This is a genomic window from Luteolibacter pohnpeiensis (assembly GCF_016595435.1).
Classification (GTDB): Bacteria; Verrucomicrobiota; Verrucomicrobiia; order Verrucomicrobiales; family Akkermansiaceae; genus Luteolibacter; species Luteolibacter pohnpeiensis.
This window is the reverse complement of the sequence record NZ_JAENIJ010000010.1, coordinates 1-57,671: the sequence shown is the minus strand read 5'-3', so window position 1 is coordinate 57,671 and position 57,671 is coordinate 1. Positions and strand designations below refer to the sequence as shown.

The window sequence follows — 57,671 nt, the reverse complement described above, 5'->3', positions numbered from 1 at the left end:
TGGTCGACTCAAGGCGAACCGCAGCAGCGTGTGCTCAAGCAGCCACTTCATGCCGCTGACCAAACGACCGTCCTGATGGGTTTTGCCAGATTTTGGATTTAGCAGAAATGAGCAAAGTACGGGGATCACCGTAAGTGACACGATGAATGAGGCGATCATCGATACGATGGTCGCGACCGCTATCGGTGAGAAAAGTTTTCCTTCCACACCTGACAGGCCGAGCAGTGGCAAGAAGACGAGAATAATCAATATTGTGGCATAGAAGATCGAATTGCGAACTTCGCCGGATGCTTTGGCTATGACGGTGAGTCTTGGTTCTGGATGAGCTTTTCCTGCATTGTCTTTAAGTCGGCGGAATACGTTTTCAACGTCCACGATCGCATCATCGACGACCATGCCAATTGCCACCGCGAGTCCACCCAAGGTCATCGAGTTCACGCTGATTCCTGCCAGTTTGAAGACCAGCATGGTGATCCCGAATGACATCGGCATGGCCGTGAGAGTGATGAACGTGGTGCGGAAATTCAGCAAAAACAAAAACAACACAATCGTCACCATGATCGCGCCATCCCGGATTGCTTCGGTTAGATTGCCAATGGCGTGATCGATGAAATCTTTTTGTTGGAATAAAAGGGTGGTTTCAACACCAGGAGGCAATCCTGCCTGGAGGTCATCCAGAGCGGATTTGACTTCCGCTGTTAGAGCGCGCGTGTCCGTTCCCGGTGCTTTGGTGATGGACATGATCACACCATAAGTTGGGTTCTTTTCCGGCCAGCGGCTGATGCTCGCATCACCACGCATGGGTTCGATTCCCCATTTTACATCTGCGACATCGCCAATTGATATCGGGCGATCATGGATTTTCTTGATGACGGTTTTTGCGATGTCCTCCGTTTGGACCGTCATCGCCAGATTTCGAATCATGATTTCCGTTGAACCACTGTCGAGAAACCCACCCGTCGTCCTGCTGGCCGCGGCTGCGGCGGCCTTTTGGAGTTCATCATAGCTTACACCATGGGCATACATCCTGTTAGGATCTGGCTGGATTTCAACACGGCGGACTCCGCCGCCCATGTTGAGGATTTCCGCAATGCCTGAAATGCTTTGGAGTCTGCGCTTGATGGTCCAGTCCGCCAACGTGCGGACTTCACTAGGTTCCATGTAGCCTGGCTGACCTTCCGGGACGGTGGAGCGCACTCCAACGAGAAGTATTTCTCCCATCAGCGAGGCGACCGGTGTCATGAATGGTTCGACTCCTTCCGGTAGCTGTTCGCGAGCTGCCTGCAGGCGTTCCTGCACCAGCACACGCGCCTGATAGATATCGGTTCCCCAATCGAATTCCGCGTAAATCAATGACAGGGCGACGTCAGAATTCGAGCGCAATCGCGTCAGTCCGGCGACTCCCATGAGCTCACTTTCCATGGGTATTGTTACCTGCGTTTCGACTTCTTCCGGAGAAAGTCCGGGAGCTTCTACCAGGATTGTTACGGTCGGCTTGGTTAAATCCGGCAAAACCTCCACCGGGAGTTCGGTAGCTGTCCTTACCCCCATGACCAGAATCAGCACGGATAACGCGATGATCACCGCGCGATTGGCAAGCGACCATTGGATCATTTTTCCCAACATCGGTCAGGCCTCCTTCTGGTTCGGATTGACCACTTTGCCAGCTCCCGCTTTTGGACGATGTAGCAGCAATGAGGCTAGGAGTAAGACAGCAAGCACTCCGCTAAGAATTTTCCAGGGTTTGCTTGATGCCTGGGGTTCTGATGAGTCGAGGCCGGCTGCAGCACGCTTTTCCGCTGCCATTTGTGCCTTCTTTTCAGGGGTTAATTCGGAACCGTCTTCCGCGTGTTCATGACCGTGGGCTGCATCAAGAGCTTCCTTCAGTGAAACCGTGCCACCACCAGCGAAAACCAGCGAGTAAGCTCCCCGGGTGACGACGTCATCCGCAGGAAACAGCCCCTTGATGATTTCCACGTTCCGATCGTTCATTTCACCGATTTGCACCGGTGCCTTTTCGAAGACATTCGGCAAATCAAAATCGCGGACATAGACAAAACGATTCGAAGCGTCCCCCTGCAATGCCGTGCGAGGGATGCTGAGGACGTTTTCTCTTTCACTGACCACAATGGAGAATTCCGCCCGCATGCCTGGACGAATCATTCCTTTGGAATTGGGAATTCGAAATACGGCGTCGATCGTACCACTTTCCCGGTCCGCCGTGGTTCCGAATCGTAACAATTCGCCGTCGAAAGATTGATCCGGTAGAGCCGCGATCCGGATATGGGCTTTGGTGCCAATTTTGATTTTGCCGACTTGGTCTTCGGGAACGCGGGCGTAGGCATCGACCTCGCCTAAATCGACAATCTCGAGTAGCGGCTTATCCGGTTCCACCGGGTCACCCAGGCGGGTGTCCAAATGCGTGATGATGCCACCAAGCGGTGCTGTTAGAGATATGGTTGGTGGCGGATCACCAGGTTGTCGGCTCTCGACCCTGGCCACTTCCTGACCTCGATGAACTTCACTGCCGGGAGTTGCGGAAAGCTCAATCACTCGTCCAGAAATTCTGCTGCTAACGGTGCCTGTCCGCTCCGGGATTGCCTCGATCCTACCTAGCGCGAAAATGGTTTCAGCAAAGGTCGTTTCCTCTGCCATGACGGTCTCGATACGTAGATTCTTCATGCCAACGTCATCGAGAACGATGGGATGAGAAGGCTCAGCACCAGACAGTTGGAGCCAGGGCATGAGCACTATCACAGAGCAAGTGACGGAACGGAAGCGGGAGTAAGAACTCATAAAAGGTAAAGTTTAGTAATTGCCGACCGCTGATTCATAGCGGACACGTGCGAGATGGAATTGGCGGATGGCATCTATTTTGGAGCTCTCCAGGCTCATGCGTTTTTCGCGGGCGCGAAAAACAGTTTGGAGATCACTCAATCCTTTGGAGAATGCATCGTTCATCGCTTCGGATTGTTGAGTCGCGAGTGGTAATAACTCCTGGTCCAGCTCGTGGATCAGGCGCGCCCATTCCTTCATTTGCTGCTGGTTCGAATCCGCATCGCTTTGGATTTTTTGCTGGAGGGCGGCCGCTTCCAGCTTGCGTCTCTCATGGGTTGCGGTTGCCGCGTCGATCGCTCCCTGATTGCGGTTCCAAAATGGCAGTGCGATCTGAAACCGAAGGCCAACGATGGCCTCGTTTTCAAATCCTTCAGGTGCATCTTCCGATCGTTCAGCAGCTGCGAAGAACCCCGCTTCAACATCGTCCAATCGGCGCGCTACTTCGAGATCGATTCCTTGCCTTGCCGATTCGATTTCGAATTCAGCGATTTGATAATCCGGGCGTCGGTTGAATTTGACCGTATCCTCAGGCAGAATCGGTTGATCGAGTTCGCCATTTACCAGGATTGGTGCATTTGGCTCAATGCCTAACAAAGGTTTGAGTTCACCCATTTTGGCGGCTTCAGCAGCATCCAGTTGCCTCATTTCTACGGCCAGCGTCGCAGCCTCAAGTTTGGCAGACGCTGCATCCAATAATGAACCTTCTCCTTTTTCGGCTGCCTTGGTTAGACTTTTAGTAAATTGGTCTGCCAGGTTGCTTTGTTGGGTCAATAGTCTGCGCTTTGCCTGTGTCGAGAGGATGTCGACCACGGTGAGTCTTGCCTGTTCGACGAGCTGCCGTTCAACCTCTCTGACCTCTGCTTCAGCCTTGCGCACAGATATGGAGGAAATCTCTTTTTCCAAACGCAGCCGGCCCGTTACCGGAAATCGCTGTGAGAGACCGATCTCGATTCGGCCTTCGTTGAAATTCTGATTGTGCTCGATGCCGGTTTCTAACTGCGGGTTATCGAGAAGCCCTGCTTGTTTGGAGCGCCCGATTGCCTGAGCGATTTGCAACCTGGCTGCAGCGAGACTTGGATTTTGAGAATGAACACGATCTGCCACACCACCCAAGGTGATGATCAGGGCGGGCGCAGCATAAGCGGGTAGAGTCAAAAACGCACCGAGTGCGAGTCGAAATAAGTAATGCATGTATGGAAAGGATTTGTCAGTCCATCTGCGGCGTGATTAGCCGGGATGGAGCCATTGGATCTGTGCCTGCATCTTCCGGAAACATGCCGGGAAGCGGGCGGGGAGGCTTCGCGCGAAATGAACGCGAAGGGGCGTAGAAATACGCTTAGATCAATGGTGGCATATCCAATTCATACACCGGTGACTCCGGGATGAAATCTGCAGTCCAATTGAGGTCTGCAAGTGTGACTGCGAATGCGGGGAGTCTAACAAACTTTTGATTTTCCATCACCAGTGGCGCAGCGTGGTTGAACGCCTGATGATGGTGCTCCGTGCATGGGCATGGGTCCGAGCTGGTGTCATCGTGCTGATCACATTTCAGACAATGCTTGGTCTCGGACGTCGATGAATCCTCATAGCAATAGGCATGAGAATCATGGGCGGGTGGCGGAGTGGGCACGGCAGACCAAATCCCGGCTAGTAAGCCGAGAATGATGAACCAAATGCAAGTCGCGCGCACACCGCAGAGCCAACAGAGGAACGAATGGTTTGCAAGGGAAATGATGAATAAAGATTCACGATTTATTTCTTACAATTGCATGCAAATTACTAAACCCGATCCGACCCCATCAAATTACCTGGCATGATATCATTTAATGAACCCCTATGATGGTGATTCTTCATCAAGCATCGATTCGAGTTTTTTTACCGTGTTCCAGTTTCTTGCCGTACCTGAAACTCCGAGCAATCGTTCTACAGAAGCTGCGAGTTTCGATCTTCCAATGCCATCCGGGGCGAAGAGATAGAAAGCATGCTCCTGCAGTTCAAATTGTTCGGACGCTGTTTGGATGGCTTGCATTTTTGCCAAATCCGGGGATTTCGCTGCGGAATCGAGAAAAAACACATGGAGATCTTTCCCGCCCTCTGATGGAAACGGATTCCTCTGGATGACATCGCGCAATTGCTTTGCAGTGATTGCCAGGATTGCCGGTTCAAATCCTTTCTGGCTACCGATGGCTTGGCGAATTTTTTCCCGTTCCTTCGTTCCGATGGTGCTGCTGCTCTCGAAAACAACGTTGCCGCTTTGAATGTAGGTTTGGACGTGCTGATAGCCGAGTGATTTGAAGATCGTCACCAATTCCTTCATCGGCAACTTGGCCTTGCCTCCAACATTGATGCCGCGGAGCAGAGCGATGTATTTCGCCATGGCAGCTGACTTATTTTTTAGCAGCTGGTTTCGGATAGACACCCACACGGTCCGCCCATTTTTGCCATTCAGCTGACATTTGCTTCACCCGATCAGGCTCCTGCTTGGCCAGATTATTCAGTTCGGTGCCGTCTTCCGAGATATGATAGAGTTCCCACTTTTTCGGTTTGAGCCCGGATGCTGGAGTGACGTTGCGTCCGACGAGTTTCCAGTCGCCATCACGGACAAAAGCGTTGTTTTCATGTTCGATGAAAAGTGGACTTTTGCGATCAAGGGCTTTCCCATCAAAGGCGGCTGTTAGAGAAACTCCATCGATGGGAAGGATGGGGTGCCCGGCAAATTCCTTTGGATAGCCAGCACCGGTGATATCTGCGACCGTTGCCATAACGTCGATGATTTGCGCCGGTTCACGAAACCAATCGCGCCCTGGTTTGATGCGAGCGGGCCAGTGGGCGATGAATGGCGTGTTGGCGCCACCTTCATGGGCGAAATGTTTGTAAAGCCGATACGGGGTGGCGCAGGCATTTGCCCAGGCTTTGCCAAGAACCGGATTGAAGGATGGCTTGCCGGCTGCGCGATCGGCGATCGGGTCACCATCGCCGAGAAGCGGTCCCTCCGCGCAAGCACCATTGTCGGATAAAAACATGATGAGCGTGTTATCGAACTGGCCGTTCTTCTTGAGTTCGGCAATGAGGTCGCCGATTTTCTGATCAACCCGATCAATCATCGCGGCATAGGCAGACATGCGTAATGAGCATTCTGCTTGTTTCTCCGGCGTTAACGTATCCCAGGCTGGCACAGCGGCATCGCGCGGAGAAAGTTTCCAGTTGGCAGGGATCAACCCCAATTCTTTCTGCTTTTTGAATCGTTCTTCGCGAAGTTTGTCCCAGCCCATGTCAAATTTTCCGCGGTATTTCGCAAGTTCTTGATCCGGCGCATGCAGTGGCCAATGCGGGGCATTGAAGGCGAGATAGAGAAAGAACGGCTTATCTCCGGCTTGCTTGTTATCCTCAATGTATTGGATGGCGTGATCGGCAAATGCATCGGTGGTGTAATAAGGCCGGTCGGTGGTGGACTTGAGCTCTGTGTCCTTTTGATTGCCGTCGTAAACGCTACGCCAGCCTTCGGGATGAAAGTAATGCGCCGCCCCTGCGATGGTTCCGTAAAATCGATCAAAGCCACGTTGCAGCGGCCAATCTTCCTGATTGTATCCGGCGAGATGCCATTTTCCTGCCATGAACGTGGCGTAGCCTGCGGATTTGGCGACCTGTGCCAGAGTCACACAGGAATCGTTGATGTTTCCGGCATAGGCTGGGGGAATGTTATCTTTGGCGTCCGGCGCATCTTCCCGCGTCATGTGTCCGATTCCGGTTTGATGCGGATGGAGACCGGTCATCAGGCTGGCACGGGTGGGGCAGCAACGTGCGGAATTGTAAAACTGGGTGAAGCGCAACCCGTTTTCTGCCAGTGAATCAATGTTAGGCGTTTCGAGTTCACTGCCCCAGCAGTTGAGATCCGAGTAACCCATGTCATCCACCATGATCAGAACGATGTTGGGTTTTTCCGCAGCGTGTAGCAGCGAAACGAGGAATGGCAAAAGAAGTAGGGTTCTCATCATCAGGTGGTTCTGGAGCGTAATGGGGTAAATTTTGGCAAGAAGGAAGACGCGCTGGTCGAAAAGTTAGTGTGTCGGGATTCGCAACTGTTCCTGATTCAACCACTTCGTGAGGAAATCAAAGACAGGGCATCCATACGTAGCAAGCACCCTGGAAGTATCGTCATGATTGAAATTGAAGATCGATGCCGGATCGCGTTGTTTGTCAGGCAGTCGATGCAACGATTCGTTTTCCGAGAAATGAACTCTCCGCTCGGGCGCCTGAAACTGGTGGCCGGTGAAAGGGGACTTCGTGCGATACTTTGGGAAAATGACAAACCGGGGCGTGTTCTTTTGAGAACGATGCAAGCCGTCGAACATGATGAGCATCTCGACCAAACCGAACGGCAGCTTAGCGAATACTTTGCAGGGGAACGCATCGAGTTTGCCCTTGAGCTGGATCCTGTGGGCACCGAATTCCAGCTCGCGGTCTGGGCCGCCTTGCGGACCATTCCGTTCGGCGAGTCGCGCACTTATGCCGAAATTGCCAGCCAGATCGGAAATCCGAAGTCAGTTCGTGCGGTTGGTGCTGCGAACGGCCGAAATCCCATTTCGATCGTGGTTCCATGCCATCGGGTGATCGGATCGAGTGGACATCTCACCGGCTTCGCAGGCGGATTGACCGCAAAAGCATGGCTTCTCAGGCTGGAACAAGGGGCAAGAGGGCCGATTCAAGGAGAATTGGGAATCGGCAACCCGTGGAGCATTCTGTAACGACGATTTCGAATCCGTAGGTAAAATTTTCACCTACGGGATCACGTGTGTGTTGGTAGTAGGGTATTCTAAGTTATTGTTAATCAGTCACAACGAATTGTAAAACGATTGATTGGATTGACTATAAGGCCTTGTTAACTGGTAGATTGGGACTACGGTTCGCGTAGCACGACTGCTGCTAACAGGCTTCTTTCCCACCTATCAGCCTCATGTCTTCTGTATCCCGATCCCCCCAAATCCACCTCGCAGCGACGTTTACCGCCGAGCCGCTAAAGCCCGTGATGGAGACGTGGTTGAAGGAGCTGGGTTATCCTTGCAAAATCTCCTTCGCTCCCTTTAACCAGGTTTTTCAGCAGTTGCTCGATCCCGCGAGCTCGCTTTCGACAAACGCGGGTGGGGTTAATGTGATCCTCATTCGCAAAGCGGACCTGGGCTGCGATCGCCCGGAGCGCACACGTTCCGTCGTCCGTGAATTGGTTGCGGCGCTCGAAGAGTCAACTTCACGCGATGGCATCCGGACCTTGGTGCTGCCTTGTCCCTCGCCTGATAAAGAAGACGACGATGCGGATTTCATCGCTGATCTAACAGCTGAACTGAAATTGGTGAAAGCTGTGGAGGTGCTTGATCCGGAAATGCTTGCCCGGCTTTATCCGGTCGAGTCCCGGTTTGATTCCGACTCTGACGAAACGGCAAAGATTCCTTACACGGATGAAATGTTCGCGGCGATGGCGACATTTCTGGTTCGGCGATTGGTGATTTCGTGGAGAAAACCATGCAAGGTCATTGCGGTTGATTGTGATCACACACTCTGGAGTGGCGTTTGTGGCGAGGTCGGACCGCTTGGAGTTGAGATCGATTCAAATCGGCAGGAGTTTCAGAGATTTTTGCAAGCACGCCGCGATGAAGGATACCTCCTTTGCCTCGTTTCCAAGAACCGTGCGGAAGATGTGGAGGCGGTTTTTCGTGAAAACCCCGCGATGGTCTTGAAGCGCGATGCTTTTGTGGATGCCGCGATCAACTGGGAGCCGAAATCCTCTAACTTGAAGCAATTGGCTCATCGCTTGGGGCTTGGGCTCGATGGATTTCTATTTCTGGACGACAATCCTGCAGAGATTGCGGAAGTGGCAGCAAACGCACCTGCAGTCTTGCCGATTCTGGTGCCCGATGATTCCGCGAAGTTGGTGACGATGCTCGACCATTTGTGGATTCTGGATCGAAACCAAAGTTCGGTGGAAGATGCAAAGCGGGCGGATTTTTATCATCAGGAAGCACGGCGTATCGAGATGCGCCAACAAACCTCCAGCTACGAAGAATTCATTCAGGGGCTCAATCTGGAGCTGGATATTCTTCCGCTGGATGAGACCAATTTGGAGCGCGCGAGTCAGCTGACGCAACGGACCAATCAATTCAACGCGACTCCAAATCCGCGGGACCTGGCTGAAATAATGTCTGCAAGCCGAGGCATGCTGGCTGAATTGGTAAGTGTTCGCGACCGTTTCGGAGATTATGGAGTCGTTGGCTTGATGATGTCCCGCGAAGACGGTGGCAGATGGTGGGTTGAGACATTTTTGTTGAGTTGTCGGGCATTGGGTAAAGGCGTCGAACAGCGAATGCTGCGACATCTCGCTGGAGTTGCAGCTTCCTTGGGACTCAATGAACTCGCGATCAGCTTTTCAGATAGCGGCCGCAATCAACCGTGCCGCGATTTTTTGGAGAGTCTAGCTTCCGCCAATTGGGAAAACGGCTTGCGCGTGGTTTCGACTCAAGCAGCTGCCGAATGCTCGCTGATTTCTTCGGAAAAGCCAGCTTCTGAAGCGACTTCACTTGATCAGGTCAATCCCGTGGTTGATCCACTCTTGGCGGCCAAATGCGCGTCAGAGCTTCAATCTGCTGCCGCTATTTTGGGATGGGCGACTGGTCCGGTGAAATCAAGACCGGAACTCGGTGAAGCGTTTGTTAGACCGCTTGGTGACACCCAGGAAGCGATTGCAGCGATCTGGTGCAGTGTCCTCGGAATGGACTCGGTTGGAAGCAATGACCGATTTGTGGATCTCGGTGGCAGCTCACTGGATTTGGTCAGGGTTCATGCTCAATTGCAGCGGAAATTCGGCCGACGCATCGAACTGGTTTCGCTTTTTGAAGCCCCGACGATAGCGACCCAGGCGCAACTGTTAGATGGTAAAGCCCCTACTTTGGAAACACCCGAGTCCAAGTCTCACGGCCATGACGCCATCGCGATCATTGGCATGGGGGTTCGACTTCCTGGGGCATCATCGCCTGAAGAGTTATGGCATAACTTGCTACATGGAGTGGAATCCATCACCCAGTTTGACCGATCGGAACTGGAAGTGCCCGGAGGCGAGGGGGATCCGAATTTTGTCTGCGCGCGTGGTTTGTTAGACCCCGAGGTCTACGAAGGTCTCGATGGTGGACTTTTCGGCATCGTGCCGCGTGAAGCGGAAATGATCGATCCGCAACATCGGGTATTTCTCGAAATTTGCTGGGAAGCGCTGGAGCGCGGTGGCTATGTGCCGGATGATGCGGAAGCTTCCGGAAACCGGATTGGCGTCTATGCCGGATGTTATTATGACACTTACGCGCCACACCATATTCTCTCTGATGATGCCGCCCGCCGCAGACATCTGGAAGAGGTTCAGGTTGGTGCCCTGCAAGTCGAATTCGGCAACGACAAGGATCACCTGGCTACCCGTGTCGCCTTCAAGTTGAACCTGAAGGGGCCCAGCCTATCGGTGCAAACCGCTTGCTCCAGCTCGCTGGTAGCGGTCGCCCACGCAGTGATGGCGATTCGCAGTGGCCAGTGCGACATGGCATTGGCGGGAGGTGTTACGGTGACAGTTCCTCAGAAACGCGGCTATCATCATGAGGAAGGTGGCATGCTATCGAAAGATGGTCGTTGCCGGCCTTTTGATGAAGAAAGTTCAGGCACGGTTTTCAGCAACGGCGCGGGTGTCGTCCTGCTGAAGCGTTTGGCCGATGCCGAACGTGATGGTGATCACATTCATGCCATCCTGCGGGGCTTTGGCATGAACAACGACGGTGGCGTGAAACACAGCTATGCCGCCCCCAGCGCGGATGGCCAATCGGATGCAATCCACCGCGCGCACCTGGATGCGGGAATCGACCCGGCAACGATCACTTATGTCGAAGCCCACGGCACCGCGACTCCGTTGGGCGATCCGATCGAGGTGGCGGGCTTAACTGCGGCATTCCGCCAGGCGACGGAGAAAACCAACTTCTGCGCGTTGGGTTCCTTGAAGTCCAATCTGGGCCATCTCGATACAGCGGCTGGTGTTTGTGGTTTGATCAAAACGGTCCTTTCGCTCGAACACGGCGAGCTGCCTGCGTTGATGCATTTCAATCGCGCCAATCCGAGAATTGATTTCGCAAATACACCGTTTTTCATCAACGATGAACGTCGTAGCTGGACTCCGGCTGGTGGACTTCCAAGACGTGCTGGAGTCAGTTCATTTGGTGTGGGAGGCACCAACGTGCACGTGGTGCTGGAGCAAGCTCCCGCGAAAGCTCCCATCACCGCCCCGGCGAAAACGGAACGGGTCATGGTGCTTTCGGGACGGAATGAGAAGGCGTTATTGCAACTCGCCGATCGCTTGGCAGAGCATGCTGAAAAGGCGGACGATGCCGATTTCGCGGCTTCGGTTAGAACCATGGCAGTGTCGCGCAAAGTGATGCCATCACGCGCTGCGGTTGTCGCCAGTGACTGGTCTTCGGCAGCAGAGGCTTTGAAAACCCGACGTTGGGTTAAATCAGACGCACCGGGAAACTCGCCGGAGTTGGTATGGATGTTCCCAGGGCAGGGTGCACAGTTTCCTGGCATGGTGGCCGACCTTTATGCCGCCGAGCCAGAGTTTCGTGCCGATGTGGATCGTTCCGCGGAACTTTTGAAAGCCACACTGGGTGAGGATCTGCGTGAAACCTTGTTTTCCAAAGATGGTGAGGAAGCCGCAGAACGGCTGAAACACACCGTGCTCGCACAGCCGGCGATTTTTGTTGTTGAACACGCTCTGGCCAGGCAATGGCAGCGATGGGGAATGCAACCGACTCTGATGCTCGGGCACAGTGTCGGCGAGTTCACCGCTGCCTGCCTGGCTGGGGTTTTCAGCTTGGAAGACGCTCTCCACTTGCTCGCGGAACGTGGAAGGCTGATGGGGGAGGTAGCCGCTGGTTCGATGCTTTCGGTCCGTCTATCTGCTGATCAACTTCTGCAGCGTTTGCCGGACGATCTGGATCTTGCCGCTGATAACGGCCCGGAGCTTTGCGTTGTGGCAGGCGAATCCACTGCGGTTTCAGCATTTGCAAAACAGCTGGAGGCCGACGGTGTGAATGTAAGGGAGCTGCACACGTCCCACGCATTTCATAGCCGCATGATGGATCCCGTGGTGGATCGCTTTCGTCAGGTTCTGGAAAAAATCATCTTGTCGGCACCAAGTTTGCCCATTCTATCAACTGTCACTGGCAAGCTTCTAACCGATGAGGAAGCGTGCGATCCGGGCTACTGGGCGGGGCACTTGAGAAAAACGGTGGGCTTCCGCGGCGCACTGCAAGCTGCTGCGGAACCTAGTGACGGCAAAATCTTTCTGGAGGTTGGCCCTGGTCAAACCCTGACGACATTGGCTCGCCAAACCGTTGGCCGTCGATCATTGGCTTGTTTAGCAAGCTGCGAGCATCCAGCCAAGGGTGAGCCGGATCGTCTGAGAATGCTGCAGACACTCGGAGAATTATGGTGTCGCGGTGTGGCAGTCGATTGGCTGGCAGTGCATCACGATATTCCAGCACACAGGGTTCCGCTTCCGACCTATCCGTTCCAACGCAAGCGTCACTGGTTGCCTTGTCGGATTTTGGATCAACCGATCGTCTTGTCTCCTCAAGATGTGGCGGTCAGTCAGATTGAACCTACTGACGGGACAACGGTCGAAGAGGTTTCGTCTACAGCTCAACCGGCTGGTTTGTTAGATCAAGCGCGGGAAGTTCTGGAGGATCTGTCTGGTATCCCAGCCGAAGAGATGGCTGCGGAGGCCAGTTTTCTTGAATTGGGCTTCGATTCCCTGTTGCTCACCCAAGCTGCGCGTGAGCTGCAAAAGGCGTTCGGCATCGCAATCAGCTTCCGGGACTTGATGCAGAATTTTCCAACCCTCGGAAGTTTGGCGGCACACCTTGAGGCCAATGTTACACAGTCCGATAAAGAGGCAGTGAAACCTGCCGCACCTACCGCAAAAGTCGTAGAAGTCCAGGCTTCCGATGAACCGGAGGTTGAGTCCGGAGTTTCGGGTCCGCGTACGCGGATTGATCGTGTCTCGACCCAAAACGATCTAACCGAAAAGCAGCAATCTCATCTGGATGCCCTCACCAAGCGATACAATGCGAAAACCGCGAAGTCGAAGGAACTGACGCAGCAGTATCGACCGTGGCACGCCGATCCCCGCACCGTGAACGGCTTCAACCGGCTCTGGAAAGAGATGGTTTATCAGGTCGTTGCCAACCGCATGAAGGGCTCGAAAATGTGGGATGTCGATGGCAATGAATACATCGATATGGTCAACGGATTTGGCCCGAATTTCCTCGGCCATTCACCGGATTATGTAACGGAAGCAATCCAGGCCCAACTTGCGACGGGACTCGAAATCGGCCCGCAATGCGAGGCTGCGATGGAAACCTCCAAGCTGTTTTGTGAAGCCACCGGAAATGAACGGGTTTGCTTCCTGAACACCGGCTCCGAAGCGGTGCAGGCGGCGATGCGAATTTCACGAACTGTAACCGGGCGCGATAAGATTCTCGTTTTTGATAAAGACTATCACGGCAACTTTGACCCTGTGTTAGTGCGCAGCGTTGGCAAAGGAGCCCGCCGTCGGACATTGCCTCTGGCACCGGGTATTCCTGATGCAGCCGTCGGCGATGTCATCGTTGTTCCGTGGGGGAAACCAGAAGCATTGGAGATGATCCGCGAAGTGGCGCACGAACTCGCTGCTGTTCTGGTGGAGCCTGTGCAAAGCCGCCAACCGGAATTGATCCCCATCGATTTCGTCCACGAAGTCAAAAAAATCAGTGAGGAACACGGGTTTCTTCTGGTGTTCGATGAAGTAATCACCGGTCTGCGTCAGGGGCTTGGTGGTGCACAGGAACTGTATGGCATTCGGGCGGATCTTGCGACTTATGGCAAAGTGTTCGGCGGCGGTGCGCTGCCGATTGGTGTTATTGGTGGAAAAGCCAAATACATGGACACCTTCGATGGTGGATTTTGGCAATATGGCGATGACTCGTTCCCGGAAAAGGAAGTGACTTTCTTTGCCGGCACGTTCGTTCGCTTGCCCTTGGCCATGGCCGCGTGCCGTGCGGTGCTGAAGTATTTGATGACCCAAGGTCCCGAATATTGGGATCGGATCCGTCAACGTGCCGATCGCTTGGCAAAAACCGTGGACAGGCTTTTCCGCGACCAGGGAATTGAAATCCGCATGGTAAACTTCGGTTCACAGATGTATCTGCGCATCGGGGATCATGTGAAGCATGGCAATCTTGTTTACTATCATCTCCGCGAAAAAGGAATCTTCGCGATGGAGGGGCTGCCTTTTTATCTAACAGCTGAACATACCGATGCGGACGTGGATCGCGTTATCGAGGCATTCCGAGAAACGATTGCCGAGCTTCAGGAAGGCGAATTTTTCGCAAAACCTCCATCCATCGAATTTTCGGCAGATCGTGTTGGGGCTCGCGGCCCGTTCCCAATGACCGAGCCAATGTCAGAGATCTGGCTTGCGTCCCTGATGGGAAATGAAGCGAATTTGGCGTTCAATGAAATGCTGCAACTGCGGTTGCAAGGCCCGGCGAACCGAGCCGCCATCGAATTGTCGATTCAGGATTTGGTCGACCGGCATGATGCCTTGCGGATGAGACTCCCTGATCCTCACAGCGAGGCCTTTGTTATCGATCCGGCACAAACCGCTTCTGTGATCTTTGAGAATCTAACAGGCGTTACCGATCAAGCTGAGGCCGTAAGGAAAATCGGCGAAAGCCAGCGTGAAACTCCATTTGATCTCGCCCATGGACCGTTGTTCCGGGTGGTGATCATTCAGCTGTCAGACCTGGAATGGGTGTTGCAATTTGCCGCCCATCACATCGCTTGCGATGGTTGGTCGTTCGAAGTTCTGGTTCAGGAATTTCAGGAATGTTATCAAGCCCGTGTTGCTGGGAAACGTCCGATATTGAAAGGTGCACCCTCGGTGGTTGACCGAGCATTGCGCCATGCCGGGCGTGCTGTTGACAGCACGGATCTGACATGGTGGGAGCAATATTTTGCCAGCGGAGTATCGGAGCTCGATTTGCCTTTGGATCACGATTTCGGACTGGTGCCGGATTACGCATCTGCGACGTGTGAAGTGACCTTCGATGGACAGGTGTTGAAAAAGTTGCGCAAACTTGCGGCGACCTGCGGCGCGACTCTGAACAGCACGATGCTGGCAGGATTTCAGGCATTTCTCCATCAACTCAGTGGCCAGGATGAATTTGTCATGACCTTCCCGGTAGCCGGACAGATGCAGGATGGTGATGAGCGGTTGGTCGGTCATTGCGTGAACTTTTTGCCACTGTTGGCGAAAGTTGATGGACGTTCGACTTTCAAGGAACTGACCAGCCATGCATCGGCGCAGCAAATGGATGCAATCGAACATGGAAGTCTGACCTACGGCCAGCTCCTCCGCGCATTGAAAGTCGATCGCGATGGCGGTCGGCGGCCATTGATGGAATATATCTTCAACTTCGAACCTTCCGGGGATCTTGGCGCATTTGCCGGATTGGAAACCAAGGTCGAGACCGTCGCTGCAAGATATAGCAATTCGACCATTTTCCTGAACATCATGCAGTTGCCGGATGGGCTGCTGTTATCATCGACCTACAATCGTCTGCGTCTCGATGAGTCGACGATGCTCGATTGGTTGAACCGCTACTGTGAGCTTCTGCTGAAGATTGCTGAGGAGCCAAATATTCGACTTTCGAATTTCACCGAGAAAATCGAAAACACATCGATTGCAACAGAAGACTGGTCGACGACCGAACTGCCTGAAATTTCGGGATCGATCAGTGACCGATTCCGAAACGTATGCGCTGAGCATTCTGAACGGACTGCGCTGTCTTGGAAGCAAGGCAACTGGTCATATACTGAATTGGCCGCGAAGGTTTCTTCGATTGCGTCGGCTCTTGCTCGATCGGGGGTGACCGCTGGTGACTGCGTCGGTATCGACTTGCCGAGAAGTCCTGAGCTGATCGCCTCGGTTCTAGCCGTTTTGGAAGCGGGTGGATGCTATGTGCCGGTTGATTCGAAATATCCCGATGCTCGGAAAAAGCAGATTTTCGAAGAAGCTACGGTGAAAGTCGTCATCTCGGATGCATCACTTGACGATGATCGAGTTTATATCAATCCAAACCATTTACCCGATGAATCCTTCGCACTGGTTGCGCGTGGACCAGAGGATCCCGCCTATGTGCTGTTTACCTCTGGGTCGACCGGGATTCCTAAAGGCGCTGTCATTCCCCATCAGGGAGTTTTGCGATTGGTCGGTGCCGCAAATTACTGCGATCTGGGTCCGGATGAAATCCTTCTTCAGGGATCGACGATTGCCTTTGATGCCGCGACCTTTGAGATTTTTGGCGCGCTTCTGAATGGGGGGCGTTTGGTATTGGGAGAACCTGAATCGTCGTTGGCTGATTTGGCTGCGACGGTGAAACACGCAGGCGTGACTACATTGTGGCTCACGGCGGGGTTGTTTGAGTTAATGGTCGAGGAACATCTCGACGAGCTGCGGAATGTCCGGCAGCTTCTTGCAGGTGGTGATGTGATTTCTCCGAGTCATGCCAACCTGGTTTTGGGAGAACTCCCGAATCTTCGACTGATCAATGGCTATGGCCCCACGGAGAATACGACCTTCACGACTTGTCATACGATCCGAAAAGAAGACGTAGCCAGTGGCACCATACCGATCGGGAAGCCAATCGCCGGGACATCCGTTTACATTTTGGATCAGCATGGCAGGCCGTGTGCGATTGGTAAGACCGGAGAGCTTTGCTGTGGAGGCAGCGGGTTGGCGTTGGGTTATCTGAATCAACCGAAGCTGAGCGACGAGGTTTTCGTGATGAATCCTCTCCCGGGCCATGATGGTGAGCGAATGTATCGAACCGGTGATCTTTGCCGCTGGAGAAAAGATGGAACCGTTGAGTTCATGGGGCGGAAAGATGACCAGGTCAAAATTCGAGGATACCGGATTGAGATCCGTGAAATTGAGCGAGTGTTGTTAGATCATCCGCGGATCCGGCAATGCAAGGTGGCTGTAGATGGCGATGGTTCCAGTGGTAAACGTCTGCTGGCTTGGTTTGTCGGCGATGGTGCAGAGCTGGGGGTGAGTGATCTGAAAGCCTGGATCGGCGAACGACTTCCATCGTACATGGAACCCGACCGATTCCTCGCAGTGGATCGGATGCCCGTGAATGCGAATGGCAAGATTGATGTGAAACTTTTGCCCCGGCCGAAGCAACGCGATGCCTCGGTTCATCAGATGCCGGAAGGCGCGGTTGAGATACGCTTAGGAGAGCTCTGGGAAGAGCTGTTAGGAATTGAAGAAATCGCCAGAGACGATGATTTCTTTGAAGCTGGTGGCAATTCTCTGATGGCATTGCGGATGTTCTCCAGGATTCGACGTGACCTGGGAGTTTCGTTGCCACTTTCGACCTTATTGAAAGCGAGAACGATCCGTTTGCTTTCGACATTGATCGAAGCGGGAGCCCACCCAGATGAAATTCCTTCGACTCCCGCCCTTGCGGATCATTTGGTCGAAGTTCAGGGGAATGGGGAATTGCCGCCGATTTTTGCCATTCACGGCGGTGATGGCGGAATTTTGTTTTACCGAGAGCTGGCCAACCGCTTGCCGGATGATCGGCCTTTTTACGCCATCGAATCTCCAGACCTTGGCAGCAGCGAGGTCATCGAACTTGAATCGATCGAACAAACTGCTGCCAAATACATCGAGTTGATACGCGCCACGAGACCGAATGGTCCGTATTTGTTAGCAGGCTATTCCTACGGTGGGGTCATGGCCTACGAGATGGCGCGGCAGCTGTCGGATGCGGGTGAGAATGTTCCATTCCTTGCCTTGTTCGATACCGTGAATCCGGCGGTCGAGGTTCGTGAATATTCATTCAAAGAACGCGTTTCGGTTTACTGGCAGTCTCAGGGAGATCAGCCATTGCTTGAACGGATCAAAACACTGGCAGGCCGATTCCGCGATGGGATCGAAACAAACCGGCGAGTGAAATCCGAGCAAACCGCTGCCGTCGCCGCTGAGCCAGCTTCGGCACATACTGAACTCAGGGCAATCCAGCTTCGTGAAGCGCATTACAATGTGATGCGACGCTACCGCCCCACATCGTATGCTGGTAAGCTGACACTTTTCCGCGCGTCCTCCGTGAATGATAAATTCGAAGTTCCTGAGGATTACGGCTGGTCAAGCTTGGTGAATTCCATGGATGTCGTGGATGTTCCTGGTGGCCATCTCACCATGTTTGCTGCTGGAAATGCAGAACCGCTCGCTCAAGAATTTAAGAAACGTGTAATATCATAAATTATAAATTATTATCGTAATAATTGGATTTAAACAATAAATAAATCGATTGAATTTTTAATACACCCATTCCTTTATAAAACTTGTCTATAAGTTAAAATGTTATATTAGTCTAGCCGTCACCCCAACATGGTAGCACGAGAACCAGAGTCCCCCCATTTGGTTGTCAGGACTGTAGCCCTATTCTGGGCTCTTACCCTGTCGTCTGTAGTGGGTCAGAATTTGTCGATTCAGCCAACCTCTCCAGAGGATGGAAGAATTGAGGATTCCGTGAATACTCGTGTGAGTCAGGAGACAGCTGAAATACCGCTGGATGACTCGGGTAAAAGCCGTTCAGGTTGGGAACTAGGTGTCACTCTTTCTGCAGCTTACGACAGCAATATATCCCTTACGCGGAAAGACCCGAAGTCCGATGTTGTCGTAACAGCAACACCGCTGATGGCTTATCGCAAAGGTCAACGGGAAGAAGTCGGTTCCGGCTTTGTCAGGTTTGCGTACAAGCCTACGGCTGTTGTTTATTTAGAGGGCAATGCGGACCAGAGAGTTGATCATGAAGTAAATCTGGGACTTGGCTGGAACCGCCAAACCACACGGATTTCGTATGATGGCTCCATTCGTCGACTAGGTGAGGCAACTGCTGATGTAGGACGTCAGATCGATCGCACGGAGTTGGAGAATACGATTCGTGTTGGTTGGAATCCTCATGGCAAAATGACTTATGAAATTGCCGCAGGTCAGGCTTCCACGAGTTATGATGAGAGCGATTTGTTAGATTCTCGGCAGTATTATGGGGAATTGGCAATGAGATATGCCTATTCGCCTAAAACGGAAATCACATTTGCGTATCGGGTCGGCAAATTTGAAGTGGATCAGGCATCTGACCAGCATGTCCAACGATTGGGAGCGACATTGGATTGGGCTCCGCGTGAAAAAATTCACGTCCAGTGGAGCGCAGCGGCGGAACATCGTAGTTTCTCTAACGGATACAGCACCGCACCGGTTTTGGAAGGCCGTATTGAATGGGCCGTTAAGGATGGCACAACTTTATCGGTTTCAGCTTATAAGCGTGAACTGGCTTCCGCCTATTTTGCCGGTCAGAACTATCGCCTCACAGGTGCTTCGATCGGGATTTCCCAACGTTTGGGAAGTAAATGGACCGCGAAGCTGGATGCAGGAGCGGAGCGCTCGGTTTATAAACAAGTTGAAGGAGCGGGGAGCGCTGGACGTCGGGATGAAAGCTGGTTCCTCAGACCTGCAGTGGAATATCGATTCACCGATTCATTCGGCTTGGAAGCATTTTATCGGATCGCGGACAGCAGTTCCACGAAAGATGGATTCGGTTATGAACAAAACGTAGTTGGAGTCCGCTTGGATTATGAATTTTAAATTGTTAGATCGTATGAAATGGAATCGACTTATCGCATCAGCCGCCCTTTGCATCGGCTTGGTGTGGAATGCCGCCATGGCCGATGATCAAGGAGGCTCGTCAGGCGTGATCGGCCGTTTGGATACGGTGGAGATTCGGGTCTTTCGCGAAGATGACCTCACCACTCGCGGACAACTGTCAGCAGACGGAACCATCAGCATGCCGTTGATCGGCTCCGTTCGGATTGAGGGCCTCAACACGGACCAGGCAGCTGCCGAGATCACCCGCAAATTGCATGCTGGTTATCTGGTTAAGCCGGAAGTTAGTGTTTCGATTGAGAATCGCATCCGAAGAACAGTCACCGTTCTGGGGCAGGCTCAACGCCCCGGTGTTTTTGAAATCCCAGCGCACAGGCAACTGACTTTGGTCGAAGCCATTGGAATGGCGGGGGGACTGACTCGAATCGCAAATGACCGCAAAATCCATCTGAAGAGAAATTCGTCTTCTGGCGAGTCTGAAGTCCTCACCATCAATTTGCGCGATGTCACCACAGGAAAAAGCAAGGACATTCCATTACGCGATGGCGATGTTGTGAGTATCTCGGAAAGTCTGTTTTAGTATCTCGAAATGTCGTTCCTGACCTCCAAAGATCAGTCTTCACCGCTTGCACCGTCGCCTGTCGGCCAGAGTGCGGACCCGACTTATTTCCTGCCGAAAGTGCAGGGAGGTCAACTGGTGAGCTTATTGCTCCGTCGTGGATGGATCGTCGTGCTCCTCGTCACATTGGGCGCCGCAGGTGGATGGTGGTTTGTTAAAAAAGTGCCAAAAATGTATCGGTCCACCGGATCGGTTTATGTGAGTACCCAAGCACCACAAATTCTCGATATCCGCGCCGTTGCTCCTGAAGAGTCTCAGGATCTTGAGCAAATGCGATCGGTGGAGCAGGGGATGACGTCATCAATCCTCCTTCTGAGTTTGGTGGATGAATTTCATCTAGCGAATGATCCTGATTTTGCTCCACCAGGAGCGGGAAAGGAAACGTTGGCTGCTGCACTCGCGAAACGGGTGCATGTCGAACTAAACCGCGGGACCCGTATTATCGGCATTTCCGTGGATGACACGAAGCCCGAGCGTGCAAAGGAATTGGTGGGTGCCTTGGTAGACGAATATGAACGTTGGACCAACGAGCGACAGCTGACCATCACTCAGCAAGCCAGTGAAGGGCTTGCTCGCGAGGAAGCGCGACTGCGTGAGAATATGGAAGCTGCATCGCAAAAGATGCAGGACTTTCGGAAAGCGAATCCGGTTCCAGGATTGGAGGACTCCAGTGGCAGCAATGCCGCTCGCGACGAGTTAGGAGCGTTGAGCTCGGCTCTAACAGAAGCCAAGGCGGATCGGCTCAAAATCGAATCCGAACTCGAGGCTTTCCGTAAATTCAATCCGGATGACCCGGATGCCCTGGCTGGAATCGAGCAATCTGAGCGGACATCGGAAGTTCTTTCACAGGTTCGTGCGGTTCAGGAAAAAGAAGCGGAATTTGCCGCAATCAAAGAGCGATATCTAGAACTGCATCCGGTCTATAAATCCGCTGCGACTGAATTGGCGAAGCTGAAACAAAACCTCGCGGAGACGGCCGCTTCAGCAGGCAAGGCCTTGGAGCAGCGCTATCAGGTTGTGCTCGATCATGAGTCGAAACTCGAAAAGGAAGTCGCTGCCGCAAGAAGTTCGGCAGTTGATGTGGAAGGGATTCGCGAGCAATTCCGCGTACTGAGCCGGAATGAGGAAGCCGTCCGGGCTTTGCATGATTCCGTGGCACTGCGTCTTCGCGAAACCACACTCGCAGCTTCCGTTCCGTCATCAGTTCTCAGGTGGCAGGATACGCCGATGATCCCGGACTTTCCGCACAGCCCGCGCAAAATCGTTTATCTGGGATGCGGCGCTTTCTTTGGCGGCTTCCTGAGTCTGATCCTAGTGACGGGTCTTGAACTGGGTGATAAGAAAATCCGCAATTCAGCTGCCGCAGCACGCGCCGTCGGTGCCCCGTTGCTGGCTACGATACCTGACGTAAAAAACTCAGGCGGTCCGATGCTTTTGATCTCTGATCCGGAATCTCCCGCATCTGAGGCATTCCGCTTGCTTTCTGCGGCACTCGCACCATCTGCAGGCGGACATACCGCCAGGACAGTGCTTTTTGCCAGCGCCAACTCGAAGGAAGGTCGTTCCTATTGCGCTCTGAATTACGCAACCGCTCTTGCAATGCAGGGTCATCGAACCTTGTTGTTAGATGCTGACATGCGCAGTGCCGGATTGAGTGCCGACCACCTTGCCAACGATCATGAGTCCGGCCTTGGCAAATACCTCGCCGGAGAATCGGACGCTGCGTCCGCCTGTTTTTCCACGGCGCTGCCCAATCTTTATTTGCTCTCTTCTGGACCGATGCAGTCAAAGGCCGGCGAGCTTTTGGCAGGCACTCGTTTCCCGGCATTGTTAGAAGATGCCTATAAATGGTTCGATCGTGTTGTGATCGATACTCCTCCAGCTCTGGCTGTTAGTGATATGCTGGCGATTTCACGTTATGCAGATCGCACCTGCCTGTTGGTTGGTGACCGTCGCAGTGATCGCAAAGGACTCCGCAGAGCTGCAGAGCTGACTCGCTCAGCAGGCGGAAATCTCGTTGGATTTATCTGGAATGAAGTGCGAGCTTCTGACCACACCGCTGCAGCCGCACCGGTAATACCTGTTTCTCGGACGACTCTGCCAAGTGCAGATCCGCCCGGAAGCGAAAGTATCCGCTCGTCGGATACATAGCAGCGCAAGCTGCACTCCAAACTTTCCTGGTTCCCCCCGCCATGACTGTTCTCCCCCCAAACTCCCCCCCACAACATGAATCCCCCCGTCCAAATGGGTACGGTCGCACCTTTGCGTGCCCGTCCCCAAGAGAATAACGTACATGAGTACAGTTTAAGGCACCGCCACCGCCCATGGGTAGCCAATCAGAAACTCGTTGCCTGCAGTTTCCTGGGTGATGTCGCTGTCATTCTATTGGCGCAAATGGTCGCCTACGTTCTTCGCTTTGAGACTGGTCTACGCCAGGTCGGAGTGATTGACCCGGTTGTCGATATCTGGAGCTACTTTGGCCACGTGATGATTGGCAGCGGTCTGTTGATCTTTCTGCTGGCAAACTTCCGCATCCACGACCCGCGCAATTTCCTGAATATTCGAAGCACCTTCACCATCGTGGTGAAATCCTGTTTCTTTTGGGCAATTTCATTCTGTGCCTTGGCATTGATGCTGAAGCTCAATCCATCGATCAGCCGGATGTATTGCTTGATCGGCGGGATTACCGCGATGATTTCCCTGCTGACCTGGCGCTGGCTGTTCTTCTGCCTGCTGCGTCGCGCGTCCGTCGCGGATTCACTTCGTCAAAAAGCGATTTTTGTTGGCTGGAATGAGGAGTGTGCACGCGCTCTTGGCCGTGTCGGCAAACAACGCGATAGCCAGATCGCAGTCTGTGGAGTGATCAATCCACCAGGAAAAGGTTTTGAATCCCAGCCTCCGGCAGAAGTCGCCGTGCTTGGTTCTTACGAAGGCATGCGCGACATCATGAGATCTTCTGGAGCTGATCTGGTGATGGTCGTGGATGGCAGCTTGGATCGCTCCGAGATGCTTGAACTCGCCGAAACATGCGGAAAGGAATTCGTCGATTTTAAGATCGTCCCTAGTTGTTTCCAAATTTTGGTCTCAGGCCTCCAGGTAGAAAATTTCCACGGCATGCCTATTCTTGGAATTGGCAAATTGCCTTTGCATCACGCCTTCAACAATGCCGTGAAGCGTGTGGTGGACATCATCGGCAGTATCATTGGTATGATTCTGCTCGGACCGGTGATCGCGTTCTTTGCGGCGTGGGTATACATCGAATCCAGAGGTCCTGTTTTCTATTTCCAACGCCGCATTGGTCTTAACGGGCGTCCGTTCAACATCATCAAGATTCGCAGCATGCGTCTTGATGCCGAAGCATCGGGTTCACCTGGCTGGACGGTAAAAGACGATCCTCGTCGGCTCAAAATCGGTGCATTCATGCGTCAGTGGAACATTGACGAATTGCCACAATTCTTGAATGTGCTCCGCGGTGAGATGAGTCTCGTGGGTCCACGTCCGGAACGTCCTGAATTGATTGAAGATTTCAAGGAGGACATCCCGCACTACAATGTCCGTCACAACATCAAGCCTGGCGTTACCGGTTGGGCGCAGGTGAACGGGTTGCGTGGTGACACTTGTCTCCGCGAACGGGTGAAATTCGATCTCGATTACATTGAGAATTGGAACTTCTTCCTCGACTTCCAAATCATGATCATGACCTTCTTGAATCGTCGTGGGGCATGCTAGCCACCGACGATTTTCCTAAGGCATGCCAGTTACTGAATCCAATGAAGCCGCGGTGCGTCGTGATCGATCGATCCGGCTTGCCGTGGTTACATCCCTGATTTCCAAAGCAGGAAATATCCTTCTGCAACTGGTTTCCATTCCTGTCGCATTCCGCGTTCTCGGCAGGGAGGAATTCGGCCTATACACCACCGTCAGTTTGACGCTGACCACCATAGCTTTGTTAGAAATCGGCGTGGGGCCGGCTTTGACACATGGCCTTTCCCAAGCTCGTGCCAATCACGATTCGCAACGTCAGCGGGAACTGGGTTCAACAGCGTTTTTCCTGATGGTGGGTCTCGGCTTGGTCGCTGGGATCTTGGTTGGAGGACTGCTGGCACTTGTCCCGGTGGTAAAACTTTATGGTTCGGAGTTTGCCGGTTACGAGTCTCAACTCCGGGCTGGCTTATGGATGGGACTGGCGATTTTCGTCTGCCTGTTTGTGCTGAATCTAACCGAAAGAGCCAGGGAAGGGCATCTTGAGGTTGCGTCCAATAACCTATGGGGGGCGATCGGAAATCTAACTGCTGCAGCTGCGGTGGCCGGAGGGATCTGGTTTGTTCCGCAGGTATGGTTTCTGGTGTTAGCCGTCCACGGATCGATGGTTCTGGCAAAGATCGGAAATACCATAGCGCTATGGCGAAAGCACCCATTGATGCGTCCCTCCGTTGGTGCTTTCAGGCCGTCATTGGCCAAGCATTTGTTTGGAGATGGAATATCGTTTTCGACCTGCTTTCTCGTCACTGGCGTCGTGGAATACAATTTCTGCGGCTGGTTGGTCGGCAGAATTGGTGGCGGCCCTGCAAATGTCGCGCTCTATGGCATTTTCATTTCGCTCACGGTGATGCAATTGGGCTTCGTCATCATGTTGAGCACGCCAACATGGCCTGCCGTAGCTGAAGCATTAACGCGGGGGGATTTGGATTGGGCGCGCAAGGCTGCGAAGCGGCTCTATCGATTTGGCATGAGTTTTGCCCTTTGTTCAGCTGTTGGAATGACGCTGTTTGGGCCATGGGCGCTGCATCTATGGCTTGGCGATCGTTTTGGTGGCACCACCCATCTGGCAATGGGATGCTACGCGCTTTATTTTGTGGCGCATGTCTGGAGACATTTAAACCACGCGATGATGATCGGCACGGGACAAGTTCGAAGACTGGCTGTCATTCAAATTGTTGAATCCATGCTGATGATTGGTATCACGACCATGGTGCTTTGGTTGGGATCGATGGAATTCATGTTGGCCGCCATGGGCATCACCATTCTATGCCTCACCGGTTGGCTGTTGCCGCGACGAGTGGCTGCGGTGTTGGGCAAGCAAACTGTTGTCGAAAATGTCTGAAGCAACGTCGCGCAACTCATGGATCGACTCTTTGAAGGGAGTATTGATCTTTCTGGTGGTCTACGGTCATGCGATCCAATTCACCGGATACGACTGGGCCACCGATTGGACGAATAGCGAATTCTGGAAGGACCCGTTCTTTAAAACGGTCTACATGTTCCACATGCCATTGTTTATGGCAATTAGTGGCTATTTGTCGATCGGTTCGATCAGGAGACTCACTTTCAAAAATGTCACCTGTCGACGGTTCAAGCAATTGATGTTGCCACTGATTGGTTGGTCAGTGCTCTATCAAGTGTCGCTCACGGCGCTAAAAGGCGATTGGTCGGCATTTCCTGAGCACCTCTTGCATGAACTTGGCTTCGGGCTCTGGTTTTTGTGGGCGGCATTCCTGTCGATGGTTATTACCGCCGCATTGAAGTGGGGTAAATTCGATCACGTCTTTGGCTGCATCGTCGCGATATTGGTGGTTCTTGCAGTGCCCGATTACGAGGTGCTTGCGAATTTTAAATACACCTTTCCCTTTTTTGTCATCGGCTATCAATGTGCCAAGCTGGGAGTATTCTCAAAAGTAAAATTGGGTCTGCCTGGCTGGATCGCCATTGGCGCTGCATCCGTGGGTTGTTGGTATCTCTGGACTGAACGCACCTACATCTATGTTTCGGGAATGGCGTTGGATGCAGGAAACCTGACTCATGTTTTGGTTCGATATGCATCCGGCCTATTTTTGGGACTATCTTTCCTTGGTGTCTGGAGTGTTATCCATCGCCGCTGCTTGGGATCGATGTTCAATTCGTTGGGGCGGAGGAGTTTGGATATTTATATTGTTCAGAACTACGCCTTTGTCGCGTTGATTCATTTTAACTTCCCGATGAAAAATTCGCCTTGGTTTGCGTTGACCATGGCTCCATGGATTGCGCTTCTTGTTTGCATCATCGCAGTGTTTGCTGGTTGGGTGATGGAGAGAATCCCGATATTCTCAAGTTTGCTGTTAGGTCGGAAAGGTGGCATGCAGTCGTCCAATCCGAGTGGACCGATTGCATTTTTTGCTCACGAACGAGGGGATGCCCGAGTTAAAAAGAGAATTGCTGCTTTGCGGGATCGAGGTTGGCAAGTGACGGGCTATACGTTTCATCGCGTCCGTGACAAAGTGGAAGCAGAGCCGGATTGGAATAACGTCCATCTAGGGACAACCTATAACCGCCGTTACATCCATCGGCTTTGGACACTGGCCAATTCCATTTTGATTTTATGGCGGAATCGTGAGCAATATGCCAACAGCAGCGTGCTTTATGTCGTTAATACCGATAACGCAGTTCTTGCGCTGGTCGCACGCTGGCTCGTTGGAGTGAGGATACCATTGGTTTTGGAATTGGCGGACATTCAGCCGGTGATGTACAGTGCAGGCTGGCCGGGGAAAATCATGCGTCGAGTCGAGCGTGAGGTGTTGAACCGATCTGCTTTATTGGTGACCACATCACCAGGCTTTATTCAGCATTACTTTCTCCCCACTCAAAAATTCGCGGGTGAGATTTTCTTGTTAGAAAATAAGGTGTATCCCAGTGACAGATTGGAAGCCTCCCATGCCATCGGGAAACCGATTTCGACCGGAAAGCCGTGGGTCATTGGGTGTTTCGGCGCTTTCCGCTGTCGGCGCAGTATGCAGCTGATGCATGCTTTGGCATCGCGCTTGGGGGATCGGGTGCTGTTTCGGCTTCGTGGCTATGCTTCGGGAACGATCACTGAAGATTTTCCAGTATTACTCGGGAATTTGCCCAATCTGCGATTCGAGGGGCCTTATGATTATCCCGGAGACTTGTCAGAGATGTATGGTGCGATTGATCTGAATTGGTCCTTTGATGAGACCGATCCCGGCGGCAATTCGGCCTGGCTACTGCCGAATCGAATTTACGAAGGCGGATGTTTTGGAGTTCCGGTGATTGCTGCTAAATCAACCCAAACTGGTGACTGGGTCGAAGAAAGAAAATGCGGATGGACGTTTGCCGAATCGTTGGAAGAAAATCTGATCGCGTTTTTTGAGCAACTCCAGATTGATGATTGGATTGCAATGAAACAGCACTGCCTCACGATACCACGGAGCAAATTCGCGGGTGAGACGGATTATGATATATTGTCCGCCAAGTTGAAGGACATCGCCGGTATTAGACCATAAAACTGCCGAATATCTCATCAAGGCGGCTTCTCGAGTGCTCAGCCTGATAGGCTTCAAATTGTGGAGTGAGGAGCGAACCATCTGTGTCATTCCCTGCAAGCGCAGACCGGATGGCGACCATGCAAGCTGGAACATCCGCTTCCTCAAAAGTGGTGCCGAGTTGATATTTTTTCACTCGATTGCCAATGCATTGGCCTGATGTTGCGACGAGTGGGATTTTGAAGATGGCAGCTTTTGTAAGCGCATTGCTGCTTCCTTCAAAACCTTCATAGGCGGCCCAAATCAAATCGAACTTGGTAAACAAGGAGTTGTATATCTGGCCGTCTGGGATTCTCGCGCCGCTTGTATCAAAGTGGATGTTGTCCATTTCACCGCTGTCGATTTTTGCCAGTATGGACTCGCAGAATTCCAATTCCTCATCGGAGAATGTGGACTTTAAAAAGGGGCCGGTGGCGACGAAATACCAAGGCTCTTGTGCCTGATGCGCTTCGACTGCTGCTTTCAAAAGCGTGATCAGGCCTTTGCGCTTTTCCATACTGATCAACCCGATGATTTTCCGGCCTCTGGCTTTTTGTCGAATACCGTGTGGGTCCTCCGATGGATCAGCGGGTGGGGTTTCATCGGTGACATCGGGAAAGTGAATCACCTGCTGCCCACTGATGGACGTGATGGCATCATCGAAGCGCTCGTCCAGAACACAGACCGCTTGGCAAAGAGAATTCCGTAGAAGAAAATCTCCTTTTGCAGCGAGCTTCAATGTCCCGGATGATTCGGCGAAATGATGATTGCGGAAATAGAGACCACTCCATGGTCGACCGATCAGCCAGGTTGGCAGAACGGATAGAGGTGCAAAGCGGATGTAACTATCAAGGTAGGCGAGGAAAACGAAATCGGCTTTTATTTGGTGATTTCGCTCGGCGACACGGAGTGTCTTTCCCGTATGATACCACCGCATGATGGTGGTAAGCGGGTCATGATCGCGATCGGATTGGAAATAGCTTTGATTTCTCGCAGTGAAGGGGATGCAGATTAAATCCTCATCGAGATTCTTAATCCCAACCGCAGCCAGTTTATCGCGAATCTCTTGCGGTTCCGCACACATCAGAATCACGCGTGACCGACACCTTAGCAAAGAAGCCGTAAACTCTAACAAGTAAGTTGGGTGATGGCCAAACCAACGTGTGTCTGCGAGGGCGACGGTTTTTCGGGGTGATGATGTCATCCGTTACGACGGGTGGAGAGGTGAATCCAGGACGATCTGACTAGAAAAGCCTGTGGAAGACCAGCCATCATTCCAAGCAATACACCTGTCAGCCTTTCTTGGAGTGGATTCGAGGTCAGAGTTTCACTCATCAAGCAACAAACAGCGATAAATGGCAGAAACGCAAGCCACTGATCCGGACCGGGGTGTGAGGAATTCGAGGCGGCTCCTCGCAGGCTGAATACCATGATCGCACCAAAGAAGGCGGCGTGAGCAATGAGCCCGATGATTCCTCCCGAAAAGATCGAGTAGATCCAGGTCGAATGCCCCGCGAACCACATGTCGGTTTCGATTTCCATGTCCGGCGGGTAGTCTAGCAAAATCTCAGGAAGATAGGCAGGATCCCAATAATAGGACGCCCCGATGCCGCGGCCGTTGATGAAATGGACTGGATCATCTGACAGGATCTTGAACATCGCATCGGCCTCCGCGCGGCGTGTTAGATAGGAGATGTCAGCACTGAGATTTTTATCTGCTGCTAAATGGAACAAGCGCTCGTCCCAGCGGTCGATCAGCTCGGGAAATGCCACGAAGGCAACGATCAAAGCACTTAGGATAAGCATCGTAGCTGCCCCCACAGGGAGTAGTCTCCGTGGAAGTTTTCCCCACTCGAAGATGCCCCATTTGATGCCCAGCCAGTAGCAAAATGAGGTCGCCATGGCAGAGGTGAAAACCGGGAAAAGCAGTGAGCGTGTGACGGTGACAAGCACCCCGGTGAACAGAACGCCGCATGCAACCAATAAGGTCCAATGAAACTTGGGACGTAGCAGAATGGCGCAACCGATCCATGCCGCCAGCCAATTGCTCGCCGTGCTTTGAACTTCCGTGCGTGCTGTTTCCAGCGTGATTTCCGTGAATGCGAGACCGTAGACAATCCGCCAGATCACATTGATGCATGCAGCGGTAAAAACGGCCGCGACAATCCGCGAAGGACGAATGCCCATGCACGTGGCGATGTGCACATTGACCATGCCAGCAAGCACAAAGCAAAGCGGGAGGATGATGCGAATCGTTCGTCCAGGAGCGACGCCTTGGAGGAATGCATTTGCCATCATGTAAGCGATGAAGCATCCCCAAAAACCAATCAACCATGCGCCTGGTCGGACGGTGAGGTATTTCCAACCGATTGCGACTATGGCGAATGTTGAGCTGATGCAAAGCCCCAGAAAAAGCAGTTGGTCCAGACCAACGCCGCCGTTTGCCGCACGGGATTCGGAGGCTCGGTAGTCAAACGCGAACGACAGAGCAAAGAGCCAGATCAATCGCTCCACCCATACCGCCATTGCGGTGCGGGGAACATGGATCGGGTCAGCTGAAGTCGTGGTGCTCACTTGGAATTACCGGAGAGGATTTGTTCGAAGGTGGCGGCAGTTTTGTGGATGGGAAATGTTTCTTCAGCGTATCGGCGGGCATTTCCCGCGAGCTCAATCCGCAAGTGATCCGAATCTAACAGATGATCGGCAGCGGAGAGAAAGCCATCGATATCATCTGGCTCAACCATCAGGCCAGCACGCTGGGTGGCGGTGATACGGGCTGCTAGATTTTCCAAAGGCAGAGCCAGTAGCAAGGGGCGCCCAGCGCAAAGATAGCTGAGTGTTTTGGATGGAACGGAAAATGTTCCTGCTTCCTTCTCCAGAATGCCGATCAGAACGTCACCAGTGGCTAGCACGGCTGGCAGTTCAGCAAACGGCTGATAGGGAAGTATTTTCAAATTGGTAAGTCCGGCCTTTTCACCTTCTTTTTTCAACCACTCGGCACCGATTCCCTCGGAGACGACCACTATTTTAACGTCCGGAGAATCGCGATGCCGCAGTGCAAGCTCTAACAACATGGCGGGATTGTGTTTCATGCCGATCGTGCCGGAATAGAGGAACACAAATTGATCATGCAGTTGGTGCCGCCTCGCCCACTCATTGTCTTTTGGAAGTAGCGGGATTTCGTCAATCAGCGCCCAGTTTGGAATGACATCGACTTTATCCGCATCAACCCCGAATTCGTTAGAGAGGATCGGAGTGAAATCGGATGTGATGGCGATGATCCGAGAGCTTCTGGAAAATTGCCTGCGGTCGAGATGACGGTACCAGCTTCCTATCAAAGAACCTGCAACGGGGATCTTTTTCTTCAGGATTTTATCGACGGCCAAACTGTAAAAATCTTGGACCCAATAGTAAAAGCGGCCGTTGTTGGCAGTGGTGGCGCGTGTGATGGGTTCCTGCGTTTCGGTGGGAGTGTTTCCGGACAAAACCGCGTCCGGCTTCCATGAATCAATGAACCGCGCAACCTCTTTGCCATACTCGATTTCCATCGAACGCCGACGGCGGAAGGAGTATTTATGCTTCGGATAATCCGGGTTCATCCGGATTTCGCGAAATTGAAGACCACTTGGGTCATCTACTCTGCGAGTCAGTTCGCCACGGGGTGTCTGTAGCGATGATGCAAACGCGTGAACGACATCATGCCCACGTTCTGCCAACGCTCGGCTTAACGAAATTGGGAATGCGTGACCTGCGTAGTCGTGGACGACAATTTTCATCATGGGGGGACAATGCGCTGGCAACTCGCTCACCAGCGCATTGGACGTCCCTAAGATGAATTCATCTCGGCAATGAGTCAATCGCCCCAGAGTCACGTGATGACGTAGATGGAGCGAATGACCGATAGGGCTATTCCATGTTGGAGTTCAGCCGCATGAACATGGAATTCATCTGCTGCCGGGGAACTTTCACTATGACACGATCGATTCCGGTGCCATAGGCATCATCCTCAGTGGTGACTTCAATGCCATCCGTGCCAGAAATCGCTCGCGTCCAAGATTCCAGAGAGGTGCCATACTCCACAAACGGATCGACTGCCGAGGCGACGTCAGCTTGTCGGAATTCAAAGATGACCCAATCACCCTCGTACGACATCTTTGGTAGCAGAGTCATGGCATTGGCTTCTTTGGCTGCAGGGTTGCCGCCGAGAACAAATTCCAGCGCGTTGGGAATCCCATCGTGATCAGGGTCTGCGTGAGAGTCTTGATTTTCCGTCGGAACTCCTGCGAATTCCATCCAGAAGCGGTAACTCGGGTTGATCCCGGTTTCTGCAACTTGTGTTGTCGATTGGATTGAGCCCGGGATTTTGCCCGGATACTCCAAAAAGTCGCCGGAAATGACCTGCTGGTTGAAATTGGGTCCAGCCCAGGCAACTGCAGCATAATCGGAGCCGATCCCTTCTTTGTGAAGCGCTTCGATATAGTAGCGTTCACCGGCAACCAAATCAACGGCAGCAGACTCCTGGGTCGTAGAATTCGAGAAGTTCAATTCTCCAGATACGTTTGCAGACGCAATTTTCACTTTGTCTGTGGAAGATTCAGTGGTGGATAGCCATAATTCGCCCTCGTCATCGGAAGCGATCCAGAATTGATAGCTTCCACTGAATCGTGGGATGAGATAACCGCTGATTTTTTCACCGAATGTTTCAGCAACATTGGTGGGTGAACGGAATTCCGTGAGCGATGTGGTCTCACTGGGGCGATTCGGGTAGGTTGAGAGCGTGGTTAGATTGGTCAGGGCATTTCCTGTAACATTATACCAAAGCTCACGCTTGAGAGCAGGGGGGGCAGCAAGCGTGCCCGGATACTCAAGAAATTTGCCATCAAGAATACGTTGTGAAAATGAAGGGCCCTGCCAAGCGACAGCTACATGATCCGCGCCTGTTCCTTCCTGATGTAATACCTCAAGATAATACCTTTGACCTGCGACAAGTTCGATCATGCCGGATTCTTGGGTGGGGGATTCGTTCCAGGATTTCCGTGAAGTAGCTGCATCAGCACTCGCAATTTTAAGACGGTTCTCAGGCGTATCGTCTGTTGAAAGCCAGAGCTCGCTAGCTCCATCAGATGAGATCCAGAATTTGAAATATCCGGATTCGGGGGCTGTTAGAACCGTTGAAAGTCTTTCACCGAAGTTTTCGCTGAAATTAACCGGTCCCTCCAGGCTTGTTAGGATGCCACGTGAATCAGGATTTGCCGTTTTATAGGTGGAATTGGGAGTCAGATCACTGATGGATTCTCCCGTAACATTGGTCCAGATTTCTCGTTTAACCGATGGGGTGGATGGAATCGCGAGCGGGGATTCCAGATAGGTATTCCCAATGACGCGTCTATCAAAAGATGGACCCTGCCAGGCGACTGCCAGATGGTCTCCGCCGAGGTTTTCCTTGTGCAGCGCTTCAATGTAATAGCGTTTGCCTGCGGTTAGGGCGATCAAACGCGATTTTTGAGAAGCTTGGGTATCCCAAACCTGTTCGCTGACCGAATTGGAGACGGACGCGATTTTCACACGATTCGCCGGATTGTCATCCGTTGAAAGCCAAAGCTCGCCTCCATCATCCGATGCCAGCCAGAACCGGTATCTTCCATTTTCTGGTGCTGTTAGATATCCACTGACTCGTTGACCATAGGAATCGCCATAGCGCGTGTAGGAAACGAAGCCCTTATCGGGATCCAGAGCATTGGTTAGATCAGGTGAAGCTGGATACGTGGTCGCACTTGTTAGATTGCTGACCGCGTTCCCGGTGATGTTATTCCAGATCTCACGTTTCAGTAGAGTGTGGTCTGATGGCGTGGACGGATGCTCCAGATAGGCATTGCCGATGATGGTCCGATCAAAATCGGGGCCTTGCCAGGCAACGGCGAGGTGATCGCCTTGCGTGCCGTCACGATGGAGGATTTCAAGGTAGTAGCGGTTGCCAGCGACCAGTTTGATGGTTGTCGATTTTTGAGTCTGGGAAACATCCCATGATTCCGGATCAACAGATGCGATGACGTAAGCAATGGAAGACAGGTTTTCCGGATTTTCATCCGTGGATAATGACAGTCGGCTATCGTCATCCGAAGCAATCCAGAAGGTGTAATCTCCAGTTGTGGGAGGAACCAGATAGCCGGTGATGCGCTCGCTGAAATTATTACTCACATTGGTTGGCCCCTTGAGGGAGAAAATGGTTCCCACAAAGCTGCTGCTATTGTCCGGTGGAACATTCCCTTCTGCAGCCACTCCATTTACCGTCCATTTCATTTCGTTCGTGCTGCTGTTTCTGGTCCAGGCAACACCGGAGGCCGATTCCCAAACTTCGCGCTTCAGAGCTGGTCGGAGAAGATCTGGATCCAGATAGGTCGATGGAATGATGGCCTGTGAAATGGATGGTCCTTGCCAAGCAACGGCGAGGTAATCACCACCGGCGCCCTCTTTGTGCAATGCTTCGATGTAGTAACTCTGACCAGCTTGCAATGTGATTGAAGCCGATTGTTGATTGGTTTGAGAGGTCCAGTCGTGCTCAGATACGGAGGCAACCACGTTGGCAATGCTGCGTTTGTTTGCAGGATTTGCGTCAGTAGAAAGATAAAGCTGGCTACCGTCATCGGATGCGATCCAGAAGGTATAGGCTCCCGTAGTCGGAGGGGTCAGATATCCGCTGAGACGCTGGCCGTAGTTGTCGCCGATACCCGATGGCGCTTCGAAGCTGCTGGTGTAGGATATGGAACTGGGCGATTGTGGATAATTCAAAGAGCCTGTTAGATCGCTAACAGATTGGGTTGATGAAAGATTGGTCCACACCTCCCGCTTCAGCCCTGCTTTTACGATGTTAATCGTCACAATTGCAGTCGCAGAACTGGAATTGGGTTCATTATCAGTAACGGTCACCGTCAACTGTCGAGTTCCTTCAGCAAGAGCGCCTGCATTCCGGGTGATTTCACCCGTGATCGGATCGATCGAAAATGCCCCATCATCATTTCCGCTGGTGATGGTGTAGGTAATCTGAGTTCCCGGATCTGACCAGTCTTGGGCAACTACAGTTCCCAGAACTTCTGATGTGGATTCCTGCCGACCGACTGTGGAGATTGTTAGATTACTCACAGTTGGGGCTGCATGGTTGTAAAACTCCTGGGTGACGTGTGGTGTCCCAAGCAGTGTCCGATCGAAATCAGGCCCGGACCAGGCAACTGCGGCATAGTCATTTCCGGTTCCTTCTTTTTGCAGAACTTCCATGTAGTAATATTCGCCCGCAGTTAGTTGGATCGTTGCCGATTTTTGCGTGTCGTAGGTTTCCCAGGATCGGTTTCCTGTAGAACTGAGAGCATAAGCAATGAGCGATTTGTTTGCCGGATCTGAATCACTCGACATCCAGAGTTCACTGTCGTCGTCTGATGCGATCCAGAAGGTGTAGCTTCCGGTTTCAGGGGCGCGTAAATAGCCACTAAGTCTTTGTCCGTAATTGTCTCCCACATTTTGGGGAGCCTCGAACATGCTGATGTAGCTGGTGGAATCCGGGTGATCAGGGTAGCTCGAAAGTGCCGTTAGATATTCGACTTCTTTGCCGGTTACATTGTTCCAGACTTCACGCTTCACAGCACGCGCCATCACTTCGACAGCGATTTCCGCAGTTGTCGTCAAGCCTCCGGAATCGGTCACTTTGACTCCGATATAGTATTTCGGCAGAGTGGCGAAGCTGAGTGTCCCATTTACCGAAAGAACACCGGTGTCAGGATTCAAGGAAAAGGCATTGCCAGTATTTCCACTGGTGATCGTAAAGCCCGATAATACCGATCCGGGTTCGAAATCACCTGCGGTCAGCGTTGCGATCGCAGTATTAATTGCGCTGCCTTCGGTAACCCGGTAGGTCATATTCGGGAGCCAAGGAGCACGGTTGGCAAGTGTGCCTGGATATTCGAGATACTCGTTGGCAATGATTTGCCGGGATTGCGAAGGTGGTTGCCAGGCTACGGAAAAATGATCGTAGCCGGTATTTTCTCTAAAGATTCCTTCAATGTAATATCGCTGGCCAGCGACTAACGCGATAGTGGCTGATGTCTGGCTGGATTCCGATGTGTAAACACCAGGATCTGTAGCGTTGTTATTATAGGCAATCCGAACTTTGTTGGCTGGATTATCGTCCGTTGATAGATAAAGCTGGCTGGCGTCGTCCGCTTCAGTCCAGAAGGTGTAGTTACCTGTTACAGGTGGAATCAAATAGGCTGTTAGACGTTCGCCGATGTTGTTCCCGTTGTAGTTGGCTTGAAAATTCGGCGCGTAAAGGGTTTCAGCAGGATTGTCCGGGTAATTGCTATTGGTTAATAAGGGTGCCACTCCGCTGCCTGATATTCCAGTGTACAGTTCAGCTTTCATTCCCCGGATCGGTGATACCGTCAAGTGCACTGGAACACTGGTGGAACCGCTGCCCGAACTATATGAAACGGTTAGATCGAAGGTGCCGGAAAGAGACAGCGATGCAGGCGTCAGGACACGGATTTCTCCTGATTGTGAATCGATACTGAAAGCAGATCCGGTATTGCCTCCGGTAATCGAGTAAGAACTACCATTGCCTGGATTTACGGTGCCTAGAACAGCACCACTCTGAGCATTAGCGGGGATTTGGAAACGCCAGCCGGGGGAGGCGATGGTGCCGGTGATGGAATAAGCACCGATAGAACTATAGTCATCATAACCGCCGGTGTCCCATGTTTCGTTGCCTACGCCATCAATGGTTAGAGTATATGTGCCTGCTGACAGAGTGGTTGCCATGGTGGCAGTGAGCTGTCCTGCTGGAGAGGCGGTGTAAACCAGAGTGCCGGATTCATTGTAAAGTTTCGCTTCAATATCCAGATCGGGTCCGGTGGGGCCGCCGGTAAATGACAAGTTCAGCGCACCTCCACCGGTGGTGAAGATGAATCGATCGATATCATCTGCGGAAGAAATGATGCCGCTGTTAGAGACCGTGGTGCCGGAAGTGAAGGTGAGTGGAGTTGCGTATGCTGTGGATGCAAAGTGGTCGTCCTGTCGGAGGGGGGCAGTGGCTCCGATGATGGCGATGTCATCCTGATGTTGATTCGCGTCTGGATAGTCGCCCTTGCTCCATTGGCATACGGTCTGACTGTATGGGGCACCCATGATTGGGCCCCAACTGGTTGCGCCACTGCCATGACCGTGATAGTAATCGAGCTCCGAGGTCCCGTCGTGGGAAAGGTCGAATGAGTGACCGACTTCGTGGGAGATCACCAATGAACCGGATTTGCCACGATAGTAATTCCAGCAGCAGGCTTCAGCTGTGTATTGAAATGAATTCAAATAAGCAATGCCGCCACCCGAGGAGATTTTTGTCGGCGTCGTGATGCATCGGACACGACGTCCTTTCGGGGCTTTCTGATAGACTTGGAGATCGGTGGTGACGTTCACTTCGAACGGAGCGTAATCCTCGGCAACCCGTTGCCACATTTCGATGACTTCCGACGCAGGGAGATTGTAGGCTGTGGCCACAATGCGTTCGCCACCTTCCCAGGCCTGTCCTTCAATCACTTCTCCATCGAAGTCGAGATAGATGGTCGCAGCCGCTCTAGGCAGGCTGTTGAGGATGGGAATCGGCTCGAAAATAATGCCGACCGATTGCCCGTTATTGTAAATCACGGCATTTTCAGGCTCACTCGACTCTGGTTGGTCATCAGGGGCGGGACCGTTTTCGGGTTCGCAGATCACTTCGTCCCGAGGGCGGCTGGCAACGGCGAGTCGGCCTTCAGCGCTACTCGAATAGACGTATGCGATTTTAGTATCTTTCTGCAGGATGAAGCCTCGATATCCCCATGGCTCCTTCGCGATTTCAAACGTGCCAGAACCGTCCTGAAGGATACCACCACCGGTGGTCGCACCGTTGTCATAGGTGTTTACGTAGTTCAGTTTACCTAGAAGGGTGCTGCCATCTGGCAGCGGGAGGGAAATATTCTCTCCCTTGCTGAGATCTCCGATATGGGCGAAAAGCTCTTCTCCTGAAGGAGCTGGGATCGGATCGGTGTAAGGGCTATCCGATGGCGGCTGCGGCATCGGCGATTTTTCCGGGTCCTTTTGGGTTACGGTTGCCGCGGAATGAGGCCTGGCGGGACGATGTTCGAGGTAGCGCGAAATGGCTACAGCGATGCATACTGCTGCGAGTAGCCCCGCAGCAGGGGTTTTGAGATTTCTGGACATGGAGTTTGTAGAACATGCTCCGCTACAAGAGCGGAGCGGGGGAACTTAACCAGTACATGGTCAATGTACTTCGAACGGGACTTGCATCCAACTGCAAGTAGGGAAAATGTCCAGAGTTATCCCACGGTGGCCCGAGTTTTCTTGCTCCCGGATTCCAGTCAGCTGTCCAGAGCTGCGAAAGGGCTTTTTATGCGGCCCGATTGCGTCGTGCGTTGATGAAAGAACGCACGCAGAGGATGACGAAAATCAGGCAGAGAATGCCGGTAATCAGTTGAGAGCCAGTGGCAAGTGGTCGGGCGAGTGGCGCGCTGCCGATGAGCTTGGGGACGCTCATGAACAACCCGCCGAAGGCACCAAGCAACCCTACCAAAGCCGATACGTGCATGGCGTGCATGTTGACTTTTGGCTTAAGGACCGAAACGATACCCGGTAGGATCAACAAGACGCCGAAAATCGCAGGAATCAGAGCGGTAGGGGACTTGGTGGCGGTATTTTGGATGAAGTAACCCACGAGAGCGAGAATCACCAAGAGTGAACCAAAAAGAATGGAAAGGCGTGCCATAAGATTGAGTGAAGATTGATGAGGTGAAGATGACTAAGACCCTGAAAACGATCAGGGGCCGCACCGTGTGTGGGGGATTTTACAGCATGAATCGAGAACGAAATTGCGCACTTTAGATTGCTTATGAGCCGTAATTGAGTGTCCAATTGAACTACTTTGCTTAAACTTTTACGTGGTGGCGTTTATGCAAAAGAAAACAATCTTTTAAAGCCAACGGTAAATTCAGATTTTAGACTTATGCATAGCTTCAATGGAAGACCGGCAATAAATCGAATAGGGCTATATGTTGAGCAGTAGTTGTTGGCAGTATTGGTAAGGCTCGATTTAATATTCTGGATTACTAAGGCTTATTTCGCAATCTAAGGGCCGTAGAAACGGCTCAAACCATGATTGTCTCGCGATTTAAGATATCACCTTTCCTAATAGGTGCGGTGGTGATCTGGGTGGCGGCTATTGCTACCGGATACTGTCTGTTGACGAAATACTCCTACCAAGCAGGAAATCTGCAAACGAGAGATGTAAGCCGGATGCTTTCGGGAAAAGTTGGCAGCTTGATTCATCGCGACAAGCCAACCCTATTGGTGACCCTGCACTCAGAATGCGCGTGTTCGGTTGCAACAGTGAAGGAATTGCGCCGGATCTCTGAAAGCTGTTCGGATCAATTGGCAATCGTGGCGATTTTTGCCGATTACACAACTTTGCCATTAGAGGTTCAAAGCAGTTCTCTATGGCAGGAGGCAGTCTCAATTCCGGGTCTAACTCCGGTTCTCGATCAGGATGGCCAACTCCGATCCGAGTTGGGGGCGACCACATCTGGGGAGTGCTTTCTTTTCAGTAAAACGGGGGAAAAGATTTACCATGGAGGGATTACCATAGCGAGGGGGCACGAAGGCGCCAGCAAAGGGGGGGATGCGGTAATCGGCTACGCCTGCAACCACATTGTAGGAATTGCTCAAGCTCCGGTATTTGGCTGTGCATTGGATGAAGGCTGATGTGATGGATACGGAATATTCAAATGCCAGCATTGAGGAGTTATCTTCAAGTCTGCTCGCTAAGCGGAGGCAGAGGCTGTACATTCGTACGGACCGCATGTTTGCCTGCCTGCTTTTCGTTGAGTGGCTTGCATGCATCGCGATGGTCATCTGGTTGACACCCCTGACTTGGTTGGGTGGTGTCAGTAAAATTAATCCTCATGTATGGGCTGCGGTTATTTTGGGTGGATTGGTGACTCTGCCACCCATTTTACTGATCTGGAAACAACCAGGGAAAGTTCTCAATCGGCATATTATCGCCTTTGCCCAGATGATTTCATCAGCGCTGATGATTCATTTGTCAGGTGGCCGTATCGAATTTCATTTCCATATCTTTGGCTCGCTTGCATTTCTATCCTTCTACCGAGATTGGCGGGTCTTGGTTACAGCTTCACTGGTTGTCTTGGTGGATCACTATTTCCGTGGAGTCTATTGGCCAATGTCAGTGTTTGGCACGATGTTATCATCATCCTGGCGCTGGCTCGAGCATGGTGGATGGGTTGTGTTTGAAGATATTTTCCTGATCTACGCATGTTTATACGGGCAGAAGGAAATGAAGGAGGTTTGCCATCGCCGTGCCCAATTGGAGATTCATCAAGGCGAGGTGGAGCGCCGCGTCGAGCTTCGGACGCGCGAGCTAGCTACGGCTAATGCTGCTCTTGAGGAGCAGGTTCAACATCGCATTTTGATCGAGAGAGAGTTAGTCGCGGCAAAAGAAGCTGCGGAGGCCGGCAGCATGGCCAAGTCGGAGTTTCTCGCGAACATGAGTCATGAAATCCGGACTCCGATGAATGGAGTGCTTGGGATGACGAGTCTGTTGTTAGATACGCCATTGGATGAACAGCAGAGAGGTTTCACCGAAACCATCCGGGATAGTGCCGATAGTCTTCTGACGATAATCAATGATATCCTCGACTTTTCGAAAATTGAGGCAGGTCGTATCGATCTGGAAGTCATTCCCGTTTGCCTTAGGTCCACGGTTGAGGACGCGATTGATTTGCTGTCGAAGCAAGCTGAGGAAAAGGGCCTCGATTTGATTTATTACATTGATGAGGCTGCCCCGGAATGGTTCCTCGGCGATGTCACGCGTTTGCGCCAGGTGCTGGTAAACTTGATCAGCAATGCGATCAAATTCACCCATAAAGGTGAAGTGTTGGTGGAGGTGGAAAGTGTGAAAATTGATCCGCCTGAAGGGAGTTCGCCTAACCAGACTTGGCATCAATTGGAATTTCGGGTGATTGATACCGGTATCGGCATCCCGAAGGATCGCATGAATCGCCTGTTCCAGCTGTTCAGTCAGGTAGATGCTTCCACCACCCGCCGTTATGGAGGAACTGGCCTAGGCTTGGCCATTTGTCGACAATTGACGGAGTTGATGGGCGGGACCATTGGCGTAGATAGTGAAGATGGAAAAGGCTCAAACTTCCATTTTACCATCCAGATTCCTGAAACGGAGGCGGGATTGGATGATGCTGCCGAGTTGTTAGATCCGACTCCATTTCAGGGGCACACGATTTTGGTGGTCGATGATAATGCTACAAATCGGCGTATATTCAGCATTCAGATTGAACGTTGGGGCATGGTTTCGATCGAAGCAGAATCGGCCGGAGAGGCCATTGAATTGCTGGCAGGTGAGACTCGTATCGATCTCGCGATTCTCGACATGCAAATGCCGGAGATCGATGGGCTCCAGCTCGCGGAGCAAATCCGGAATTTGACGAATCGCGCTGGCTTGCCCTTGATCATGTTCAGCTCGGCGGGCTTGGCACCTGGGCGCGGGGATAAGCGCTGGCAGTGGTTTGATAGTTATTTGCCAAAGCCTGTGAAGCAGTCGCAGCTCCATCATGCGTTGGCCCGTGCTCTTGGTCTTGCGAAAGACAAACCGACTCGGAAATCCCAATCTCCTTTGATCAGCCAGTCACTGGCGGATTTGATTCCACTTCGTATCTTGCTTGCGGAAGATAATTTGGTGAACCAGCGGGTTGCCCGTATGATCCTGGGAAGAATGGGGTATGAGGCGGATGTGGTGAGTGATGGAAATGAAGCTCTGACAGCTGCTCGACTGCGCCACTACGATTTGATTCTGATGGATATCCAGATGCCAGGTATGGACGGTTTGGAAGCGACTCGGATTTTGAAATCAGAATTTCCTTCTGCGGCTCAGTGTCCCCAGATCATCGCATTAACCGCGCATGCGAGTGAAAGCGATCGCAAGGAATGTTTGGCTGCTGGGATGGATGATTATCTTTCAAAACCGATCCGTACTAACATCCTTGAACAAAAAATCCGCCAAGCAGCTGCGAGGCGGGAAGGAACAACGGGTGTAGCCTGATTCGTGGTTTCGAGTGTTTTCCGGAACGTTATCTATAAAAAAACCGGACGGTTGAACAGCCAGGCTGTCACCATCCGGTTTCTTATACTAGCAATGATCAGGCACGACGGCGACGTGCGGCTGCAGCCACACCGCCTAGGCCAAGTAAAAGAACAGCCGATGGCTCAGGGACCGCTGCGGTGCCGAGAATATCAACCTCTGCAAGTCCTGCATAACCGTTGTCAGCATCCGTAAATTGGATTTGAACGTATTGCACACCGGTGGCGATGTCAGCTCCGCCATCATCGACGATGCTGTGCAGATTGGTGACTGGAGTGGTGATGGAGTTTGTATTGTCGGCGCCTTTGGTGTAAGTCGCGGCAACGGTGTAAGAAATACCGTCGACCGAAGTCAGTAAGGTGAAGCTGCTGTCGTCACGACCTGAGTCATTCCAACCAAGAATCACATTTACTTGGGAAATATCATAAAGAGCACCAAGGTCATAAGTGACATAGGTTTGGAGTTCCGCTCCTCCGACTCGGGCATCCACGGTTCCATAGCCCGTGTGATCCGAGCCATAGTATGTCGTGATCGATCCATCAGTCCATGCAGATACACCGGTGGACGATTCGGTGGTGGTAGAGCCATCTGCGCCTGCACCAGGGTTGTTGTAAAACACTGTTGCGGTCAGACCCTCAGCAAGGTCAGTGCTGGAAGCGGTGATGGTGGGAGAGCCTTGTGTCGATGGATCATACGAGTCTCCAGAGGTGCCGCCACTAGCGACATTGGAAGTGGAATTGACCACAATGGCTCCGTAAGACGAGCTGATTGCCCCGAGGCCACTGATGGCCGCAAATGCGATTACTCGCCCGACCGAAGTTGGGAAGGAATTAAACAACGATTTCATGGTTTTATCGACTTAGTGAGGTTGATCAATAGAGGTCGCACCATTCGTTAACAGGTTGTTCCACACACGGAATCGCCAAAGTGGGCTGAACGGGGATAAAGTGAATGATTTTAAAAGCTCACGAATCAACTTGGTGTTTCTTTGGGATGTGAAATCGGAAATTAATCCACTCCTGATTAATGTGTTACGAGAAAATCCAAGGTTTGGCGGGGTTTGAATGATTATTGCTAAAAAGCATGTGCCGATAACGTCACGATCGCTACCAAGAAAAAAACAGGCCAAGCCATGAAAAGACGAACAAGTTGGGGACGATTCCGTCACCCCTAAAAATCGATTCAAATCCGCAAGACCGCTTTTTCTATGAAGACCATGGCCAAATGATGCGCATGATAGGCATCCACAGCGCCGCCAATTCCTTCGATCAACATCTGGACTCCAACAACAGCCAGAATCAATCCCATCAATCGGGTGACGACCTTAATCGCAGTCCGACCCAAATATTTGACCAAGGCTTGGCCGCTGAGAAAACAGATCAGGGTCAGCAGGCAAACGACGGCAAAAGCAATCACGACGACGAGTGCCTGACGTTTGCTGTTCCCAACGGATAGATTCATGGCCGTTGCGATCGTTCCCGGGCCGGCGAGGATGGGTAGAGCAAGTGGCGTCACTGCGATGCCAAGTGCGGATTCCGCTGGGTTACCCGCTTTGGCGGATGCGGGTGTGTGAATGACTGATGGTTCGCCTTGAAGCAAATGATAACCGACCAAGGCTACCAGAATGCCGCCAGCGATGCGCAAGGCGGGAAGGGTTAAGCCAAAGGCATTGAACAGCAATTGCCCGCCAAAGGCGAAAGCTGAGATCAGCGCAAAAGCTAATAACAAGGCTCTGATCGCGACGTTACGCCGTGTTGCCGCATCCAGATCTTCTGTTAGAGCCAGAAATATCGGTGTATTCGCGATTGGATTCATGATCGCAATGAAGGCGAGGAGAATCGAACCGAATTCAGCGGGTTGAGTCAGCATGAGTAAGAGGGGGGCCGGTGGTGATCAACCACCGGCTGGATTGGCAAAATCAGATCTTAATCGGCCTTTGCCTGAACCGAAGTAAAGGTGGCGATGGTTTTTGCAGGATCCGGGGTGTATTCCCGGACTCCGATGCAGCCAGACTGGTAACTGTCATCGGTCGCATTCAGAATCTTTTGATCTAACAGGAAAACTTCAAGGTGTGATCCACTGGCTTTGATACGAAGTTGATAGGAGGTGGAAGGCGTGATCTTAAACGCTTTGCTGGTAATTTCGACCCATCGTTGATTGACGGCTTTGCCGAGAACCACGCGTTGTTTTTCAGCGCTGATTCCTACATAATAGCCATCGTAGGAATCTGCCCCAAGCGACGCATTGCGAACCCGGAACATCAGTCCGGCATCACCGATAGGCCCGACGGCTACGCTGGCCTCGTAATCGAGATCTGAAAAATCCGTTGCTGGAACGATGGCCTTCACGCCAAAAGCTCCTGCGCTATTGGTGTTCGCATTCACTGCGGGTTGAAGTTTGCCTTCTTTCACGAACCAACCTGTGCCGTAGGTGAGCCAGCCTTCGTAGTCACCATCTGCAAAGTCATCGCTGAACGATTTCGCAGGTGCGGATGGATTTCCCAGAACAGGAAAGCTGGTCACTCGCAACATCTGGGAACCAAATGGGACCAGAGTCACGGTTTCGAGTGGCTCTTCTGAAGAAACCGGGCTCATCGGAGGATCCGTGGCAACCAATCCATTGGCGGCGAGTTTCCAGCTGGGAAGACGGCGCGCATGCATGCTGAGTTTTACCGGCGCAGCACCAGATTGGTAAGGGTTTTCAGGTAAATCCGTCTCCGTGATCTGAATCGATTCCGATAGGTTTTTCGGGTCAAGTTGAAGTGCGTAGTTCCATGGTTTTTCCGGCAGCACATCGTAGGAATCAAAGCCAGCTATCGCCGCATGGTGGGTTGATTCCCAATCTTCCTGGATCGCCAGGGAGTAAATCAACGGACCGCGGCGGATGGACACCGTTTGGTTGATCCCCGGGACGGCATCAAGAGGCATGGGTAGCTTCAATTCCAGCACATCTCCCGGCTTCCACTCGCGTTGGATGATCTTGGAAAATTTCATGCCAGCGCCGTTCAGCGTGATGGTTGGCTCCTTGCACCAGCCAGGGACTCTGAGTGTTAGCGGAAATCTAACAGAATCAGTTAGATCGAAGCTGAATCGGATGGTGTCTTTGAAAGGATAGCCGGTTTCTTCGCGGATGGTGACTTGATGACCGGATTTCAGAGTCGTTGTTACTGTAGACGGCACGTAGACCAACGGTGCAAGTCCTCCATCGGATGTCGCTGCCCATGAATTTTGCAGCAGCTTTGGCCAGCCCATGTGGAAATTGTAGCAACAGCAGGGGAATCCCGAAATCGGCCCTGGATTGTTGGCGTTGTCATAGTCCTGCGCGTAGCCAACTCCACCGTGCTTGGCGATGACATTGTTCGGGACACAAAAGTAAACGTGCTGATGAATGTTCGACGAAAGAGAGCCGGGAAGCGCATTAAAAGCCATCAACTCCAGATGATCGGCGATGCTGCAGTCTCCAAGAATGCGGGCGGCTGTAGCGTCTGAGAGCATGCGCTCGACAATCGAGCAAAGCTCAATCCCTTCCGTGGTGCTCGATCCGGCGAGAAACTCAGTTCCGGAATTGATGCCCACGGAAAGACCGTGATCCTTCATCAAGTGGGCGACCCCTTGCTGGAAGGCCTTTCGATCTTCCTCGTTCTTCGAAAGTTGGGAATACACCGCAGGCATCTTCAATGCCTGGGGAATATTGACTCCGTGTCGGGGCTGATAGCTGTCGTATTGGAGAAATTTGTTTTGCTCGAAAATCTCAGTCCATGGATAGGCTTGCTGGGATAGCTTCTTCGCCAGGGTAAGCAGCTTCTTTTCGCCGGTGCGATTGTATAGCCAGAAGATATTATCGATGTCATCTCCTGCACGGCTCATGCCCCAATCTTTCAATGGATCCGCATCCAGATGGGAACTCATGTAAGCATAGTATTTGCTAAGAAAGGGTTCAATACGGGGATCACCGGTGGCTTCCTGATAATCTCTCAGCAGGTAGTTTACCACCATTCGGGGCCACCAGTCGGTATTGTTTTCAGGGCCATAAAATCCGTCCGGACGCTGACTGGACAATATCGGATCAATCCAATCCTTGGCGGCTTTCTTCAAGGTCTCATCATCCAGCCCCCAGGCGAGTGGGATGAGGCCTTTCAAATAATAAGGTCCTTTCTCCCAGTTTTCCCCATTGCCACCACGCCAAGCGGAATCGAAGTTCACAGCGGGTAAAAGTTCCTCAGCGTGACCGGTCAGCCCGTCCCGTTGGAGTTCCAGCTGAGTGCGCAACCAGCCAGCCGGTTTGACCGATCCGAGCGGTAGCGCGGTGTACGGAATCGGCTGCAACGGGGCTCGGTTGTAAGTTGGTTCTGCTGCAGAGGCGGTGGGTATCACTCCAGAGAAAAACAAGGCGGGAAAGAAAGTGGAAAGCTTCATCAAAAAATCACAAATGGGTGAATGGGTGGGAAAGTTGACCGGGTTTAGTCTGGGAAACAATAGGATATGAAAATGTTATACAGGTGAATCAACTCGGAATCAGAAACGATGGGTGCTCATTTTAATGCGCCTTTTTTCTTGCTTTACTGGGTCGGAATGTGTAGTGGCACGCTTCCCGCTAAGTGTCCTGTATGCATAAGACAGGATTTTTGCTGGATATGGATGGCGTGGTGTATCGTGGCAAGAGCATGATACCCGGTGCGGATGCATTTATTTCAAAATTGCGGGCAAATGGTGTCCCGTTTCGATTTTTGACGAACAATTCCCAGCGCACCCGGAGAGATGTTGCGCTGAAACTTTGCCGAATGGGCATTCACGCGGAGGAGACGGATGTTTTCACCTGCGCCATGGCGACGGCTCGATTCCTGGCTGCCCAGAAACCTGGTGGAACGGCTTTTGTGATTGGAGAAAACGGACTCGGAATGGCTTTGCACCATAATGGCTACTCCGTGGTCGATGATCAGGCTGACTACGTGGTGGTGGGAGAAGGGCGGACGCTGACTTTCGAAATGATCGAACGCGGAGTGCGCCTGGTCGAAAAGGGCGCGCGGTTGATCGCAACCAATTTGGATGCGACCTGTCCGACAGATGAAGGAATCCGCCCGGGTTGTGGGGCGATTGTTGCGATGATTGAGCGCGCGACAGGAGTGAAGGCTTTTTCCGTTGGAAAACCGAGTGGCGTGATGATGCGCATGGCGCAACGTGAGCTCGGTCTTCGTTCCGAGGACACCACCATGGTGGGTGATACAATGTATACCGATATCCTGGGTGGTGTGGAAATGGGCTACCGCACCGTTTTGGTCTTAAGCGGCCACACCACGATGGCGGATCTTGCCAAGTATGCCTACCGGCCGGACGTGATCGTAAATTCAGTTTCAGATCTCGACGATCAATTCATCCTCGGAGAGTCACACGCTGCGGCATGAGACTCCCCGGAGAAAATGGAATTCAGCGGCCTCGCTTGATCGACTTCTTCCACTCGTCGTTGAGTTGATCCAGCGAGTGCTCGGTCCATTTCAGCCAAAGGTCGTCGTCGTATTTGCCTTCTCTAGCTGCGGTGTTGAGCTTTTGCAGCAGGTCGGTCCCGTATTTCGAAAACACATAGTTGAAGAAATTTGCGGAAATCCGATACATGCCATCGTATTTGACGCTCTCCGCGCGATCCGGTGAAAGCGCTGCTCCGTTGGTTTTTGGCTCGTAGATGTAAAAGCGGATATAGTCCGGTGTTCCTTCAGTCACCCAACCTGGAGTCGGCGATGGATTCGGATTGGTTTGACGGGCGCGTCCGTAATCCTGCACCACGTGGACGAGTTCGTGAATGACGCAACCGCAGCCTTCGCCTTCAAGCTGTCCGCGGAACCAGTCGGCATTGAGTGAAAGTTCGCTGCCGGCGGCCCATGCAGGCGTTCCTTTCATGACGTTGGCATCCGGTTTGTAGACCATGGTGATGTCATGGGAAGCGGTGTAGCCTTTGCTTGGCAGAAGATCGACCAGCTTCGGGTACCATTCTTTTACCACGGGCATCAGGACTTTTTCCGACCAGTTCAAAAGATCCGGGGCAAGAGTGGCATCGACGGTGAACGAATAGGCACCGTCATCTGTTTTATAGGTGCGCACCAATTTTTGCCCAGGTGCGGCACGCTGGATATCCGGGCCTTTGACATCGATCACATCGATCTCATTGAACATTGTGTTCGATTCCGGATCGTAAGGATCGGGCTGCTCGATTTCTAACAGGATGTAGCGAAATTTACCCAGACCTTCGAAGCGGGGACTGGTCACTTCGGCTGCGTGTTGGCCTGGCGGCTTATCCCGGGTATCGACCTTGGCAATGCCTTTCCAGCCACAGGTGAGTGGATCGATCTGGCGGTCCGGCGCCGCGTTGAAGTTTTTGGCTTCGCCATCGGATCCATAGAGCCGGTAAAATTGGCCAGCTCTGGAACCTGCGCTCCAGGAATAGGTTGCCACGGTTTTAACCGCGATCACCTTGCCCAAATCAATGACGAGGCGACCGCCATTTTCGACATCGCTGAAACAGAAGCTGCTTTTTTTCTCATCCGGATCGGTCGGCATCGCGCCGTCGGTGAGGACCGGAAGCCCGCCGGTGCCGCGATTCCCTTGGCCTGCGACAATTTTGATGGTGGCATCGGCAGCCGCATCGTTGACGGCTGGAGGTGGCACGTTCTTGAGTTTGAACCCGACATCCTTTTCGGAGTAGTCGGTGTTCACTTTCAATTGAGCGTGAAGCGGCGTAGCAATGATGGCGGCTCCGGAAAGTAGGAGCGCGATGGGGCGAAGATTCACTTGGGAAATCAAATTGGGTTCAAATTAACAACCCGCATCATCCGGTTTCGGGCGAATGATTCAGGCTGGCACTGTCTGATTCGTACCGAGAACCTCCCGCACACGTCCAGCGATTACCTCCGCAAGGGTCGATTCTCCTTCTGAACGCAAAAAGTCACAGTAGTTCTCCGCGACGGCCTCCAGATCCGCCGCATAATCGGAACCCAATGATTCAAAGCCAGATAGCGCTTTTTCGAAGTGCCTTCTGGCCCACGAACGGTCGCCGGTGGATAAAAGTGCAAGCGCGAGGTTGTTGTGGGATTGGGCGGTGTCCGGATGTTCCTCTCCCAACAGCGCGCGGCGCGCTTCCAATGCCATCATGTGCATCTCACGTGCCTGCTCAAAGAATCCCGCAGATTGATAAAGCGCTCCGAGATTGTTCGACACGGAAGCCGTTTCCTCGTGCTCGTTGCCGTGCACGCCATGCAGGATTTCCAAAGACCGCAGAAAATGCGACTCCGCGTCGTCGAGATTGCCATCCGCCTTTTTCAGGAAACCCAGATTGTTGCGCAAGGCAGCGACATCGAGCAAAAGCGGTGGCTCGACTTTTTCAAAAAAGCCGATCGCGCGTTCCCAGGCAACTGCTGCACGGTCTGGCTCGCCCAATGCATCCTGGGCAGCCCCGAGACCCGCATACAATCGGCCCAGCTGATCCATGCGGTCCGGCCGCTGATCCAGTTGATCGATCGCCTGCCGGTAGTCATCCCGTGCGGAATCGAGATTTCCCAGCTCGCGCTGGATTTCCGCACGAATTTCGAGAGCGGTGGCAAACGCGTCGATATGTTCCAGATCCGGTCCCAGTGATTGCTGGCATTTTTCCACGGCAGCGCTGGCCGCGTGAACTGCTTCCTCGAGATTTCCAGCATTGCGCAGGGAATCGATGCGCTCGCGAAGCATGGCGATGAGATTGGCGGTTGAAGAGTCCATTGCGAAGTAGCTTTAAAGTTAGGAGTTCAGATCACCGTTTGACGAGCGGAAATCCGCAGCCGGGGTGAGTCGATCAATCAATTCAGTACGTGAACCCGGGAGCCTGCCCAAAGTTTCTCGCAATGACCTATCGGCGCTAGTCTGGTGGTGAGCAACTCCAAGGATGCGGACTAATTCATTCTCGAAATGGAGCAAGGCCCGCATGGTTGGCGGAGCCGCTTCAAGATGTCCCAGGGCACGGTCCAAAAGATCGTGCAATTCCGGCTCCGGGTGATCCGGCTCCATCGCAAGCTCAAGCAGTTGGCAACAATAGGCCGCGAGCAGGGTGGAGGCGTAACTTTTTCGCAACCCCTCACGCCAATGATGGATCACCACCTCCTTGAGCGGGTGAAGTTCTCCCCGGCGGGCGCGTGAAAATGTGATTTCACCGCTGAAAAATAAATCCAATTTCCCGGCGAAAGGGCTTTTCGGACGCCGTGCCCCTTTTGCCACGGTTTTGATCAACCCACAGTCCAGAGTGAGCCAATGCGCGATCAAGCTGGTGTCCGTAAGGCGGGTGAGCCGAATGAGAGTGGCTTGCACAGATCCAGCTTCTTGGAAGTCGACCGGGCAATCAAGCGATCAACGAATTTCACAGAAATTTGATTGTAATTGAGAATGAATCGCAATAAGGTGTCGGCGTGAACGCGCAGATCGCAAACAATCGTGGTCCGGCTAAGGCAGCCGTGCCTGCCCGCGTGGGAGAAACCTGGTGGTTGGAAACGCCTGGGATGCGCTGTGGGCGGATTTCCGGGAAAACCGTAGCCGGGGGCTGGCGATGGAAAAATTCCTCGGATGGCCAGGTTTGGCTATGGTTGAACCGCAGCGGAAGTGGGCTGCTTTGGGGAGAAAAGGATCGATTTATCCTTAAACCCGGAATGTTTGCAATGACGGGCGGGGGAAAACCTGCGGATTGGTCGTGCATGCGTTTTCCAGGCGAACATGACGTCGAGGTGGTTGCGATTTCACGCGAGTGGCTGGAACAACGCCTGGGGAGCAATCCCTCATTCCTTCATCCTCAGCTAGGCAAGTGGTTGCTCGACGGCACTGGTGTGGCGTTTTGCGGCCTGATGGGAGTTTGGGAAAAGGATTTGTGTGAGCTATTGCAAACGACCACCGATATCAGCCAGGTTGAACAGCATCTGCTTGAATGGGCTGGATTGCGCTTGTTGCGGGAACAGGAAATGGACCCTGCCCCCGAGGTGAAGCCAGCGCTGCAGGTCGCGCAAAAGCGTGACGCGGTTCGCCGCGCGCTCGATTTGCTGATGCGTCGGCTGCATTTGCCTTTGGATCTGGTGGCTCTTGCAAAAGAAGTGGGCGTCGCGCCGCACCATCTTTCCCGCAGGGTGAGCCACGAGACCGGGAAAACCTTGCAGCGCCATTTGCGTCGGCTACGCGTGGAGCGGGCCTGTCAGTTTTTTGACTCTGGCACGGCAAAAGTGGCGGAGGTCGCCTCAATGGTCGGCTACCAAAGTCTCAGTCATTTTGCGAAAGCATTTCGTGAAGAAATGGGAAACACACCCAGTGTTTGGTTGGCCCGGATGCGCCGCTGCTAGTTTTCTGTTTTCAGAACCGCCGACCGACCCGATGGTGGCGGGGTGAGCGACATTATTTTGGGAATCGATCTAGGCACCACGAATTCGGCTGTAGGCGTAGTCGATTCAGGATTTCCCATTTTGCTGGCCAATGAAGAAGGCAAACGGATCACGCCAAGCGCGGTCTGGCTGTCGAAAGATGGTGCGACCGCTGTGGGTGAAAAGGCCCTTCGGCAGAGGGCTGCGGAGCCAGGACGGGTGGTTACGAGCGTGAAGCGCTTGATCGGCAGACGTCGAGACGATCTCGCGGACGATTTTTCGCTACCTCTCGATTGGTCGCAAGCCGGGCTCCCGTTGGTTCTCGGGAAATCTCCCGAAGAAATCAGCGCCGAGATTTTGCGTGAAATGAAGCGCATCGCGGAGTGGCGCCTCGAGCGAGAGGTGACCAAAGCTGTGATCACGGTGCCTGCGTATTTCAATGATGGTCAACGGGCGGCAACGATGCGCGCTGGCGAAATGGCTGGCCTGGAAGTCGTGAGAATCATCAACGAGCCGACTGCTGCCGCGTTGGCTTATGGCCTGGACAAACTGGAAGAGCGAGCACGGGTCGCCGTCTACGATTTGGGCGGTGGAACCTTCGATCTGAGCATCCTGGAAATGCAGGATGGTGTTTTTCAGGTTCTGGCAACCCATGGCGACACCCGGTTGGGTGGGGACGATTTGGATCGGCTGATTTTACAGCATGTGCTGCAAGCTGCGGGCCTTGAGGAAGCTCAACTTGAGCCTGCTGCGAAAGTCCGATTCTTGGCAGAGGCGGAACGTGTCAAAAAAGCCCTATCCTCAACCGAACAGACGGAATTTCAGGTGCCGTTTTACGACGGAGAAAAAAGCATCGGTCTGCCCGTGACACGAGAACGCATGGAAGAGCTGGCACGTCCATGGATTGCCAAAACCCTGCGTCATTGCCGCCAGGCGATGGTCGATGCCGGATTGAATGCGAATGACCTCAGCGCCGTGGTGCTGGTTGGTGGCAGCACCCGGATTCCCGCGGTCCGCACCGCAGTCGCAGAGTTTTTTGGCCGGGAGCCAGACGTTTCACAACATCCCGACGAGGCAATTGCTCTCGGCGCCACCATCCAGGCGGGGGTTTTGAGTGGGGCCTTGCGGAAAATGGTGCTGCTGGATGTGACGCCGTTGAGCCTCGGCATCGAAACGTTCGGAGGCTTGATGAATGTTCTGATTCCCCGGAACACAACCATTCCGTGCAAGGCAGGGGAAATGTTCACCAATGCGGCGGACGGCCAGGCCGCCATGCGGGTGAGGGTTCTGCAAGGTGAGCGTGAAATGGCTGCAGATAACTGGGAACTCGGCGCATTTGAGGTGAATTTCGAATCCGCACCGAAAGGTCAGGCCCGGGTAGGGGTGCAATTTAAGATCGATGAGAATGGCATTCTGGAAGTTCTTGCCCGCGATGTCGCGACTGGAACGGATACCGTGGTTCGGATCGAAAGCGCGGCGGTCGATGTCGATGATGCGGCGGTCGAAACCATGATCGGACAATCCGTGGACTACGCATTTGAGGACATGGCCCAACGGATTTTCACCGAGGCTCGTTTAAAGGCGGAGGAGTTGCTGCCTGCTGTCGAAATGGTTCTGGAACAGGGGTTGGCTGAAGCTGATGAACGGGAAACGATTTTGACCGCGATGTCAGAAGTGAAGCAGGCGATGCAAGCAGGCGCAGCCAATCCACTCAAGGCAGCGGTGCAACGGCTCGATTCCGCGACCGAGGCGCTCGCGGCGCGATTGGTGGAAAAGGCCATGGACGAGGCCTTGCAGCGACAGCTCGGAGAATGACCTAAATCGGTTGTGTTGTCGGCTTGCATGGTCAGGACCGTAGTTCTAGCGTCGCCCCGCTCAATGGACTCCAAGAATCACGATCCGAACAACCACGTCCCCGAAGTTTCTCCTGAAGATGATTGGGCCGATGTCGAGTTAACCGAGGAAGAGCAGATCGCGGCACGGAAAAAACTGCCTAAAAAGCGCAACGATGATTTGCGGCGTCCGAAAATGCTGCAACCGCGAGAATTTGATGTGGAGCCGCCGCAACTTTATGTCAGTCCGGAACTGGACGAGGATGACTATCCAGTTGTTGAACGTTTGGAAGTTGCGGAGAATCCGAATGCTGTAAAAAAACAGCAGCGGGTGCGGACGATCTCCGATAGTGATGAAGCCCCGCGCCGAGCTGAACCTTCGGGAACGGCTGTTCACAAACCGGCAGAAACGGTGGTTCGTCGTGAAGGAGATCAGTGGGGAACTCAAACATCTCATCCAGTGCGCTGGATGGTGATCAGTGCCGTACTGGTTTTGGTCATCCTGGTGACAGGGATCGTAGTCCGTCCTTACATCATGAAAAAGACGGTCGGTAATGATGCGAAGAATGATTATCACAAGATTGTCGTCGACGAACCTGAAATCGTCTATGACCCCGCGGACTTTGACATGGGTGGAAATACCGTTGCCGAGGCCCAACAGATGATGGCCCAGTATGCAACGGCGAAAACATTGGATGAAGTGCTGCCAATGATCCGTAACAGCAAAGAGTTGGAGCCAATTTTACGGAAAGAATGGAAACCTTTAAACATCGCGTCTGGTTGGGCGACTCCAGACAGTGCCGAGTGGACGCTGCGCAAAGTCGATAACCGGGATTTCGCCTGTCTCTCCGGGAGTTTTCCCAATCTCTCGACCTTTCAATATTACTTTTTACGAGATCATGGGAAATTGCTGATCGACTGGGAAGCGTCCACCGGGCACGGCTATAAAACATTCAAAGAATTGGCCAAAGGTGGCACGGAAGGTGGAATCATACGGGCAGAAGTGTCGGTCAGCGAAATGTACACGTTCTCCATGCCGGAAGAACAATACGTCAGCATCCGGATGGCAGGTCCAGGTCGAGAAACGTTGCTTTGGGGATATTTGAAAAGGGGCACCGAGGTCGAAGACCGCTTCCGGCGGTTGTTTACTCCCGGTTTGATCACCCGGCAAAGTGGCAATGAATACCGGGTCACTCTAAGAATTGCACCCGCGCCGCCGGATTCGCTTCCCAATCAGTGGATCATTGCAGAGTTTCTTCACATCGACTGGTTAAACCCATAAAAGCATTCCGTGAACGACGAAAACAACGCGTGGTTTCATTGCGGCCGGTGTGGCACGCTCTTTCAATCTATTCTGCAAGCCGCTCCAGGTGAGCGACTTTGTGGTAATTGTGGCGAGAATCCATGCATCGGAGTCCAGAAGCGCCCATCCGCTGCAACCCGTGCCATGGCGGTGTTTGCTAAACCTGAAATGCTTTCTACCGAAGGGCAAATTCCTGTCCGGCGTGAGAGTTCCAGCAGCATTGAAGAACGTAAAAAACGCGAAAAGGCAGGAAAACTGGCCACCAAGCTGATCCTGTTCTGGGTGGTTCTCCTAGTGGCGATCGTGGTAGCCGTGAAATTCAAGTCGCACCCACAGCAAACGAAAGATGTGCCGGACACCCGGGTTACGCGAAACTTGGTTTCAGAAGATGCGGGATTTATCCAGGATGCCTATCCTCAGTTTGCGTCCACGCTAGGTGGCTTCCTGAATGCGAAAACTCCGGAAGCGAAAAACCAGTTTGTTCATGATCCCGTGGATATCGTTGGGGCAATCGATCGGTTTTATCGTTCGAACCCGATGGCTGACATCGATCTTCGGAGCTTGCACTACGCGGGGGGGCAGGTTTTGCGCTGCAATGGACGCAAAGCGATTTCAACCCGCTGGAAAACAGACACCGAAACGATTGATGCGGTGTTCTATCGGGAAAAAGGCGAGTGGCGTTTGGATTGGAAACAGTTTGTCCGCTACAGTCAGGTTCCATGGCCCGTTTTCTTGGCGGAAAATGGCGAAGATACCTCTGAGTTCCGCCTACTCGCACGCTTGCGCACGACAACATCAGGCGATGATTTGCAGCAAGAGGCCTCGAATGTCCCAAAACTCCGGCTCATCCTATACAATCCAAAATTCGGTCACCCGGGTGAAATGGGGGAGCCGTCACCGGAATTTGAAGTCGATGCGGAAAGCACCATGGGCAGACGGCTCAAGGCGGCTTTCGAGAGTAAAAAGGATGAAGCTACCTTTGGAAATCTCGCGAATCTAGATCCAGAGGGAATGATCCGTGTTCGCGTGCGAGTAAGCCGCACTCAGGAAGCTGGCGTGCGCAAATTCGAGCTAGTCGATTTGATTTCGACCCACTGGCTTTCTGACAATTTTCCGAATATCGACGAAAATTAATTCTCCTGTCTAGGAGGTGGAGTCCTCCGCGCTCTTGGCCAGAATTCTAATTCACTTCAAATGATCGTGGTTTAAACCCTAGGGGATCGGTGTAGAACACTTTGCGTTTTAGCAGGTCCAGATATGGGTGCAACCCGAGCCAATCAAGCGATTGACCACACCGGGGAGCAACGCCGAAGTCGCTGCTTTCGAAGTGCCCCGACCAACGACCAGACCTTCGGCGAGATTGAGCACTGGAGGTTAAAATGAGGCAGTCCTTTTTAAAGATTGTTTTGATTCTCAAATTAGTGTCTATAGAGAGTCGTGTAATGGTTCATTCGGTTTTCACTGGAAAGAGAAAGTAATTCTATGCTGATCAGGATTTTCATTTTTTTGTTGATTGTATGTCAATCGGGTCGAGTGCTGGCTGATACGGTTGATGAATCCTATTCTCCACATAAGCGTTTTAAGATTGTGTGTGAAAAATCAGATTCTGAGGAGTTGACGTATTACATAAGTAGTATCAAGAAGCCGAAAAATCTAGCAACTATATTTGTGCAGTCGGAACTGGGTAATCCGCCTTTATCGGAACTTATAGCAAATTGGTCCAAAGATGATAAATTTGTTGTTGTCAATTTCGGCTTTTTGAAAACCAGGAGAGTCTTATTATATCAGCTTGGTAAAGATGGGATGTTTACTGAGATTCATTCAATTATACCTGATGTCGGCATGGTGCAGGATGTTGAGCTAAAAGATTTTGGTGTCGATACTGCGGTTATTAATCGAGTTGATGCTACATGTTGCTACGTCGGAAATTGGTCAAAACAATCTCAGATTAAAATTGTTGTATCAATTGGTTGTGTTGATAAAAATGGTAATTTTCCAGAATATGGTGCATTGTATATTATTCAAGAAATAAAAAATGAAGTATCATTGATCTCAAAGAGGTTATTGACGCCAGATGAATTGCGTGATGCTGAAAAATTGGTTAAATGAAGACTCAGTCGAGAATTTCCTCGACTTACGATATGATTCTCAAACTCCTGTTCATAGAGATATCTCACGCGGACAAAATGGTTACGAGCTTCTCAGAGCACAATCATAAAAAATCCAGGAAGGCTTCCATGAGGTCGGTGTAGAGAACTTTGCGTTTAGCAATTTTAAATATGGTTAGGCGAGCAAGGGATTCATGATTATTTCCGGTTTACGACACAAACGACAAATTGACTTCTGATGGTGGTTAGAATTACGTTTGATTTGCTGAAAATTCGCCTCGCTTCGATGACCACAAGTACTGCAGCCCAATCCGCCGGGGTGTCCTATCGGAAACTTCTGTTTACCTACGATTGGATGGGGCGTCGAGTGCGGAAGCAAGTATTCACCAGCTCCACGGCCACGGCATCAGGAGCTTATGTGCCCTGCTACGACGGCAATGGCAACGTCGTGAACGGGATGGAATGTCAAAACCTTGAGCAAGTCGTCACTCGCCAGGAATACGATCCATTTGGCAACATCACGGTTCACGATGGACTTTGATTTACAAATGTAATAAAGTATCTGGAAAAATGGAACCTTGGATGGCTTCAACCGATACTGATTCTAGAATGTATTTTAATGATCAATTTGCAGATGCAGCAGATTTGAACGGGCATAAGAATCGATTCAACGATGAGTTTTTCGGTGGAACGGAGTTCGATCAATTCAAAGTGGGTTCTGTAAATAAAACCAAAGTCTTTATGAAAACAATATGGCATTTATTATTCAGTGTGGGATTAATTTCATGTAATGACGAATCTACGCATAATTTTAAAAAAACTGGTGATGATCTTGAGAGCTCGAGGAGATCCGAAATAGTCCAATCATTAGTGGTGGATTCGGATATGGGTATGCGGATGTATGGGAATTATTATTTTGACTCTCGTGGTGGATCTCTTTCTTCAGTTTATAAAGATAATCTAGAGGTCGTTCCTGTTGGGGCTGTAATAACGATTGTTAACCCGTATTACATTCTGGGCTACTATGAAGGGGAGGGGTATGTTGAGAGCGGAAATGGTAAGGTTCGATTTCAGAAGATATTTTTTTGCATCGATAATCAAGGCGGACTCGAGTTCGGTTTGCCATATGATAAGGATCCTCGCGTTATGGGAGAGGCAATATCAGGCAGAGTGATTTTTGATGCATACAATCCCTCGCCTAACTGAATGACCGGTGACCGGGGTCCGTCCCGAATGGCACGGGATTAAGCCCGATTTCGTTGAAAATCAATAGACGGAAAGCCGGTCGGGGTATGGTTTGAATGTGTGACCAAACAACCTTTTTTG

The 57,671-nt window shown here is 52.2% G+C and carries 35 protein-coding genes (1 of these 35 running past the window's edge); 18 read left to right on the top strand and 17 right to left on the bottom strand.

Features of this window, described 5'->3' with window-relative positions; all coding sequences use genetic code 11:
* The 6 genes from JIN85_RS08150 to JIN85_RS08125 all read right to left on the bottom strand — a co-directional run.
* Positions 1-1,614 carry the 5' portion of an efflux RND transporter permease subunit gene (locus tag JIN85_RS08150; RefSeq protein ID WP_234047309.1) on the bottom strand. It extends 1,539 nt beyond the left edge of the window, so the window shows 1,614 of its 3,153 coding nt (coding positions 1-1,614); the start codon lies at positions 1,612-1,614; the stop codon falls past the left edge of the window.
* Between the two features lie 15 nt (positions 1,615-1,629).
* The gene (locus JIN85_RS08145) at positions 1,630-2,745 is read right to left on the bottom strand and encodes an efflux RND transporter periplasmic adaptor subunit (RefSeq protein WP_200269478.1); all 1,116 of its coding nucleotides are present in this window, start codon (positions 2,743-2,745) and stop codon (positions 1,630-1,632) included.
* A gap of 63 nt (positions 2,746-2,808) precedes the next feature.
* Positions 2,809-4,029 carry a TolC family protein gene (locus tag JIN85_RS08140; protein WP_200269476.1) on the bottom strand — a complete coding sequence of 407 codons (1,221 nt, stop codon included), beginning with the start codon at positions 4,027-4,029 and terminating at the stop codon, positions 2,809-2,811.
* Positions 4,030-4,174: 145 nt separating this feature from the next.
* A complete protein-coding gene (locus tag JIN85_RS08135) occupies positions 4,175-4,468 on the bottom strand; it encodes a hypothetical protein (protein WP_200269474.1) in 294 nt (97 codons plus the stop codon).
* A 204-nt stretch (positions 4,469-4,672) separates the two neighbouring features.
* Positions 4,673-5,215: a DUF1697 domain-containing protein gene (locus tag JIN85_RS08130; protein WP_200269472.1), complete on the bottom strand. Its 543-nt coding sequence runs from the start codon at positions 5,213-5,215 to the stop codon at positions 4,673-4,675.
* 10 nt (positions 5,216-5,225) lie between these two features.
* Positions 5,226-6,833: an arylsulfatase gene (locus JIN85_RS08125; protein WP_200269470.1), complete on the bottom strand. Its 1,608-nt coding sequence runs from the start codon at positions 6,831-6,833 to the stop codon at positions 5,226-5,228.
* Positions 6,834-7,070: 237 nt separating this feature from the next.
* Between JIN85_RS08125 and JIN85_RS08120 the strand changes: the two genes are divergently transcribed.
* From JIN85_RS08120 to JIN85_RS08085, 8 genes are all read left to right on the top strand, one after another.
* On the top strand, positions 7,071-7,583 hold the full coding sequence (locus JIN85_RS08120; protein ID WP_200269468.1) for a methylated-DNA--[protein]-cysteine S-methyltransferase: 513 nt from the start codon (positions 7,071-7,073) through the stop codon (positions 7,581-7,583).
* 209 nt (positions 7,584-7,792) lie between these two features.
* The gene (locus tag JIN85_RS08115) at positions 7,793-18,223 is read left to right on the top strand and encodes a non-ribosomal peptide synthetase/type I polyketide synthase (RefSeq protein WP_200269466.1); all 10,431 of its coding nucleotides are present in this window, start codon (positions 7,793-7,795) and stop codon (positions 18,221-18,223) included.
* 270 nt (positions 18,224-18,493) lie between these two features.
* On the top strand, positions 18,494-19,609 hold the full coding sequence (locus JIN85_RS21935; protein WP_200269465.1) for an outer membrane beta-barrel protein: 1,116 nt from the start codon (positions 18,494-18,496) through the stop codon (positions 19,607-19,609).
* Positions 19,610-19,622: 13 nt separating this feature from the next.
* The gene (locus JIN85_RS08105) at positions 19,623-20,207 is read left to right on the top strand and encodes a polysaccharide biosynthesis/export family protein (RefSeq protein WP_200269463.1); all 585 of its coding nucleotides are present in this window, start codon (positions 19,623-19,625) and stop codon (positions 20,205-20,207) included.
* 9 nt (positions 20,208-20,216) lie between these two features.
* Positions 20,217-22,397: a GumC family protein gene (locus JIN85_RS08100; protein WP_200269461.1), complete on the top strand. Its 2,181-nt coding sequence runs from the start codon at positions 20,217-20,219 to the stop codon at positions 22,395-22,397.
* A gap of 75 nt (positions 22,398-22,472) precedes the next feature.
* Positions 22,473-23,975, top strand: a complete 1,503-nt coding sequence (locus JIN85_RS08095; RefSeq protein ID WP_200269459.1) for a sugar transferase — start codon at positions 22,473-22,475, stop codon at positions 23,973-23,975.
* 22 nt (positions 23,976-23,997) lie between these two features.
* A complete protein-coding gene (locus tag JIN85_RS08090; protein WP_200269457.1) occupies positions 23,998-25,350 on the top strand; it encodes a lipopolysaccharide biosynthesis protein in 1,353 nt (450 codons plus the stop codon).
* A complete protein-coding gene (locus JIN85_RS08085) occupies positions 25,343-27,523 on the top strand; it encodes an acyltransferase family protein (protein ID WP_200269455.1) in 2,181 nt (726 codons plus the stop codon). Before JIN85_RS08090 ends, JIN85_RS08085 begins: the two co-directional genes overlap by 8 nt.
* Here JIN85_RS08085 and JIN85_RS08080 read toward each other — a convergent pair.
* The 5 genes from JIN85_RS08080 to JIN85_RS08060 all read right to left on the bottom strand — a co-directional run bounded on the left by JIN85_RS08080 (position 27,513) and on the right by JIN85_RS08060 (position 38,342).
* On the bottom strand, positions 27,513-28,745 hold the full coding sequence (locus tag JIN85_RS08080; RefSeq protein WP_200269453.1) for a glycosyltransferase family protein: 1,233 nt from the start codon (positions 28,743-28,745) through the stop codon (positions 27,513-27,515). The two genes, JIN85_RS08085 and JIN85_RS08080, sit on opposite strands and share 11 nt — an antisense overlap.
* Positions 28,742-30,115, bottom strand: coding sequence for a hypothetical protein (locus JIN85_RS08075; RefSeq protein WP_200269451.1), 1,374 nt, complete (start codon positions 30,113-30,115; stop codon positions 28,742-28,744). The genes JIN85_RS08080 and JIN85_RS08075 overlap by 4 nt, the downstream gene beginning before the upstream one ends.
* Complete coding sequence (locus JIN85_RS08070; protein ID WP_200269449.1) at positions 30,112-31,320, bottom strand: glycosyltransferase family 4 protein; 1,209 nt, start codon at positions 31,318-31,320, stop codon at positions 30,112-30,114. Before JIN85_RS08070 ends, JIN85_RS08075 begins: the two co-directional genes overlap by 4 nt.
* Positions 31,321-31,447: 127 nt before the next feature.
* A complete protein-coding gene (locus JIN85_RS08065; RefSeq protein WP_200269447.1) occupies positions 31,448-37,780 on the bottom strand; it encodes a PA14 domain-containing protein in 6,333 nt (2,110 codons plus the stop codon).
* Between the two features lie 187 nt (positions 37,781-37,967).
* Positions 37,968-38,342: a hypothetical protein gene (locus JIN85_RS08060; protein WP_200269445.1), complete on the bottom strand. Its 375-nt coding sequence runs from the start codon at positions 38,340-38,342 to the stop codon at positions 37,968-37,970.
* 386 nt (positions 38,343-38,728) lie between these two features.
* Here JIN85_RS08060 and JIN85_RS08055 point away from each other — a divergent pair, with 386 nt between their 5' ends.
* Both JIN85_RS08055 and JIN85_RS08050 read left to right on the top strand, forming a co-directional pair.
* Positions 38,729-39,334, top strand: a complete 606-nt coding sequence (locus JIN85_RS08055) for a thioredoxin domain-containing protein (RefSeq protein ID WP_200269443.1) — start codon at positions 38,729-38,731, stop codon at positions 39,332-39,334.
* 97 nt (positions 39,335-39,431) lie between these two features.
* Positions 39,432-41,705 (top strand): response regulator, encoded by a 2,274-nt coding sequence (locus tag JIN85_RS08050; RefSeq protein ID WP_200269441.1) that lies wholly within the window; start codon positions 39,432-39,434, stop codon positions 41,703-41,705.
* A 97-nt stretch (positions 41,706-41,802) separates the two neighbouring features.
* Here the strand turns inward: JIN85_RS08050 and JIN85_RS08045 are convergent, their stop codons facing one another.
* From JIN85_RS08045 to JIN85_RS08035, 3 genes are all read right to left on the bottom strand, one after another.
* Positions 41,803-42,591 (bottom strand): PEP-CTERM sorting domain-containing protein, encoded by a 789-nt coding sequence (locus tag JIN85_RS08045; protein ID WP_200269439.1) that lies wholly within the window; start codon positions 42,589-42,591, stop codon positions 41,803-41,805.
* 335 nt (positions 42,592-42,926) lie between these two features.
* Entirely contained in the window at positions 42,927-43,613 is a 687-nt protein-coding gene (locus JIN85_RS08040; protein WP_200269437.1) for a MarC family protein, read from the bottom strand.
* A gap of 56 nt (positions 43,614-43,669) precedes the next feature.
* Positions 43,670-46,159 carry a beta-L-arabinofuranosidase domain-containing protein gene (locus JIN85_RS08035; RefSeq protein WP_200269435.1) on the bottom strand — a complete coding sequence of 830 codons (2,490 nt, stop codon included), beginning with the start codon at positions 46,157-46,159 and terminating at the stop codon, positions 43,670-43,672.
* 191 nt (positions 46,160-46,350) lie between these two features.
* Here JIN85_RS08035 and JIN85_RS08030 point away from each other — a divergent pair, with 191 nt between their 5' ends.
* A complete protein-coding gene (locus JIN85_RS08030; RefSeq protein WP_234047317.1) occupies positions 46,351-47,145 on the top strand; it encodes an HAD-IIA family hydrolase in 795 nt (264 codons plus the stop codon).
* 22 nt (positions 47,146-47,167) lie between these two features.
* Here JIN85_RS08030 and JIN85_RS21930 read toward each other — a convergent pair whose 3' ends face one another.
* From JIN85_RS21930 to recO, 3 genes are read right to left on the bottom strand one after another with little or no spacing between them, the layout of a single operon-like run.
* Positions 47,168-48,523, bottom strand: a complete 1,356-nt coding sequence (locus tag JIN85_RS21930) for a basic secretory protein-like protein (RefSeq protein ID WP_200269432.1) — start codon at positions 48,521-48,523, stop codon at positions 47,168-47,170.
* Between the two features lie 60 nt (positions 48,524-48,583).
* Positions 48,584-49,489, bottom strand: a complete 906-nt coding sequence (locus JIN85_RS08020; protein WP_200269430.1) for a tetratricopeptide repeat protein — start codon at positions 49,487-49,489, stop codon at positions 48,584-48,586.
* An 18-nt stretch (positions 49,490-49,507) separates the two neighbouring features.
* On the bottom strand, positions 49,508-50,071 hold the full coding sequence (recO, locus tag JIN85_RS21925) for a DNA repair protein RecO (RefSeq protein WP_200269428.1): 564 nt from the start codon (positions 50,069-50,071) through the stop codon (positions 49,508-49,510).
* Positions 50,072-50,169: 98 nt separating this feature from the next.
* Here recO and JIN85_RS21920 point away from each other — a divergent pair, with 98 nt between their 5' ends.
* The 7 genes from JIN85_RS21920 to JIN85_RS07980 all read left to right on the top strand — a co-directional run bounded on the left by JIN85_RS21920 (position 50,170) and on the right by JIN85_RS07980 (position 57,551).
* The gene (locus JIN85_RS21920) at positions 50,170-51,084 is read left to right on the top strand and encodes a helix-turn-helix domain-containing protein (protein WP_200269426.1); all 915 of its coding nucleotides are present in this window, start codon (positions 50,170-50,172) and stop codon (positions 51,082-51,084) included.
* A 42-nt stretch (positions 51,085-51,126) separates the two neighbouring features.
* On the top strand, positions 51,127-52,917 hold the full coding sequence (locus tag JIN85_RS08005) for an Hsp70 family protein (RefSeq protein ID WP_200269424.1): 1,791 nt from the start codon (positions 51,127-51,129) through the stop codon (positions 52,915-52,917).
* Between the two features lie 63 nt (positions 52,918-52,980).
* Positions 52,981-54,216: a hypothetical protein gene (locus tag JIN85_RS08000; protein ID WP_200269422.1), complete on the top strand. Its 1,236-nt coding sequence runs from the start codon at positions 52,981-52,983 to the stop codon at positions 54,214-54,216.
* A 9-nt stretch (positions 54,217-54,225) separates the two neighbouring features.
* Positions 54,226-55,371: a hypothetical protein gene (locus tag JIN85_RS07995; RefSeq protein WP_200269420.1), complete on the top strand. Its 1,146-nt coding sequence runs from the start codon at positions 54,226-54,228 to the stop codon at positions 55,369-55,371.
* A gap of 399 nt (positions 55,372-55,770) precedes the next feature.
* The gene (locus tag JIN85_RS07990) at positions 55,771-56,346 is read left to right on the top strand and encodes a hypothetical protein (protein ID WP_200269418.1); all 576 of its coding nucleotides are present in this window, start codon (positions 55,771-55,773) and stop codon (positions 56,344-56,346) included.
* Positions 56,347-56,631: 285 nt separating this feature from the next.
* On the top strand, positions 56,632-56,886 hold the full coding sequence (locus tag JIN85_RS07985; protein ID WP_200269416.1) for a hypothetical protein: 255 nt from the start codon (positions 56,632-56,634) through the stop codon (positions 56,884-56,886).
* A 41-nt stretch (positions 56,887-56,927) separates the two neighbouring features.
* A complete protein-coding gene (locus tag JIN85_RS07980) occupies positions 56,928-57,551 on the top strand; it encodes a hypothetical protein (RefSeq protein WP_200269414.1) in 624 nt (207 codons plus the stop codon).
* Positions 57,552-57,671: the final 120 nt, after the last annotated feature.

Coding starts and splice junctions, on each gene's coding strand:
- JIN85_RS08140 (WP_200269476.1), bottom strand. CDS start 4,029: ATGCATTACTTATTTCGACTCGCACTCGGTGCGTTTTTGACTCTACCC.
- JIN85_RS08130 (WP_200269472.1), bottom strand. CDS start 5,215: ATGGCGAAATACATCGCTCTGCTCCGCGGCATCAATGTTGGAGGCAAG.
- JIN85_RS07980 (WP_200269414.1), top strand. CDS start 56,928: ATGGCTTCAACCGATACTGATTCTAGAATGTATTTTAATGATCAATTT.
- JIN85_RS08095 (WP_200269459.1), top strand. CDS start 22,473: ATGAATCCCCCCGTCCAAATGGGTACGGTCGCACCTTTGCGTGCCCGT.
- JIN85_RS08030 (WP_234047317.1), top strand. CDS start 46,351: ATGCATAAGACAGGATTTTTGCTGGATATGGATGGCGTGGTGTATCGT.
- JIN85_RS08045 (WP_200269439.1), bottom strand. CDS start 42,591: ATGAAATCGTTGTTTAATTCCTTCCCAACTTCGGTCGGGCGAGTAATC.
- JIN85_RS08070 (WP_200269449.1), bottom strand. CDS start 31,320: ATGATGAAAATTGTCGTCCACGACTACGCAGGTCACGCATTCCCAATT.
- JIN85_RS08125 (WP_200269470.1), bottom strand. CDS start 6,833: ATGATGAGAACCCTACTTCTTTTGCCATTCCTCGTTTCGCTGCTACAC.
- JIN85_RS08060 (WP_200269445.1), bottom strand. CDS start 38,342: ATGGCACGCCTTTCCATTCTTTTTGGTTCACTCTTGGTGATTCTCGCT.
- JIN85_RS08055 (WP_200269443.1), top strand. CDS start 38,729: ATGATTGTCTCGCGATTTAAGATATCACCTTTCCTAATAGGTGCGGTG.
- JIN85_RS08020 (WP_200269430.1), bottom strand. CDS start 49,489: ATGGACTCTTCAACCGCCAATCTCATCGCCATGCTTCGCGAGCGCATC.
- JIN85_RS08090 (WP_200269457.1), top strand. CDS start 23,998: ATGCCAGTTACTGAATCCAATGAAGCCGCGGTGCGTCGTGATCGATCG.
- JIN85_RS08100 (WP_200269461.1), top strand. CDS start 20,217: ATGTCGTTCCTGACCTCCAAAGATCAGTCTTCACCGCTTGCACCGTCG.
- JIN85_RS08115 (WP_200269466.1), top strand. CDS start 7,793: ATGTCTTCTGTATCCCGATCCCCCCAAATCCACCTCGCAGCGACGTTT.
- JIN85_RS08040 (WP_200269437.1), bottom strand. CDS start 43,613: ATGCTGACTCAACCCGCTGAATTCGGTTCGATTCTCCTCGCCTTCATT.
- JIN85_RS08050 (WP_200269441.1), top strand. CDS start 39,432: ATGTTTGCCTGCCTGCTTTTCGTTGAGTGGCTTGCATGCATCGCGATG.
- JIN85_RS08105 (WP_200269463.1), top strand. CDS start 19,623: ATGAAATGGAATCGACTTATCGCATCAGCCGCCCTTTGCATCGGCTTG.
- JIN85_RS08000 (WP_200269422.1), top strand. CDS start 52,981: ATGGACTCCAAGAATCACGATCCGAACAACCACGTCCCCGAAGTTTCT.
- JIN85_RS07985 (WP_200269416.1), top strand. CDS start 56,632: ATGACCACAAGTACTGCAGCCCAATCCGCCGGGGTGTCCTATCGGAAA.
- JIN85_RS08065 (WP_200269447.1), bottom strand. CDS start 37,780: ATGTCCAGAAATCTCAAAACCCCTGCTGCGGGGCTACTCGCAGCAGTA.
- JIN85_RS08035 (WP_200269435.1), bottom strand. CDS start 46,159: ATGAAGCTTTCCACTTTCTTTCCCGCCTTGTTTTTCTCTGGAGTGATA.
- JIN85_RS08145 (WP_200269478.1), bottom strand. CDS start 2,745: ATGCCCTGGCTCCAACTGTCTGGTGCTGAGCCTTCTCATCCCATCGTT.
- JIN85_RS08120 (WP_200269468.1), top strand. CDS start 7,071: ATGAACTCTCCGCTCGGGCGCCTGAAACTGGTGGCCGGTGAAAGGGGA.
- JIN85_RS08085 (WP_200269455.1), top strand. CDS start 25,343: ATGTCTGAAGCAACGTCGCGCAACTCATGGATCGACTCTTTGAAGGGA.
- JIN85_RS08080 (WP_200269453.1), bottom strand. CDS start 28,745: ATGACATCATCACCCCGAAAAACCGTCGCCCTCGCAGACACACGTTGG.